The sequence below is a fragment of the Micromonospora aridisoli genome (genome assembly GCF_056150025.1).
Window position 1 is genome coordinate 1 of sequence record NZ_JAXCFK010000022.1, and the last position, 51,528, is coordinate 51,528.

Consider the following 51,528-nt stretch of genomic DNA (forward strand, 5'->3'; position numbering starts at 1 on the left):
GGTCCGACCCGACGAAGACGCGCTGCCACCGGGACTCACCCGCGAGTGACACCCAACGCCTGACCCGCTCGCGCTACCCCAGATGGAAAGCGCTCAGTGGTGAGGCGGCGTTGTTTTCGCGGCCGGAGTTGAAGGTGGAACGGGTCAGTTATCCGGTGATGACGCCGTCGGCTGCGGTGGGTGTTCTGGAGTCGATCTTCTGGAAGCCGGAGATGCGGTACCAGGTGGTGGCGATCGAGGTGCTCAAGCCGGTACGGCAGTTCTCGGTGCGGCGTAACGAGACGTCCGATGTGGCACCGTTGGCCGAGGCGATCAAGGGCGTCCGGCGGGTGGACACGGCCGCGCACCGCGACCAGCGCAATGCGGTGTGCCTGCGGGATGTGGCGTATCGGATCCACGCGCACATCGAGCTGGCGGCGCACGCGGACAAGCCGGTTGCGGCGTATCGGGACCAGCTTCGCCGCCGGGTCCGCAAGGGGGCATGCTTTCAGCAGCCCTACCTGGGCACGCGCGAGTTCAGTGCCGAGTTCGGTTGGCCGGATGAGACCCCGCGGGCGGATGTCAACGAGGAGATCGGCATCATGCTGCACTCCATCCACCGCGACGGTGGGCTTGGTCAGCCGCGGATGGAGTGGTTCGCCGCGCGGGTCGTGGCGGGGGTGCTGTATGTGCCCGAGCGGGGTATCGAGTTGACGCTGCCGGAAGGCCAGGTGGCGTAGTGCTGCTGCAGAGGCTGGTGGAGTACGCCGACACCAGTGAGGACGTGATCCCGGCCTTCTACGCCCGTAAGCCGGTGCGGTGGAGCCTGGACATCGACGGCAACGGCGTACCCCGAGGCGATTTCGTCAGCACGGCGGACAAGGACGACCCGCAGCGCCGGTTCGGCACGCCGCGCCTTGTACCGGCGGTGACCCGTACCGTCGGGATCTCGCCCGCCCTCGCGGTCGACAACGGCGAGTACGTCTTCGGCTGGTTGTCCGAGGGCGCCAAACCGGAACGGGTCGCGAAGCAGCACGACGCTTTCCGCGCCCTGATCACTGAATGGGCTGCCGCCGAGCCTGACGGCCCAGGACCGGCGATCGTCGCCTTCTACCGCGACGGACACGCCGCCACACTTCAACCACCGGCGGAGTGGAGCAGAGGCGACCTGATCGGTCTGTCGGTCGACAGTGTCTACGCGGCGGACACTGGTGCGGCGCGGCGGTTCTGGGCCGGGGTGGCTGGTGACCGGAAAGGTTCGGGCCGCTCGGGGCTGTGTCTGGTCTGCGGGCAGGTGCAGCCGCTGTTGAAGACGGTGCCGCAGCAGATTCCCCGACGCTGGGTGCCGGGCGCCACGCAGAGCGCGTCGTTGGTCAGCATGAACGAAGCCGTGCACGGCTACGAGTTGCAGAAGTTCCTCACCAACACGCCGATCTGTGCTGACTGCGGTCTCAAGTTCATGACAGCGCTGACCGACCTGCTCTCGAATTCGGCGCACAGCACCGCCCTGTCCGGGCAGAACTCCCGGCTGGCCTGGTGGGTGCTGGGTGGGTCGACCTTCGACCCGTGGGCGACTGTCGAACAGTTGGACCCCACCCAGATCCGCAACCTGCTGGCCGGTCCGGCCGGTGGCGCGGAAGCGACGGTCGACGAGTCGTCCCGGTACTGCTCGGTGACCGTGGGCGGCAACGTCGCCCGGGTCGTCGTGAGGGACTGGGTTGAGCAGCCGATCAGCCGGGTGAAGGACAACATCCGGGCCTGGTTCGACGACCACACGATGGTCGACGCGTGGACCGGTGACGTCGCCACCGTCAAGGTCTCCCAGCTCGCTCGGGCAGCCGGGCGGTTCGAGGCGGGACGCAACGGCGGCCCCGGAACCTGGACCAACTTTGGGGCGAAGGGGGAGCACCGGCCACCCGATGTGTTCCACCGGCTGCTCGGCGCCGCGCTGCTGAAGCGACCGTTGCCGCCGAAGCTGCTCAATCACGTCGTCGGCCGGATCCGGATCGACGGGCGCCTCGACACGGCCCGCGCCGCACTGATCCGGCTTGCCCTTCGCCGTCACCCGACCCTGCCCGAGCATGAACGAGAAAGGCTGACACCAACCTTGAACGTGGCACACAAGCAGCCGGCGTACGTGTCCGGCCGCATCTTCGCCGTCATGGACGACCTGCAACGGACCGTGTTCCGGGTCGCGGACCAGAAGCTGAACACCACCTTCGCCGAACGCTACTTCGGCCGAGCCATCGACAATCCGCAGGTCGTCATCGTGTCCGGCCGTCGCAACGTGCAGGCATGGCTCAAACGGCTCCGCGGCCCCCTGCACCGGCCGAACTGGTCGGAGGCGTACGAACGGCGGCTCGACGACCTGTTCGTGCAACTCGACGCGATCCCCTCGGGGGCGGTGCTGACCGACAAGGCCCAGTTCATCCTCGGCTACCACCAGCAGCGCGCCGAGATGCGCACCGAACGACTCGCAGCCGCCGCGAACAAGAAGAAGACCGACCTGCCCCCGCAGCCCGACGACGTGGCAGCCCGCACCGACGACGAAGGAGACCACGCATGACCGCCGCGCACCTGGACCCGACCCGCCGCCACGACGCCGTCCTGCTGTTCGACGTCAGCGACGGCAACCCCAACGGTGACCCGGACGCCGGTAACCAGCCGCGCACCGACGACGAGAGCGGACAGGGCCTGGTCACCGACGTGGCGATCAAACGCAAGATCCGCGACACGGTGTCGCTGCTGCGGGGCGACGACCCCCGCTACGGCATCTTCGTCGAAGCCGGCCACGCCCTGAACACCCGGATCGAGGCGGCGTTGAAAGCCAACCCGGGTAAGGCCGACGAGGCACAACGGTGGATGTGCGAGCACTACTTCGACATCCGCATGTTCGGCGGCGTGCTGTCCACCGGCAAGGGCGGCGGCGCCGGCCAGGTCCGAGGTCCGCTGCAGCTCACCTTCGCCCGCAGCATCGATGCGATCCTGCCCACCGACCACACCATCACCCGGGTCACCCAGACCCGCCAGGAAGACATCAACAAAGGCGAGAGCACGGAAATCGGCTCCAAGTGGACCGTCCCGTACGGCCTGTACCGGGCGCACCTGTTCTACTCCGCGCCCCGCGCCACGAAGACCGGTGTGACCAGCGACGACCTCGCCGCACTGTGGCAGGCCATCACCGTCATGTTCGACCACGACCGGGCGGCCACCCGCGGTGAGATGAAACTGTGCGGCCTCTACGTGTTCAGCCACCCCGACGCCCTCGGCGTTGCCCCCTCCGCCGCCCTCACCCAACGCATCACGCTCGACCGCGACAACCGGGACAAGGCGCCGCGCGCCCACACCGACTACACCCGCACCATTAACGAGGCGGGCCTGCCGGACGGAGTCGAGCTGACCAAGCTGGTCGACCTCTGGCCGTGACCGACGACCACCCGGAGGGCAGCGGCACCGACCTGCGGGAGGTGCCGCTGTCCGCGTTGGAGCACTACGCCTACTGCCACCGGCAGACCGCCCTGATCCACGTCGAGGGCGTTTGGTCGGAGAACGTCGAAACAGTCCGCGGCGACCTCAGCCACACCACTGTCGACCTGCCCGGCATCCACCGCCGCCGCGGCGTGACCGTGATCCGGTCACTGCCGGTGTGGAGCCACACCCACGGACTGCGCGGTATCTGCGACATCGTCGAGTTCGAGAACGGCACGGCCACGCCGGTCGAGTACAAGGTCGGACGCTACAAGCCCGGCGGGCCCGCCGAACTGCAACTCGGCGGCCAGGCCCTCTGCCTCATCGAAGCCGGCTTCGCCGTCCCCACCGGCTACATCTACTCCGTCGCCGAACGCCGCCGACATCCCATACCCGTCGACGACGACCTCCTCGCCCGAGTCGTCGCCGCGACCGTGGCCGTACGCCGGCTGCTCGACACCCCGACGTTGCCGACGGCACGCAACGACGCCCGCTGCCGACGATGCTCACTGCGCGAGGACTGCCTGCCTGAACTGACCGACGGCCGCCGGCGGAGCACACCAAACCTGTTGACCCCACGACCATTGGGACAGTGGCGTGACTGAACTACTCAACACCCTCTACGTCCAAACCCCCGGCACCAGCCTGCACCTCGACGGCGACACCGTCCGGATCTACCACCCCGACCACCCCGGCCGCCGGCTCCTGCCACTCGTCCGACTTGACCACCTCGTGCTGTTCGCCGGCGTGACACCCAGCGACGACCTGCTCCTACGATGCGCCGACGACGGCCGCTCCGTCAGCTGGCTCACCGGCAACGGACGCTTCCGCGCCGGCCTGATCGGCCCTACTCACGGCAACCCGCTGCTACGCCAAGCCCAACACCGCGCCGCCGACACACCGCACCAGCAACTGCCCATCGCGATCGCCTTCGTCGCCGGCAAAATCCACAACGCGCGGCAAGTGCTGCTCCGCACTGCCCGCGACACCAGCGGCCACCGGCAAACCGCTCTACGGGCAAGCGCCGAACTCCTCGCTGGCCGGCTTGAGCTACTTGCCACCGCGACCACCACCAACGAGGTACTCGGCGTCGAAGGCATCGCCGCCCGCGACTACTTCGCCGCCATGCCCTACCTACTCGGCGAGAACAAGGACTGGAAAGCAACCGGACGCAACAAACGGCCACCCACCGACCCGCTGAACTGCCTGCTCTCCTTCCTCTACGGCATGCTCCGCGGCGCCGTGCAGGGCGCACTCGACCAAGTCGGGCTCGACCCCTACATCGGCTACCTGCACGCCGTCCGACCCGGCAAACCCGCACTCGCCCTCGACCTGATGGAAGAGTTCCGCCCGCTGCTAGCCGACCGGCTCGCACTCACCCTGCTCAACCGACGAGAACTCACCCCCGGCGACTTCGAGGAACTACCCAACGGCGCATACCGACTCACCGACACCGGCCGCAAAACCGTCCTCGCCGCCTGGCAACACAGCCGGCAACGCGACTGGCCCCACGCACAACTCGGCCGCCAGGTACCCGCCGCGCTGCTGCCCCTCGTACAGGCCCGCCTACTCGCACGTCACCTGCGCGGCGACCTGACCGTGTACCAGCCATGGACGGTGAACTGAAGCATGGACCTCCTCGTCACCTACGACGTCGAAACCGTCACCCCGCAAGGACAACGCCGACTCCGCAAGGTCGCCAAGATCTGTGAGGCGTACGGCCACCGCGTCCAAAAATCAGTCTTCGAAGTCGTCTGCCGCGAAACCGACAAAGTCCGCTTCATCGCCGCACTCCAAAGTGCCATCGACCCTACCCAGGACAGCGTCCGGATCTACCGTCTACCCGCCTACGCACTCGACGATGTCGAACACCTCGGCAAGCCCCGACCGATCGAACCACGAGGAGCCCTGGTGATCTAGGGACCCCAAGTGAAGACGGAAACCGTATGGGGTTCCGAGCTCCGGAAGGCGCATCAATTGCGCAAAACGGACTACGCGTTCATAGAGAACCGATCGCTAGGTGACTATCTTCGCTGCTCACGAACCGCTGCGCCCGGCCACCGCGCCGGGCGAGGATCGCAACATGGCTTCGCGGTCTTCGTCGGTCAGGTCCACGTCGGCGGCTGCGCCCGGCCACCGCGCCGGGCGAGGATCGCAACCGGGTAGCGTCGTGTTGGCGGTGACGAACACTCGCGGATGCTGCGCCCGGCCACCGCGCCGGGCGAGGATCGCAACCACATGGACCGGCGAGGCTGGTCCGACATCGGTTACAACGCTGCGCCCGGCCACCGCGCCGGGCGAGGATCGCAACACAACGCCACCCCCGCCAAGCCATCGAACAGAGACGGCTGCGCCCGGCCACCGCGCCGGGCGAGGATCGCAACACGAAGGCGGGCGCTGAGGCGATCCGGTTGGGTGCGGAGCTGCGCCCGGCCACCGCGCCGGGCGAGGATCGCAACGCGGATCTGCCGGCGGGCCTGCTCCAGGTCCACCCGGGCTGCGCCCGGCCACCGCGCCGGGCGAGGATCGCAACACCAAGGACGAACTGGAGGCGTATCCGCCGCCGGTGTGCTGCGCCCGGCCACCGCGCCGGGCGAGGATCGCAACATCCATCGTCCGTCGGCGAAGACGATCGTTACGTCGCTGCGCCCGGCCACCGCGCCGGGCGAGGATCGCAACAACGCCGCCGCGACTTCAGCCGGCTGCATCCCCTGCGCTGCGCCCGGCCACCGCGCCGGGCGAGGATCGCAACAGGGTTCGGCTCCGGCGACTTGGCCACATGTCCAGCAAGCTGCGCCCGGCCACCGCGCCGGGCGAGGATCGCAACCACGTCACCCGCGGCACCGGACCATCCGACCTGGAAAGCTGCGCCCGGCCACCGCGCCGGGCGAGGATCGCAACATGAGGGGGGATCTCCGATCTGGTCAGGCGCCGGCCAGCTGCGCCCGGCCACCGCGCCGGGCGAGGATCGCAACCGTCGGGCTCGGTGCGCCGAGCCCGCGCGGTGGTCGCCAGCTGCGCCCGGCCACCGCGCCGGGCGAGGATCGCAACCTGTACGCCGCTTTCCACGTCTTCAGCGCCGGCACCAGCTGCGCCCGGCCACCGCGCCGGGCGAGGATCGCAACTGTTCTTGAGCGGGTCGTGAGGGCTGAACGCCTCGTTGCTGCGCCCGGCCACCGCGCCGGGCGAGGATCGCAACACGGAGTGGTGAGTCTGCCGAGTTGCCATATCGCCGGTGCTGCGCCCGGCCACCGCGCCGGGCGAGGATCGCAACGCGCTCGTCGACGCCCGCGTCGAGGTCAACTCGGTGGATGCTGCGCCCGGCCACCGCGCCGGGCGAGGATCGCAACAACCCGGTTGCCCGGCGGGGCGGTGAACGCAAGAACCGGGTGCGCCCGGCCACCGCGCCGGGCGAGGATCGCAACGAGGCGAAGTTTGGCCGGTCCCCGAACGGGCTGGAGATGCTGCGCCCGGCCACCGCGCCGGGCGAGGATCGCAACCCCACCATCACGTTCGCCGACATCACCGACGCCGAACGCTGCGCCCGGCCACCGCGCCGGGCGAGGATCGCAACGAGATGAACGTCAGCTCGACGCCGTCACCGACATCGGTGCTGCGCCCGGCCACCGCGCCCGGGCGAGGATCGCAACGTCTCCACCAGCCGGAGCGTGTAGGTGATCGACGCCTCGCTGCGCCCGGCCACCGCGCCGGGCTGCGCCCGGCCACCGCGCCGGGCGAGGATCGCAACCTCGGCGGCATGCGCTGGGCGGAAAGCGACCGCCGGGCTGCGCCCGGCCACCGCGCCTGTCAACGCCGCTCCAACTCTGACCACCGTGGTCCGGCTGAAACTGGACCACCTCGGTTGGTTGATCTTTAGTCGTTGGTCTTGTTTGCTGCAGGGACGCGGCCGAGGTCGCGGTCCTTGAGTCGGTAGCTGTCGCCCTTCATCGAGATGACTTCGGCGTGGTGGACGAGTCGGTCGATCATGGCTGCGGCGACGACGTCATCGCCGAAGACTTCGCCCCAAATGTCGGCGACCACCACGGTCGCGCCGTCCGAACCGTTCCAGCCGGCCATCACGCACCCCCCGTCGACGCTGCCAGGCACGGGGAGGCCAGGGGTGCCAGCTCCTGCGCTCGGTCCACGACCGTGCCGTCCCTCAGGACGACGGCCGAATCCACGACGGCGCCTGCTGGCACGCGGGCTCCGGGCAACAGTACGGACTCCCGTACCCGCGCGTCCCGACCGATCCGCAAGCGACGGGTTGTCATAGGCGCGGTCCGTGCGCGCCGTCCAGGTGGTGCGGACGGCGCGCACGGTGCAGGGTTCAGGATCAGGACTTGCTGGCGCTGATGTCGGCCACCGTCACGCGGGAGACCTTGTAGGTTCCCTCGAAGGTGGTTCCCGTCTCCGGGGAGTTCACCTTGGAGCTGATCGGTACCCCGTTCTGGGCGTTGATGGTCAGCACGTGCTCCGTGTTGTCCCCAAACACCCTCGCGGTGAGGGTCAGGGTGGGCTGCCCGTCGGTCGTCGAATCCGCGACGGTGACATCCGGGATGGTGGAGATCAGGCGGAGCACGCCCGCCCGTACCTTCGGGTCGCCTCCCCCTGCGGAGAGGACGTCGACGCTGTTGACCCAGAGGTGGTTGGCGGCGATTTTCTCCCGGTCCTCATCGGTAAGCGGCGACGGGTTTGCGACCCCCTTCTGCCGAAGGATCTCCGTTCGGTCCTGCTCGGCGTCGGCAGGGGGCTTTCCCTCGTCGTACACGGAGTTGATCATTTGTTCCCGGGCTGTGGCGAGGTCTCCGGTTGCCGCGTACCGCGCTGCCGTCACCCCACGGGTGTGGAAGCCGTTGCCGAGGTTCTCGCCACGAGCGATCACCCGTGGGAGTTCGTTCCTGGCCTCCGTGTAGTAGTACTCGCCGCTGTCGGTGTACAGGTGGTAGCGGGTACGAGATGGGACGGTGCCCCGACGGACATCGACCTTCTCGACGATCAGTGACGCGTCACCCGGCAGCGAGGCGTTGTCTGCGGTGAGGTTGGCTGCCAGGGACACGAGCTTGGTGTTGCCTGCCGGTGTCGGGGAGGCGGCCCCGGCCTGACTGTCCGGGCCGGTCGGAGGCGGGGCCGTGCCGAATCCGGTGGCCATCGGCAGGGCCAGCGCGAGCGCGGCCACGGCCGCGACTCCACCGCCGGCGGCCAGGCCGAGCAGGTGGCGCTTGCGCCGCCGGGCTCGGCCGCGCTGCTCGATCGCCTCGACCGGGCGATCCATCTGTACGTCGGAAAGGGTCTGTTTCACCGCGTCCCACACCTCATCATCGTTCATGATTGAGTCTCCTAACGGGCTGCGGGCGCGAGCTGCGCCCGCAGGGTTGCGGTGGCACGGGACAGATGGACGGCTACGGTTTGGGCGGAGATGCCCAACACTGCAGCCGCGGAGCTGGTGTCCAGGTCGAGCCAGATACGTAACACGACCACCTCACGCTGCCGTTGCGGCAGCCGGCGGACGGCGGCCAGCAGGGCGTCGTTCATGTCGAGGTCGTCCTCGATGAGGGACGCCCGCTCGTGGCCGTCGAGGGCCACCTCCCGCCGGCGTCGCCGCCACCAGGACACCCGGATGTTGAGGGCGGTGCGTACCACCCATGCCGCCGGTGCCGGATGGTGGCTCAGCCGTGGCCAGGAGGCCCAGGCTCGCGCGAACGCCTCAGCGACCAGATCCTCGGCCAGCGTGCGATCGCCCGTACCAGCTAGTACGGCACGCAGGCAGTTGTCCCGGAAGCGCTGATAGAAGTCCGCGAAGTCCTTCCGTTCTCGTTCCACACGGGGTTTACGCACAAGCGCCCTGATCCATTTACCTCCACGGAAAATCTTCCGTGGATCATGAGATGGAGGTGACAAATGTGTTGAACCCTACGCGAACTCATCGACGGAGTAGTATTCAGTCGGTGTCGGGCGAGCAGCTGCTCGGAAACCTATCCTCTGTTACCTGAGCCGCGCGGGTGCCGGAGGTGACCAGGGCATCCGTCGGCGGACCAGCCAATCCGCTGACTGGTGTCTCACGTCGTGGTGAGCCGCCACCACAGCGTCACGGTGACCACGTCGGCAGACACCCCGGATCCTCACGGGACATCGCGCATGGACGACCTGGCTCCAGAGATTCCGTACGCACGCGTCAAAACACCGGTCCGCTTGCGGCAGGTTCCGTGTTCCGCTGGTCCGCTGCGGACATGGAGATCGGATCACTCACCGGCGGGCAGCCTGCCCGCGAGTGCACGGATCTGCCGCATGGCGCTCGGGGAGTCTGGACAGATCTAACGGCACCTCTCTGTGTCAAGGCGTTGGCAGCAGAGAGGTCTCCGTTAGCGAGACAGCCCCACGTCGCGTGATGCGGTGGGTCGGGGGCGGTTTGAGTAAGTCGTCGGTTGGTTGAGAATGCGTAAGAGCTGACCGCCGGGCGAAATGGTAGAAGGCTGATTTGGTCGCGTCGGTGTGGGTATGCGGTCGGGATTTTACGAGCTCCATCTCCGCAAGGCATTTACGACAGCGCGCGTGCTGAGGGCGAGCGTCGGTCGTCCGCCAGCGCTCTGGAGCAGGCCTCGACAGGTTTCATCGCCGGGGTCACGATCGTGTTTGGGATCGTCGCGCTGGGTGTGGCTCGGGAGTTGGCGGCGCTCGACTTCGCCTCAGGGGTGGGGCACCTGGTCGACGCGCCCTGCTGACGCTGTTGTCGTACCTGTTGCATGCGGTGGGATCGGTGGGCAGCCGGATTGCGCTGGCGTACGTGGTGGGGTTCTTCCTCGCCCTCGGCCCGTTCGACCATGTCGTGGTCTCCGGTCTGCACCTGCTGTTCGGCATCTGGCTCGGCGCGCCCGTCTCCTACCCGGGTTTGGGACTCAACATCGTCCTCTCCGGCGCTGGGAACCTCCTGGGCGGGCTGCTGCTGATGACCTTGACCCACGCCGTTCAGGTCAAGGGCGACTCCTGAGCCGCCGACCCCGCGACATTCGGCCCGGTCCGCACCATCGGCTGTACCCCGCTGACCTGTCCGGTCGAGGGCTGTGCCGTTTGCCGTCGAAGAGTTCGGGTAGCGGACCAGTTGAGGGCAGGACCGCGGTGCCGCCGCACGACCGCCGGGAGGACCGACCGTGACGCGCCGATTTGGCTGGTGGCATTGTTGGCCGGCGAAACGAGGGTGATCGCCGCCGCCGGCTGCATCGCCAACGACGCGGGTACGCCGCCGCCAGCCCATGCGATCGTGTGCCTTGACGTGCTCTGCGGCGAGGGTGCCGACCTACCGCTCGTCCCCTTCCGTACCCACCTTCCCCCGACCTCCGGCGAGTCGGTTCTTGCGGTCTACCCGGTGGTCGCCTTCGGCACCCTGGCCGGGACGTTCGGCACCGTCGGCCTCAGCGCCGACGGCGAACGCAAGGCCACGGCGGCGTGAGCCGCCCCCGCACGGTCTCCGCCCGGTTCGCCGAGGTACGGCAGAGTTTCTGGCTCATTCCGGCGCTCTTCGCAGCGGGCGCCGTCGTGGTGGCCATCGGCCTGTCGGTCCTGGAGCTGCGACTGATGCTGCCGTTCGAGCCCCTCCTGCCCAGCGGTCCCGCTGGCGCGCGGTCCCTGCTGTCGTCGATCATCACGGCGATGATCTCGTTCACGGCACTGGTCTTCTCCATCACGGTCGTGGCGCTGCAGTTGGCCAGCAGTCAGTACTCCCCACGCGTGCTGCGCACGTTCCTCCAGGACCGGGTCATCCAGGCCACGCTCGGGACGTTCGTCGCGACGTTCCTGTTCGCGATGGTGGTGCTCGCGGCGTTGCCGGCCCGCGACAGCGAGCGGCTGCCCGAGCTCTCGCTCGCCGTGTCGATGTCGCTCGTCCTGGCCAGTACCGCAATGTTCATCTACTACCTGCACCACATCACCACGGTGATGCGGGTGTCCCACATCATCGCCGCCATCGGCGCGCAGACCCGCCGGACGATCGATCGGCACGTGCCCGACCGGGAGGAGCCGGCCGGGGTCGTCGGCGAGGTGGTGCAGGTCGTGCCGGCACCCGAGGCGGGCATGGTCACCGACGTCGACCTCGCCCTGATCGCCCGGCTCGCCCGGGAGCACGACTGCGCCGTCACCGTCGTACCGGCGCCCGGTGACTTCGTGGTCGCCGGAGCACCGTTGCTGCACTGCCACCGACTGCCCAGCGGTACGCCCCGCCCACTGTCCGCCGAGCGCGTCGTCCACGCGGTCACCATCGGCGTGGAGCGCACACCAGGTCAGGACGTGGGGTTCGGCATCCGGCAGCTGGCCGACATCGCCGCCCGCGCACTGTCCCCAGCCTCCAACGACGTCACCACTGCCGTTCGGGCCGTCCAGGAGGCGCACGACCTGCTCCGCCGCCTCGCGACCCGGCCTGATCCGACGCGGATCGTCCGGGACGACGACGGCACGGTACGGGCCCAAGCGAACCATCCCACCTACGACACGTACCTGACGATGATCATCGACGAGCTGCGAAGGACCGCCGACCGGCAACCACGGATCAACAGGCTGCTCGACGCCGTCGTCGCCGACCTGGACTCCGTCGCACTTCCGGCCCACCGGCTGGCGATCCGGCGCCGTCTAGCGACCCGTTGACGCTGCGCTCAAGGTGGGCGGACCTCCCCGATGGTCACGTGGTCGTCGCAGGTATGCGCGGGGGTCAGTGACCGTCGGCTGATGGTGCTGCCGGGTGTGTGAGAGTCGCTGTTGTCTGAGGTGGGTGGATGGTGATGTCCTGAGTCACGGAGGCGACACGAATGCCGTTTTCGGTGAAGCGCTCCAGCACTCGTCGGGTGACCTGATCCTTGACCTGTCGGGCGGCGCGTACCGGCACCACGAACCGGGCGGACAGCTCAATCCAGTTCGGGGTGGCGCGGATGAAGACACGGGGATCGACCTCGGCCTCAGCGACCGGGTATCGGTGGCGCATCTGCTTGATAGCGTGCTGCGCCTCGGCCGTAGACGAGATGTTCTGCGCCTCCTCGCACAGGATTCGTTCCGCCAGGTGCCAGTCCGCCTCGTAGGGGACCGGCAGGGTCAGTTCCTCCCACAGATGGTCCAGCACCATGCTGCTGTTGAACACCGGTGCGGTGAACACGAAACGGTTCGACAGGGACACCAGCCGGCCGGTGTACTGGCGGCCGCGGATCCAGGACTCCGGGTCGGAGGAGGAGCCGCTTTCCAGGATTCGGGTACGTAGCGGGGTGATGTCCAGCACGTCGCCGCGTACGCCGCACATCTGGATGCGGTCACCGACGCGGAACTGCCGGCCGGTGAGGATACTGACCCAGCCGGCGAATGCGCCGAGAACCTCCTGCAGGGCCAGGGCGAGACCGGCGGCGAGCAGGCCGACGACCACGCCGATCCGGCCAGCGAACGGCCGCCACAGCAGCGCCAGCGCGAAGAGCAGGGCGACGACGGTCAGGTAGTGCACTGCCTTGCGGAGGTAGTAGCGGTTCGTGGTGTCCTTCACTCTGAGTGTGGCCAGACGACCGGCCAGGGCGGCGGAAACGACGGCCAGCAGGACCAAGACGACGCTGGTCACGAGGCGCCCGTTCACGCTGCTCGTATCCCACAGGATCTCCAGGAACCGCGCCATGCTGCTTACCCATCGTTCTCGGCCGCGGCCGGCCGATGCGTGTCCGGCGCAGTTCTCACCATAGGCAGCCGGCGACGGCGGCACCTCGGAAAAGCCGTACGAGGACAGGTGGATCGGCGGCACCAGCGTGTGGCAGGTCGGTCTCGAACGGAGGTCGGTTTGGGTGTTGTCTGTGGGCATTACGAGCGGACGCTCGGCGACCACTTGGTGGGCGTCTGCCGACGAGCTGCCTCTGTTCGGCTCAGCGGCGCCGTTGAGCAGTCGACAGGGCGGATCATCACCGACACTGGCGGCGAACGCCGCTCGGTATCCGGCGTGAACGTGGAATGGATACCGCGCTACTGGTCGACGTTGGGGACAGCGGGGAGCAGACATTCTCGGAGGATGGCGGTGAGCCGCCGTTCGGCTTCGGAAGGGTCGAGGACCCGTCGGACGCGGGCGAGAATCACCTTGTGGTTCGGTTCCAGCGGAGGCCGACCAGGTCCACGACGCCTACCGGAGGACCGCATCACCGCGCTCCTTCAGGCTGCTGTCCGCGAGGAGATCATTGACGGGAACGGTCCTGCTGCCGCACACGACGCCACACTTGGGATTTGGGGCGAGACCGTAACAGCCGGATCAGGTCAGTGGTCGCGCCAACCTGGAGGAGCACGTACGGCAGGCGAAAGGCGCAGCCATAGGCACCGGGACGTCAGCTTCGCGGGTACGACGAAGCCGTCGCTGGCATGACGTAGCACACGAGGTCGAGCGGCGCGGTGGTTCCTGGTCACCGATCCGGCGAGCGTGCGTCGAACAACCGGTCACGGGCTCAGTTCCCGCCGCCATGCCCGTCCTCGTCCTGACCCTCGTAGCCACCTTCACGCTGGATGATCGGCGACGGGGGAGCAGCCGGGGTCAGCGGCACGGCGACCGGCGCTGGAGCGGTGATCGCCTGGCCGTTGCCGAAGTCGAATGTCACGAAGACGTTCTGGCCAGGGCGCAGCGACTCGTCCAGGCGGATGAGCTGTAGCACCTGACGGGCCTCCGTGTTGAGCTGCACGAAGCCCAGCGGCGGGATCTCCACCCGGGCCGGCTGGCCCGCCGGGGTCGGGAGGGGACCGTCGGTCGGGCTGGTCTCGCCGCCCGGCGACGCGGTGCCCCTGGTCGGTGTGGTTGACGGGGCGGCCGACGGAACCCGAGCCGGCGTCACGGTGGCATCGGTGACGGCGATCCCGGCGGCGTCCTCGGTGGTGACGGTCACGGTGACCGGGTTCCTCGAGTCGTTGTAGAGGACCACGTTCAGGATCGCGTTGTCGCCGGCCTCGTAGCCGTCCATACCGGGGAAGGCGACCAGCAGGCCGCGGATGGCGTACTCGCCGTTGGCGGTCTCCAGGTTCACGCCCTGCACCGACGGCACCTTGTTGGCGGTCTCGGCGACCTGGCCGGTGCCGCATCCGGAGAGCAGTAGTCCGGTTGCCGTCATGCCGGACAGCAGCAGGCCTCCCAACCCGGAACCTTTGATCGAGCGCGCCACGTCGGTCCTCCTCGTCGGGATCCCGCCCGTTGCGGGATGGTGGCTGTGTCCGGGGCAGGCCGCGCCCAGGCTAATTGGGGCTTTTCCACCCCGCACACCCAACCGCGGGATACCACCCCCGCGGGTGCTCCTCGGACCGTGCGCCCGCCGGGACGAGCTATGGAGTGATCGGTGTGGGTGAGCCCACCCCATCGCCTGGCCGTTCACCAGACAACGCCTGCGTACGTTCGCCGAGCGTTTTACCCATAGAAGCGTAAACTGGGACCAATTGAGTTTTTCATCAGAATTGGGCACTGCGAGGCAGAGGACGGTATGGGGAAGACGACTCGCTCGGGTTCTCGCCGGATCTGGCGTCGCCCATGGCGACCAGGACCGGTCCGTCGACGGTTCACCGCAGCCGTTCGGCTGGTGGTGGCGCTGCTGTTGGCCGGCGGTGCGTACGCGCTCTTCGCGCCGGCGGCGCGGGCACAGGAGGAACCGCGGTTGAGCGCCGCTGCCGCAGCGGGTGAGGCGCTGTTCGAGGTCGGCTGTATCACCTGCCATGGCCGCAGTGCCGGTGGGGTGCAGGGCCGGGGTCCGAGCCTGATCAACGTTGGTGGGGCGTCGGTGGAGTTCCAGGTGGGTACCGGGCGGATGCCGCTAGCCCGGCAGGAATCGCAGGCACAGCGTAAGCCGCCGCAGTACTCCGAGGAGGAGGTGCAGCAGCTGGCGGCGTACATCGACTCGCTCGGGGTGGGTCCGGTGGTGCCGGACGACATCGGTGCTCGCGTTGAGGGCGCGGACCTGGCGCGCGGTGGGGAGTTGTACCGTGTCAACTGTTCGCAGTGCCACGCCTTCGGCGGTGGCGGCGGGGCCCTGTCGTCGGGCAAGTACGCCCCGAGTCTCTACCCGGCCAGCGACCGGATCATCTATGCGGCGATGCTCAGCGGTCCGCAGAACATGCCGGTCTTCGGGGAGAACACGCTGACTCCGGACGAGAAGGCCGACATCATCGCCTACATTCAGCGGGTCCTGCAGTCCGACACCGATCCGGGTGGGTTCGACCTCGGTCGCTACGGCCCGTCCACCGAAGGCCTGACGGTGTTCCTGGTCGGCATCGTGGCACTGGTCTTCGCCAGCCTGTGGATCGCGGGCAAGTCGTGAGCGAACACGCCGCTCAGCAGAGTCGTCCGGCGGTTAACGTCAACGACCCGTCGCTGTCCCGCCTCGACATTGTTCGTGAGGGCGCCCGCCGCGACGATATCGAGATCGTCCACTACGAGCCGCAGGTTGCGCCCGGCTCGAAGGCCGAGCGGCGACTGGTGCGCGCCGTCGCAGCGCTGTTTGTCATCGCGGGGCTGTCCTCGCTGGTCTTCCTGGCCGTGTTCATCTGGTGGCCGTGGCGCTATCGCCTGGTAGCCGACATGGAGGAGTTCTACACCCCGCTGCTCGGTGCGACGATGGGCATCGCCCTGTTGGCGGTCGGGTTCGGCGTGCTCATGTGGGGCAAAAAGCTGCTGCCCAAAGAGGTGTCCATCCAGGACCGGCACGAAGTCGCCGTCTCCCCGGACGACCAGCGGCTCACCGGCCAGACCATGCTGCACATGGTCGACGAACTCGGCGTCAAACGCCGCCCACTGCTCGGCGTCTCCCTGCTCGCCGGTCTCGTCCCGGTCGGCGCGGTCGCGGTGGCACCCCTGATCGGCGGTCTCATCCGCGATCCACACCGGGACCGGGAGCTCTACCAGACTGGCTTCGCCCCGGCCGACGAGCAGGGCGCGCTCACCCGCATCCGCCTGGTGCGAGAAGACGGCCGCCCGGTCCGCCCGGCTGACCTGCTGCCCGGGGGGCAGGTCACCGTCTTCCCCGGCATCCCCCACGGCGTCAGCAACCAGTACGCCGACTCGGTCACCCTGCTCATCCACCTGCGCGCTCAGGATGCCCTCACGGCACGGGAAAACAACGAGGACGTCGGCAAGATCGACTGGATGTGGGGCAACTACATCGCCTACTCCAAGATCTGCACCCACGCGGGCTGCCCCGCCAGCCTCTACGAGCAGCAGACCAATCGGCTGCTGTGTCCCTGCCACCAGTCGCAGTTTCTGATCACTGAAAACGCCAAGCCCGTGTTCGGTCCCGCCAGCCGGCCGTTGCCCCAACTCCCGATCGAGATCGACGACGAAGGGTTCTTCGTCGCCTCCTCCGACTACAAGGACCCCATTGGACCCGATTTCTGGGAACGCCCCTAACTGGCTTGACGGCAGCGCCAAGTGTTTCTGATCACCCCACGAACTAGCCGGTTTCCTTCCGAACGTCCGGCTGTCGTCGCTCGGACCCGCCAGGATCCAGGACCCGTAGCGGGCGGGCACGTCCCGCCACGCCGCTCCGGCCCGGATCTTCCACACGATCCCGTTGAGCACCCGCCGGTCATCGACCGAGGCCGGCCACCCGCCACCGCTGACGGCAGGTACCGGGAGAAGGCTTCCCACTCGATGTCAGACAACTCGTAGCGACGACCCACGCGCTACATCATCCGTCGGTAGGCACCCCGAACTTCTCGCGGAGCAGGTCGATGAACGCCCGCAACTCGACCGTCGGCACCCGGTGGGTGCGTCGGTATTGGCGCAGCAGCCCGGCCTCGACGAACTCGGCCCACGTGACGGAATGGCCGCCGCGCGGCTCCGTGCGTAGCACGGGCTTGTGTCGACGCCCCTTACACTCGTCGCCCTTTAGCCAGTAGTGCAGCGTCTACTGCGCCACCGGCAGAAGCCGGACAGCCTCCGCCTCCGAGAAGACCGCACGCTCCAGGACGCTCCCCACAGCGCCGATCTCCCACGCGTTGACTTCTCCGTGGGTCACGGCAGACCCGCTGTCACGCCGTACTGGGCCGGCCGGGACCGCCTGCTCCGGTGCGCCCCTTGGTGGGGCGCGCTGTGGGACGTGCTGTTCGGCGCGGACGGCGGTGTTCAGAGTGGGGGGCCGCCGTGGTGGTCGAGTTTGCCGCGGAGGGCGTCGGCGAAGCCTTCGGCCATGGTGAGTTGGTCGCGCAGGGCAGTGACGCGGGTGGTGGCGGCGGTGTGGAACATGGCGAGCCGGTCGAGGAGCCCGGCGCGGTCGGTGCCGGTGGCGGTGTCCAGCGCTCCGAGGACGGCGAGCAGGTCGCGCATCTCGTCGAGGGTGAAGCCGAGGGGCTTCATCCGCTTGACCACGGCGAGGCGGTCGAGGTCGGGTTCGGCGTAGAGGCGGAAGCCGCCCTCGCTGCGGGCGGAGGGGACGATCAGGCCGGCTTCCTCGTAGTGGCGGATGGTGCGGATGCTCAGCCCGACCCGTTCGGCGGCTTCGCCGATCTGCATGAGGCGGCCGGTTGCCGGGCCGGAGGCGTGCCGCTCCGGCCCGGTGTCGCGGCTAGTGGCGGCCATCAATGGCCGACGCCGAGCTGCCCGGCGAGGGTGTCGTGGATGCGAGCGCTGGGCTTGTTCAGCTCGACGATCTCGACGGTCTTGCCGCGGGCGGCGTACTTGGTGGTGATCGCGTCCAGGGCGGCGACGGAGGAGGCGTCCCAGACGTGGGCGTGGGTCATGTCGATCACTACGTTCTCCGGATCGTTCGCGTAGTCGAACTGGCCGACGAGGTCGTTGCTGGAGGCGAAGAACAACTCCCCGTGTACGGAGTAGATCCGGGTGCCGCCGTCGGGGTCCAAGACGCTGGTGACCTCGACCAGGTGAGCGACCCGCCGGGCGAAGATCACCATGGCGGTGAGCACACCGACGACGACGCCGACGGCGAGGTTGTGGGTGGCCAGGGTGGTGGCGACGGTGGCGAGCATGACGATCGTCTCGCCGTACGGCATGCGCTTGAGTGTCTTCGGCGCGACGGAGTGCCAGTCGAACGTCGACACGGCCACGATGACCATTACCGCGACCAGGGCGGCCATCGGGATGACGGCGACCACGTCGCCGAGCGCGACGACCAGGACGAGCAGGAAGACACCGGCCAGGAAGGTCGACAGGCGGGTCCGGGCGCCGGACGCCTTCACGTTGATCATCGTCTGGCCGATCATCGCGCAGCCGCCCATGCCGCCGAAGAACCCGGTGACGATGTTGGCGACACCCTGGCCCCAGGACTCGCGGGTCTTGCTGGACGGGGTGTCGGTGATGTCGTCGACCAGTTTGGCGGTCATCAGGGACTCCATCAGCCCGACCAGCGCGATTCCCAGGGCGTAGGGGGCGATCAGGGTGAGGGTGCCCATGGTCCATGGGATCTGCGGCAGCCCCAGCGTGGGCAGGCTGTCCGGCAGTGCTCCCTCGTCGCCCACGGTCGGCACCGCCACGCTCGCGAAGACAGTGATCACGGTCAACACCACGATGGCGACCAGTGGCGCCGGAACGGCGCGGGTGAGCCGGGGCAGCCCGACCATGATCGCCAGCGCGACGGCGATGAGAGGGTAGACCAGCCACGGCACGCCGAGCAGGTGCGGAACCTGGGCGGCGAAGATCAGAATCGCCAGGGCGTTGACGAAGCCGACCATGACGCTGCGCGGGATGAACCGCATCAGCTTCGCCACCCCGAGCACCGCCAGCAGGACCTGGAGCGCGCCGCCGAGGATCACCGCCGCGATCAGGTAGTCCAGCCCGTGCTCCTTCGCCAGCGGCGCCACCACCAGGGCGATCGCTCCGGTCGCGGCCGAGATCATCGCCGGCCGGCCGCCGCAGATCGCGATCGTCACCGCCATCGTGAACGAGGCGAACAGGCCCACCCGAGGGTCGACCCCGGCCAGGATCGAGAAGGAGATCGCCTCCGGGATCAGCGCCAGGGCGACGACCAGGCCAGCCAGGACCTCGGTGCGGAACACCTTCGGCGACAGCCACGACGGACGGGACAGACGCGGCCGGGAGACCGCGGACAGCACAGCAGACATACAGCCATTTCCACTCAGGGCGTCACGTGACGCAGGCAGGTCCAGCCCACACCATTGGGGCACAGCTACTAACAACAACAGTCGGTCCTGCCGGACCGAGGAGCTCATCAACCTGGACTCGGTCAGGGCCGCCGCAGCAGCCATCCGGGCACACTGGGACGACCGGGGCCTACCCTACCCTTCCGTCAGGGGAGAGTTGGCCGAACGTGGTGATCATCACCATGCTCGTGAACCGGACTCCGCCCGGGCCTCGCACATCGTGTCCAAGGTGGCGGCCGGCGACCGCGGGAGGCTGGGCCGCTAGCCTGCGCCAGCCAGGTTCGAGCTGTTCGGACGCACCTCGGTCCCCTTCGGTTCGGGCGCACGCGGCGTGTCCCCTACGCACCTCAGTGGTCCTGGTTCAGACCCTGTTTTGTCGGCGTGTGCTGCGCCGGTGCCAGCCGAAGACTGCGGCGGACATCACGGTGACGGTGACGGCGTCCACGAGGCCCCGCCCGAGGGCCCGCCCGGCGAGGCTCCACTCAGTGCCGACCAGCGCCATGCCGGTGAGGGCGAATGCTGGGATGAGGGCCAGCGCGATCATGACTCCTGCGGTCAGCACCCGGCGATTGACGACGAGCAGTAAAGCGCCGGCGGCGCCGGCCAGTACCGCCACCGTCACGCTGGTCCAGCTGGTGGTTGAGAAGTACGCCTCAAGGGCTGCAGCGGGCAGGTAACTGCTCACGCCGGCGTCGCGCCAGCTGGAACCGAACAACGCGCATGCCGCGGCGCCGACCGCGCCGCCAGCGGTCAGTGCGCTGTAGCCCTTCGCGGTGTCGATCAGGCCCCGGCGGAGGGCTCGGCTGCCGTGCGCGATACCGAGCGCGACCCGGCTGAACGGTTCGAAGCCCGGCGCGATGACCATTGCGCCGATAAGCAGGTGCAGGGTGCCCGACGCGAGCCCGAGCGCGGCGAACGTTCCGGCCACGAGCATGATGGCCACCTTGCCGGCGGTCATCGTGCTTTCCTGGCCGATGGCCAGTTCCACTTCCTCGACGGTTGCGGTGTCGCTGTCCTGGACCACGTCATCGGCGCGACCGGCGGACACCACGCTCGCCGGGCGGCTGGTGGACAGGGAGACTCTGGTGTCGCTGCCGATCCCGCAGCGATCGGCGACTCGCATCACTTGCTGCAGGTCATGGTTGGTGACCTCGACGGTGAGCACGTCACCGGGCGGGTGCAGGGCCACGCCAGGTTGCAGGCGCAGCGACAGCGGGTTCAGGCGACGCATTGCCGCCACGACCTCCGCCGTTCGCTCGGCGGGAAGGATCAACTCGACGGTGCGCGGCATCCGGTTCCTCCCGGGGCTGCAGGGGTGCAGTGGGGCAGAGGTGCCTCGACACGTCAACGAGGGGTGTGCGGGTGGCGTTGTCGGCGCAGGTGGTCGTCACTCCACACCGTCAGTTATCAAGGCTATTGGCGCCGGCCGCCGCTGAGTCGGCCCTGCGGCCCATTCCCCTACGGCGGTTGACGGGCGACGCTGTCGGCACGGATGGCCGGCCCGAGAGCGCGGAAATCAGTACCGATCGTCGAGGATTCGCTTCATTTGGGTGATCTCCTCTTCCTGTGCCTTCACGATCTGGTCACAGAGTTTGATGATTTCCGGGTCGGTGATGTTGGACTCCTGACAGACGAGGACCGCCCGGGAGTGGTGGGGAATCATCGACTGAGGAAGTTCTCGTTACCCACGAAGGGCTCGGTGCGTACCGCCGCGAACCCACCGACGAAGAGGGCGCCCAGTACGGCGTAGAGCACGATGTTGATACGTCGATCGGTGAACATCTGATGCATGACGGCCATCATGATCACACCCATGACCGCCACCATGATCACCGACATGTAGAAGTTGCTCAGATTCAGATAGAAGTCCGACCACCTGCGGATCTGGGACAGCGTGAGGACGAACATGACCGCAAGGCTGATCAGCAGGACCAGACCGAACCGGATGTAGTTCTTCTTCATCTCTCCTCCGGCAATCCTGATGGTTGAATCCGTCCAGGTGTTTGCCTAGAGTAATGCCGGTCGAGCGACGAACAGGCGTGTATGGGGGTGGCTGGCCCTTCAACTTGCCCAACTCACTCTGGGCCGGTCCGGCCCTGGGCGACGGGATATCCGGGTCGGATGGCAGGAGAGCCGCGCCCCGAGGACGTCCTAGTACTCCAGCCGCACCTGGTGGAGTTGGAGTCTTCGCTGGTAGTGGGCTGTTCTGGCGCGGTATTGGTGTCGTCGTCGCCATCGTGACCATCGATGGATGTGGTCGAAGGGTCGGGCGGTGGTGATCAGGTGTGCCAGGAGACGTCGGACCTCGCCGAGGGTGAGGGGAATGAGGCCGTCATCGGATCCAGCGCCCCCTTTTGGCCTGTGCGGCGGTGACGGCGAGGTAGGCGTGGGCGCACAGAACGCGGGTTATGGGGTCGCCGGGAAGCCACAGGCCGGAGGTAGCCCAGACGTTCTATTGCGCGGGTGAGTCGATCTGGCCGATCAGGCGGAGCACCCAGCGGGGCAGCATGGGCAGGAAGAGAACTGCGACCAGGCTCTGGCCGAACATGTCGGTCCGTACGCCGACCACCGACGGTGCCGTCCGCAGCACCTGCCAGATCAGCCCGATTCCGTCCCCACCGGGAGGTGGTGAGAACGAGCGCCACTCCGAGCCCGTACTGCGCGGCCAGCGTCTCTGGGTGCCGCGGCCCGAGCGTACGCCGCAGGCCGTCGTAGGCGGCCTGAAAGAGCTCGCGGGCCGAGTCGTAGTCGCGTAGCTGCGCCCCGGCCTGGGCGAGCAGGAACGTCGTGCGCATGATCGTATAGTGCCCCATCGGGTACCGGCGGCGCAGTGCCTCTATCGTCTCGCCGAGGTGGGCCTGCACGTCCTGCGGGTGGCCGAGGCAGAGCAAGGCGAAACCGTACTCCACTTCGGTGCCGAGGGTGCGGGCGTTGAGCGGGCCGTGCGACCGGCGGAGCTGTCCATGTGCGTACGGGCGTCGCCGACGAGCTGCTGGTACCGCTGGAGGAACTCGTTGGCCGCGACCTGACTGCGCGCCGTGCGTACTACCGCCGTGGACGAGACGGACATGGCTACCGGCTCGTGCCCGCCGAGACCGCCGATGGCCGAGGGCTTGAGGCGGTTACATCACCCGATGGATGCATGCTGTCTGTGTCGGTTGAATGACCCCGCCCGCACCGCGGCCACCGGCAGTTCATGGCTGGACTCGGCGGCCACCGTGACCCGGATCGGTGCAGTGGTGACCCTGATAAGAGTGGCTGGTGGGCGTCTGGATGCGGCCGGCGACGCAGTGGCCAGGGGGCGGGGGACGGAAGCCGACAGGATATCGCCCCCCGTTTACCCCCCGAAAACCCTCGCTGAATGTCGACAATCAGTGACAAGAAGCGCCCAGTGTCTGGTTGTGTCTGTGCAGCTCAACGCCTGATTTTGGCAATCAAAGACAGGTTGGATTTTGCTACGTTCCGTTACAGGGGGTCGTCGGTTCGAATCCGGCCGTCCCGACAGGGAGAGGGTTTCCGCAGGTCAGAGGCTTGCGGGAGCCCTCTTTTCATTGCTCGGCATGGATGCCTGGTCTAGCACGCCGCTGTTGGACTCCTTGACTCGGGCAGGTTGTCATGCCACTACTGGATCTTCAGAAACTCAGCGTCGGGCTCTCCCGGACCTGGGCCGGGTTCCTCCGCGACTGGGACCGCTCGCTGCGGGCTGGGAACTATCCGGAGACCACCCGCTACAACTACCTCCTCGCCGCCGCGCAGCTTGGCCGCTATCTGGGGGAGCGGTCGCCGGATCCGGACGCCGCCGATGCGGCGGAGGATCCGTGTGCGGTGACGCGGGCGCATGTGGAGGCGTTCCAGGGTTGGATGATCGAGACCAAGTCCGCGTCGACGGCGGTGAACAAGCACAAGGGACTGCAGCAGTTCTTCAAGTGGCTGCTCCTCGACGAGGAGGCCATCGACCGGTCGCCGATGCAGCGGGTGCGGCAGCCGAAGACACCCCGCAAGCTGATCCCGGTCATGCGCGACGAGGACACCAGCAAGCTTCTCGACGCCTGCAAGGGAAAGAGCTTCGCGAACCTGCGTGACGAGGCGTTGATCCGGGTGTACTGCAACACCGGCGCACGCCTGTCGGAGGTCGGCAACCTGCTGATCGACGACGTGGACCTGAACACGGAGTCGGTGCGTTTCCACGGCAAGGGCGCCAAGGATCGGCGGGTGCGGTTCGGGCCCAAGACGGCTCGGGCGTTGTCGCGGTATCTGCGGGCCCGGGACAAGCACAAGGGCGCCGCCCTGCCGAACCTGTGGCTGGCCGAACGAGGCACCGCAGCGTTGACTCCGAACGGCATCAAGATCCTGCTCAAACGGTTGGGCGCAGCGGCCGGCGTGGTGGACGTGCACGCTCACCGGTGGCGGCACAGCTTCGCCCACGAGTGGAAACGCGCCGGCGGCGACACCGGTGACCTGATGCTGCTGCTCGGCTGGACCTCAGAGGACATGCCCCGCCACTACGGCGCCAGCGCCGCGGCCGAGCGGGCACAGGAGACGCAGGCGCGACTGGGTATCGGCGAGCGCGTATAGGCGGGGTCGGCTGGCGGGTCACACACGCGGGACCGTGCGTGTGACCCGCGCCGTCACCGATAGGCTGCGGCGAGCATTCGGAAGGGAAGGCGATGACGCGAACCCCGGGTCTGTCAGCAGCGCAGCCCGGTCGGTGTACGCGGTCGACGAGAGCCGTAGCGAGTTGATGGCGACCTGGGAAACCGGCTATCGCAACTCGGGTCGCGACGCTGCCGGCGAGCGCGACGTCGAGGCAGCGGCTGGCGCTGGCAGCATGATCGACAGGGCAGGCCCTGGACCCGTATAACGGGTCAACGGCCCGCTTTCGCGTGGTACTCGTCCACGATCTCCTGCGGAATCCGGTCGCAGCCGGAGATATCTCTCCCCGCCTTTTTGGCCCATGCCCGGATCGCCTTGTTCTGCTCACGGTCAGCGCTGGCGGTGCCTTGAACACGAGCAACCCGGCCACCGAATCCGCCGCCGCGCCGACGTCGTCGGGATCTTCCCCAACCGGCCGGCCACCATCCGCCTCGTCGGCGCCGTCCTCGCCGAACAAACCGACGAATGGACCGAAGGACGCCGCTACATGGGCCTGGAACTGCTCACAAAAGCCCGCTTGATCACCATCGACACCAGCCAACACCACACCGACCAGCACGACCCAACACCGATCGCCGCATAGCATCAGACCCGGATCCCGCGATGGCCGTCTCTTACGCCACCAGCGCGGACGTGACCGGAGGCAAGCTCGACCGGCTGTGCCAACCCCAGGCGAGCTACCTCAGCCGCGGCGGAAGATGAATCTCGTTTCTCTGCGGGTCGTACAACACAATCTCGTGGTGGCTGGCGATTTCGATGAGCCTCGGAAGCACGGCCTCGACGTAATCCCAGCGGATGTTTACCTCAATGACAGGAAGCTCCACCTCGCGCCCGAGCGGCCAAGAGGCCCACGGCGAGTCGATCTCGTTGACGGCGTGGTCGTAGGCGGGCCATAGGGAGGAACACTCGTCGATCGCTGCCCTCAGGCGCGGGCTCGGTGGCACCTCCGGTTCATTCGACTCAAGGGACCCGTAGATCTGCTCGACGGTCGGAACATTGTCCGGATCGAGAAGCATCACGTCGAAGCTCACCAGGGCAGTTTGACCAGGCTCACCCACTCCATCAAGCTGGCACGGTCAGCCCTCGACCCCGCCAGCCCAGCGCGGTCAGAGCGCTGACCATGAACGCAACACGCCGCGCAACTCCGCCCATATCGGCGCTGGAGGGGAGCGCGGCCAGAATGCGGACGCCGTTGGGTCTGTATGCGTCGTCTAGTAGATGATCTTTGTGTCTGCCGTGATCGGGGCCGTCAGATGGGTGTACTAGCGAATGTTGATGGCTGCTGGGTGCTCGGTGTGTACCGCTGTGCGCTGCCCCCTCGTGCGCGGACGCGGGTTGGCCCGTCGTGGTGTGCAGCCACCGGGTCGGGCGGCAGCCGACACCGTGGCGGTCTTAGCGTCGGTTGAGAATTTGCTGAAGATCGCTTTGCGTGAGGACGCTGGTGGGTGGCGATTGGCGAGCTGGGCTCTGTTGCGCGGTTTGTGGCGATAGCTGGCTACGGCCAGGCGGGGGGATAGGCACCCAGTATGTGCGTAGCGTGATCGTCCCTGGTGGACGCTGTCGTTGGCAAGATCGCCCCCGCTCTTGTGCCGAGGTCTGTCAGCTGTCTAGCGTGTCGATCACTTTTTGATCATCGGGAGTGTGTGATGCCTGCTGGCCGCCGTGGGGGCACTGCGTTTGACCGTTTCGGCGCGCGGGGGAGGACCCGGGCTGGGGTCTTGGCGGTGGCGCTGCTGGTGGGGTTGTTGCCGGTGGTGCAATTGCGTGGGCCGGCGGTGGCGGCGGCGCCGGCGGTGGAGCCGGGTGATTCCCGTTCGGTGGCGAGTGTTGCGGTGCGGCAGCAGGCGCAGGATCCGGACCCTGATGACGAGGTCACGGTGACGGAGCCGTTGCCGGCAGGACGATTCCCTGTCGGCGGTGAGGCGGTCCTCGACCTTCAGGCGGATGCCGCAGACCGGGAGGCGTTCGGGCTGACGGTCGAACCCGCTGAGGGGGCGCCTGCGGAGGAGGGCGTGGCGGCGCGGGCCCTGACCGGTGGTGAGGTGGGATCGGTGCGGGTGCGGTCGTTCGACCGGTCGGCATCGGTGGCGTTGGGTAACGCGGGCCCGTTGTACTCCCTTGCCCGGGCTGACGGCTCCGCGGCCGCCGGTGCGGTGCAGGTGGTGATCGATTATTCCGATTTCGCGCAGGCGTATGGGGGCTCGTTCGCCGATCGGTTGACGTTGGTGCGGTTGCCGGGGTGCGCGGCGACGTCGCCGGAGGTGCCGGAGTGTTCGGCGGATCCCGTGTGGGTGTCAACAACGAATGACCCGGACGCGAGGACGTTGACGGCGGTGGTGGATGTCAGTGGCGACCCGACCGGTGACGGGCGCCGTACGGGTGTGTTCGAGGGCTTCGCGTCGGAGTCGACGGTCGAGTCGACCGGGGTGTACGCGCTGACGTCGACCGCGTCGGGTGGGTCGACCGGTTCGTACACGGCGACGGATTTGCAGCCGTCGGGGTCGTGGCAGGTGGGGGAGAGCGCGGGGTCGTTCACCTATTCGCATCCGTTGCCGGAGCCGCCGCTGCCGTACGGGCAGGCGTTGGGGCTGCAGTTGTCGTACAGCTCGTCGGCGGTGGATGGGATGACGCATGGGACGAACAACCAGTCCGGCCCGGCCGGTTTGGGTTGGTCGTACTCGCCCGGCTATATCGAGCGGACGTACAAGCCGTGTCGGACGCATCGCACGGAGATGTGTTGGGAGTCCCCGGACGGTGAGGACGGGGAGGCGGCCACCAACGATGTGGCGGCGTCGCATATCACGATCTCGTTGCAGGGGCAGTCGACGCAGATCGTGAAGACGACGGCGGGGGTGTGGAAGCCGGTCGACGATCTCGGGTGGCGGGTGGAGTTCCTCTCCGGTGGGGCCGAGGACGACGGCTATTGGAAGGTGTGGACGCAGGACGGCACGGAGTACCGGTTCGGGTATGTGCGGGACTCGGTGTGGAAGATGTCGTTCCTCGGTGATGAGGCGGGGGAGCCGTGCCACGACGTGTATCCGGCGTCGTGTCGGGATCCGTGGCGGTGGAACCTGGACCGGGTTCGTGACGCTAACGAGAACGAAACGTATCTGCACTGGACGCGGGAGACGAACCACTACAAGCGGGCACTGAGCGGTTCGGTCCTGGAGTACGACCGCGGCGGCTATCTGTCGGAGATCGAGTACGCGAAGAACGTCACCGAAGCCGGGGCGGTTCCGGTCGGCCGGGTGGTCTTCAGTTGGGCGAACCGCTGTGTGGAGCGCACCGCCGAGGACGATCCGTTGAACAACACACCGCCGTCGTGTCCGTCGCTGTCATCCAACCCGACCTCCTACCCGGACGTGCCCGGTGACCTGTCCTGCGGGTCGTCGTCGTGTGGGAACTACACCCAGTCGTTCTTCACCAGCAAGATCCTGGACCGGGTGACGTCGTACCAGTGGAACGCCGGCACCGCGGCGTGGAACAACATCGGCCGGGTGCAGCTGCGCTACAAGGTGTCCAACCCCACCGGTCTGACCGAGCGGGTGTTCGTCCTGGACTACGTGCGGCCGATCGGGCTGATCGGCGCGGACGCGAACAAAATCGACCTGCCGCCGGTGGACTTCGACTACGTCGACGGCGTCCAGCCGAACTTCCGTGACGGTCGGGTCGACTACGACGAGGCCGGTCTGGGTGTGTCGGCGATGCGGATGCCCCGGTTGCTGGTGGTCCGCAACGGCCTCGGTGGCCGCACGGAGGTCACCTACGGCACGCAGAAGCCGTGCCCGCAGGGCGGGTCGAACCAGTCGGGCTACAACACCTGGCACAACGGCAAGGTGGGCAACTGGGACATCAACACCGAGGACTGCTACCCAATCTTCCACTCACCACCGGGCGCCGACCCAGGGTTCGGGATCTTCCACAAGTACCTGGTCAAGAAGGTCGTGGTGAAAGACCAGGTCGGCGGGTCACCGGACCAGGTCACCCAGTACGACTACTCGGTCGGCAACCCGGCCTGGAAAAACCCCAACAACCCGCTCGTCCCCGACGACAACGAATCGTGGAGTATCTTCGCCGGCTACAACCGCGTCCGCGTTGTGCAGGGCTCTGGTACGGATCCGTCGAAGTACACGGTGTCGATGTCGAACTTCTTCCGCGGCATGTACCACGACATCCGTGACCAGGCCAGCGGCGGCGGCATCAAAGAAACCACGGTTACCGACTACGCCGGTGACACCTACGACGATCACTACGCCCGCGCTGGCCGGACCCTGCAAACCCGGCACTACCGGATGACCACCTACAACGCGAATCCGGCCAACGCGGCCTACACCGAGGTCGCCAGCACCCGCTACGACCACGTCATTCAAGGCAGCTTCAACGGCCCCGGCTACGCCAACCCCCGCCAAGTTCGCACCGGCCTGGAGAGCAACCGGGTCAAGCTCGACGACGGCAGCTGGCGGACCAGCGAAGAGAGGACCATCTACGAGTCGACGTACGGGTTGCCGATCCGGTTCCATCAGTACAACGAGGTTGGGGTAGCGGACAACACCTGTACCTCGTACACCTACGCCCAGCGCAACGAACCGAACTCCTTCTACATGATCAGCTTCCCGGAGCGAGTGGAAACCTGGTCCGGCGACACCTGCGGGTCGGGCACGTTGCTGTCGCGCGCGGTCACTTTCTACGACACGTACACCGTCGAAGGCTCCCAGACCCCGTTCGACGGCAACGTCGCCGAGGTCCGCACCTACCACAGCCCGACCGGCTACGTCTCCAGCGGCCGCAGCACCTACGACAACACGGGTCGGATTCACACCTCGACTGACTCCGCTGGCCTGACCACCACGACCAGCTACAGCCCGACAGTGAACTGGCCGGACAACGGGATCACCAGCACCGTCGGCGGCGGTTTCAACCACACCACCACCACACTGATCGACCGGCACACCGGCCAGCCGTCGAAGATCACCGACCCGAACGGCAAGATCACCGACCTTGTCTACGACCCCGTTGGTCGTCTCGCCGAGGTGTACCTCCCTGGACAGGCCAGATCGTCTGGTGTGCCGTCGCTGCGGTTCAGCTACCAGATCACCTCCAGCGGCATCGGCCAACCCACCGCCCCCGCGCGGACCAGGACCGAAACGCTGCAATCCCACAGCGGTAGCCCCGTCTACCTGAACTCGTACCAGTACGTGGATGGTCTCGGCCGGGCCAGGGAAACCCAGCAGCCCGGCCCGAACGGCGGACGGGTCGTCGTCGCCACCACCTACGACGTCCGCGGCAACGTCGCCGCCACTACCGACCCTTTCCACAACAGCTCCGCCGCCGGATCTGGGCTGGTCAATCCCAGCCTGGCCACCGTTCCGGCGACCCATGAGACCAGCTACGACCACCTCAACCGGCCGATTACCCAGATCGACAAGAAGCTCGGCGCCGCGTGGCGGCAGACCGCCACCACCTACTACGGCGACCGCGTCATGGTCGTTCCACCGACCGGGGGCACCAAGACGGTCAACCACCTCGACGTGCGCGGCAACGTGACCCGCCTGGACCAGTACACCTCGGCGACGAACCCGAACACGTACCAGAGCACCACCTACACCTACGACCTCCTCGACCAACTCGAATCCGTCGCTGACCCCGCAGGCAACACCTGGACCCACACCTACGACCTTGCCGGCCGCCCCACCCAGAAGGTCGACCCGGACGCCGGCACCAGCAGCACCCACTACGACACCGCCGGCCGACTCTCCTACACCATCGACGGACGGGGACAGAAGAACTCGGTCCAGTACGACGGCAAGTCCCGGGCGATCGGCCGCTGGGCCGGCGACGTCGGCACTGGCACCCGACTGGTTACCTACGTCTACGACAGCCTCGCCAAGGGACAGCTGACCTCCTCCACCCGCCACGATGTCGGCGGCAACTACACCACCACGGTGACCGGCTACACCGACCGCTACCAGCCCACCGGCACCAGCATCACCATCCCGGCAGCCGAAGGTGCTCTCGCCGGCACCTACACCAGCACCTTCACCTACGACAAGGCCGGACACGTCACCACCAGCGCGCAGCCCGCCATGGGTGGGCTACCTGCCGAAACCCTGACCTTCGGCTACGACAACAACGGCTACCCCACCACCATGACCGGCATCGACGCCTACGTCGCCGCCACCAGCTACTACGCCCACGGCCCCACCCACCAACTCCTCCTCGGCGCCACCGGCAAACGGGTACGACTCACCCAAAGCATCGACCAACAGACCGGCCGCCTCGACGCCACCAGCATCGACCTCGAAAACACCCCCGGCACCTTCACCACCAAGTACGCCACCGGCTACCGCTACGACCCCATCGGCAACGTCACCTCCATCCTCGGCAGCACCAACGGCACCGCCGACCAGATCGAATGCTTCCGCTACGACCCCCTACGCCGACTCACCACCGCCTGGACCGGCAACACCCCGACCACCACGGCCTGCGACCAAACACCGCAACGAGGCGGAAGTATCGACCCCTACTGGCGCTCCTGGGAGTTCGACGCCGTCGGCAACCGCACCAAACAGACCGACCACAACCCCGCCGGCAACACCGTCTGGATCTACACCCACCCCAACCCCGGTGCCAGCCGACCCCACGCCGTCACCAGCATCACCGCCACTGGCCCCCTCGCCGCCACGCCGACCCGGTCGTTCACCTACGACACCGCCGGCAACATCCTCACCCGGCACACCGACAGCGGGGTGGCGCAGCAACTGGCCTGGGACGCCGAAGGACGCCTCGACACCCTCACCGAAGGTGCCGACGAAACCACCTACATCTACGACACCGAAGGCAACCGGCTGATCAGCCGCGCCCCCAACAAGGCCACCCTGTACCTCGGCGCCACCGAACTCACCCTGAACGCCGGCGCCACCCAAACCGATGGCACCCGCTACTACAGCGCCGCCGGCGGCACCATCGCCGTCCGCACCCACACCGGCCTCGTGTGGAGTGCCGGTGACCACCACGGCACCGAACAAGTCCAGGTCAACGCTGACAACCTGACCGCCACGCGCAAGCGCCTTCTGCCCTACGGCGAAGACCGCACCACACCGCCATCCATCTTCCTCGGCACCCGAGGATTCGTCGGCGGCACCCAAGACGACACCGGCCTCACCCACCTCGGCGCCCGCGAATACGACCCCACTACGGCCCGGTTCATCAGCGTCGACCCCATCCAAGACCTCGCCGATCCCCAACAATGGAACGGCTACAGCTACGCCAACAACAACCCCACCAGCTTCAGCGACCCCAGCGGCCTCTACGCCATCGGCGACCACGGCGGAAACCTCCGCGACTACAGTCCGGCACCCGGAAAACACAAGGTTGTCGACCACCGCCAACCTCACGAGAAGAGGGACCCACCGCCCCGAAAAGATCCACCCATTAAGACCGGCGGCGGTGGCGGCAAAGACCCTGAGCGCGCACGCAAAGCCGCTAAGGACGCCTTCCTGGAAACCTACAACGACGACAACCTCGCCTGCCGGGCCCACCGCAGCACCTGCGCCGCCATGCGCGACGCAGTCACGAACGGCTACGACCCTGTCAAAGCCGAGATCCAGGTCCAATGCGGCGACTTCAACTACGCCCGCTTCGCCTGCATGAACAGCCTCGGCTGGGAATGGAACTGCGGCGTCGCTCCTTGCCCAGAATCTTGGATCTACAGCTGGGAACTCGCGCTAGCCGCCACCGACGCCGTAGCGATCATGGCAACCGTCAAAGCCATCCGCGCCCTCTGCAGCTTCAGCCCCGAAACCCGGGTCCTCCTAGCCGATGGCACTACCAAACCCATCAGCCAACTCAAAGTCGGCGATGAAGTCTACGCAACCGACCCAGAAACCGGCCGAAGCGGCAAACGCCGAGTCACCCACGTCTGGGTACACGAAGACGACCTCCATACCCTCACGATCAACGATGCCCCGCTCGACACCACCGAGGACCACCCCTTCTGGAACGAAACAGACCGCGAATGGCAACGCGCCGACGCCCTCCGACGCGGCGACCAACTCGCCAGCACCATCACAGGCCCCGTGCAAGTCACCGGCACAGTAGCTGCGGTGACATGGCGTGCGCTCGCCTACAACCTCACGGTCGACGACCTCCACACGTACTATGTGCTCGCCGGCAACACACCGGTCCTCGTACACAACACGAATGGTTGCTTCGGAAACTCGATTCCAGCGGAGTCCCTCGATGTGATTAAGGGGATTCAAGGGGATGGCGTGCTTGTTCAAAGCGGGGCGATGGGGCCGACTGTCCCGAAGGTGTTCCGTAATGATGGTGGCACTGGTGGGCAGGTTCTCCCACGCACTACGGCTGGCGGAGATGCTATAACTTACCGTGAGTGGGGCACGGTTCCCGGCTCGGGAAACCCTAAGCCTGGCGGCGAACGAATTGTCACTGGATCTGATGGGTCTGTATACTACACTCCGGATCACTACCAAACCTTTATTAGGTACTGATGATGGCCAACTTCGACGACCTGTGGACCACTAGCCAACCCCGGATGCACGTGCTGTCAGATTCGACCGATCTTGATTCTCTGCGCAGGTCAGTGCCTGTGTCTGGCGGGGTCGTGGTAAAGCTTGACGGCGGGCTAATGCGTACTGCTGAAGCGCTTTTCGCCGAGTTTGTTCGGGAGTTTCGCTTCCCCGAATACTTTGGTTGGAACTGGGCAGCATTCGCTGAGTGCATTACAGAATTGTCTGGGTGTCCTGCTCGCGCGTACTTGCTGGTAATCGAACGAGCGGACCTGTTGCTAGTGGACAGCCCGGCTGATCGGGAGATCTTCTTTCGGCTGATCAAGGACGTGTCTTCTGAATGGGCTAATTCGTTTGGGTTGGGTCCAGAGTGGGATGGCGGAGAGGTTCCTTTCAACGTTGCTCTGCTTTGCTCCGATGAAGCGCGAATGCAGCTCGAAGGGGACGCCGGGTGCCGCCGATGAGCAGTAAGGATTCCTTCACGCGAAGTAATTGCGGGACTGCGGAGTGCGCCAAGAGGCGTGGTTGTGCGCCTGAGTTGCTGTCACGGCTGCTGTCAGACGCCGAGCATGATGCAAATGTATCGACTGAATCTGTTTGACCCGACAGTGGGCGGGGGTGGCTCGGTGGCACGGCGCGTAGCGGCGTGGCGTCGATCCCCGAAACCCGTCGCGTGGGTTGACCCGTTGATGGGATCGTCATGGCCTTGATCGCTTCGACTGGGAGGCATCACCTGGCCGCCCTGGTCGTCGCGCGGGCGCGTGCGCGCGGGGCCGTAGGCCTGTAGCGCGTGCGCGCGGCCCGGCCGATAGGCCGGCCCGCCGTGCGCCCACGTTGCTGTCACGACTGCTGTCAAAATCGCCGCCAATCAATGAGCTGTCGGCAGGTGGTTGAGCGAAAGCCCAGCTCCCTGCCAAGATCGACGCCATGGCCTCGCCGCAACCACCGTAACAACGCCACACGTACTATGTACTCGCCGGTGAAACCCCGGTCCTGGTTCACAACACGAATGGACCCGGCGCATGCGATTTGACGCTCGGCGCTGGGCTACATGCACGCGAAGGGGTTGGGCTGGTTGACGGCAACATCAATGCGCCCGGTGTTCGCGGGTATGGTCAACGAATCCGGTAATCTGTATGGGTGTCACACATGCGGCGCGACTACGCCTGGAACACGCAGTGGTAACTGGATCCCGGATCACCAGCCACCGACCACCATGGTGCCGCGTGGCAGCCCTCAAACTGCTTACCCGCATTGTTTGGCCTGTGCGCGATCGCAAGGCGGAACCGTAGCTCAGATTAATCGAGGCAACCTTGCATTCTGACATCGATAACCTGATTGGATGCTTTACGGCGTTCTTCGATCATGGCTTGCTTTTGATTGAGGATGCGGACACATCCGCTGCTCACGACGGATGGGACGCTGCGACCCAACCAGTTCATTTCGACGTGGACTCGCTGTACCTCGCGGTGAGTCCGGCTGTCGATGGCCCCTAGAGGCTGAAACGTGGCAAGGTCTGGCGGAGAAGATCGGACGTATAGGGAGATGGGAATATGAGGACTACTCCCAGGCGTTGGGCGTGTTTCATTAGCCGGTCAGAGTCACTCGCAGATTGTGGTGATGGTCAGGATGGCTGGGAACCGGACGGCCAAACTTGTTGTAGCGGGTGGCCACTCCGCGGTGGCGCTTGAGCCTGTTTATGCCGTTCTCGACGGCTTATCGCATCCGGTAGAGACCTCGGTCGAACTTCCGGGGCGTCCGCCGCGGCTGCCTTTGGCCCTGCGGTGGGTGTCCTGGTCCTTCTTGCTCGGGATGCATACCATGATCGCGCGCTCGCGCAGGTAGGCGCGGTTGCTGCCGCTGGTGTACGCCGTGTCCGCCAGAACCAGGTCGGGGCAGGTGCGAGGCCGGACCACCGCGAGATTGTCCGAGGGGGTGATCGGCGGGTTCGTCGTGTACGCCGCCGGGTGGCTCTTCCTGCAGGTGGCCTTCTGTGTGGGCGCCAGCGCCGTGTTGGTGTTGCGGCTGATCATCGAGTCCACGCTGGTCGTCCAGGTGATCCGGCCTTCCGCATCGCCAGCAGCGTAAACCGGTACAGGCTCCATGGTCGGGCCGACGTCAACTAGGGCCTGTGTCGAAGTCCGGGCCAGGGGGGTCTGTGGATCTAAAGGCTCTGTCTCACATTCGGTGGTGACCGAGGATGGTCGATGTCGTTGAGATCATGTGTGCAAGATCGATGATCTTACGAAGACGGTGTTCTCGGGGCTGCTGCCGCTGGTGATCGACGACGTGACGGACGAGGGCGAACGGATCCTGGTGCGGGCTCGGACTCCCGCAGGGCCGGTGGCCTGTCCGGGCTGCGCGGCCGTGACGGGTCGGGTGCACAGTTATCACGAGCGGACCCTCGCGGACGTGCCGGTCGATGCCCGGCCGGTGGTGGTGCGGGTGCGGGTACGTCGTCTGGTGTGTCCGACCCAGGGCTGTCGTCGAACGTTCCGGGAGCAGCTTCCCGGGGTTCTGCATCGCTACCAGCGCCGCACATCCCGGCTGATCTCCCAGGTCGGTGCGGTGGTGCGTCATCTGGCTGGCCGTGCCGGGGCACGGATGTTGTCGGCGCTGGCGGTGATCGTTTCCCGGCATACCGCCCTTCGGGCCCTGCTGCGCCTGCCGCTGCCGCAGCGCCCGGTGCCCCGCGTGCTCGGGGTGGACGACTTCGCGTTGTGTCGACGCCGACGTTATGCCACCGTCCTGATCGACGCGGTCACCCGTGAGCGCGTCGATGTGCTGCCCGACCGCAAGGCCCACACGTTAGAGACGTGGCTGCGTGAGCATCCCGGTGTCGAGGTGGTGTGCCGGGACTCCTCCGGCGCCTACGCCGAAGCGGTCCGCCGCGCCCTACCCGAGGCGTTGCAGGTCGCCGACCGCTGGCATCTGTGGCACAACCTCGCCGAGGCCGTCCGCAAAGAGGTCACCACCCACAGCATGTGCTGGGCCATCGCCGGCCTGCCGCCGCAGGAGGGTAAGCGGGCGGTGACGACCCGGCAGCGGTGGCAGCAGGTCCACGACCTGCTCGACAAAGGAGTCGGCCTATTGGAATGCGCCCGCCGGCTCCACCTCGGCCTCAACACCGTCAAACGCTACGCCCGCATCAGCCAACCTGAACGCCTGGTCCGCGCACCGCAGTACCGACCCACCCTCGTCGACCCCTACCGCGAGCACCTCCGCCTCCGCCGTCAACAAGATCCCGCCGTCGGCGCCACCCAACTCCTCGCCGAGATCAGGGAACTGGGCTACACCGGCAGCCTCAACCTGCTCTACCGCTACATAACCCAAGGCCGCGTCGAAGCCGACCGCCCAGCCCTGTCGCCCCGACGCCTCACCCGCTACCTCCTAACCGACCCTGAACAGCTCAAAGAACACCAGCGCGCGCTCGTCGACGCCCTCACCGGCACCTGCCCGCAGATGACCGCGCTGACCGGCTTCATCGGCTCGTTCGCCGCGCTCCTCACACCCACAGCCGGCAACGACGACCGTCTCGACTCGTGGATCACCGAGGTCAAGGCCACAGACCTGCCCCACCTGCACACCTTCATCCGCGGCCTCGGCCTGGACCGCGCCGCCGTCAACGCCGCCCTGATCCACCCCTTTCACAACGGCGGCACCGAAGGCGTCAACACCAAAACCAAACTGATCAAGCGACAAATGTACGGACGCGCCGGGTTCGACCTTCTGCGACACCGAATCCTGCTCGGCTAACCGGCACTCACCGTCACCACCGAATGTGAGACAGAGCCCTTAGCGAGACAGGCCCGGCCAGGGCTTGAGCTGGTTTGAGGATCTTCGCGTGTCGGAGATCGAAAGTAGGTGAGGTCTCCGGTAGATGGTTCAGCGACCAAGCAGAACCTGAAACCGGAGACCTCGTGGACACCCTAGCGGTGACGAGGCGGTTCGACCTGAGCGACGTGCAGTGGGCGGTGCTGGAGCCGCTGCTGCCGGCGCCGAAGCGGCCGGGTCGACCGTCGTCATGGACCAGGCGGCAGTTGATCGACGGGATGCGGTGGCGGATCCGGGTAGGCGCTCCGTGGCGGGACGTGCCACCGCAGTACGGGTCCTGGTCGGCGGTGTATGCCCTGTTCCGCAGGTGGCAGCGCGACGGCACCTGGAAGCAGGTGCTCACCGCGTTGCAGGCCCTCGCCGATGCGGACGGCAGGATCACCTGGGACGTGTCGGTGGACTCGACCAGCGCCCGCGCCCACCAGCATGCGGCTGGGGCGAGGAAAAGGGGGATCTGCAGGCCGAGCCACCCGGCGGCGTCAGCGTTGAGCCGACCGATCATGCGCTCGGCCGGTCCCGCGGTGGGTTGACCACGAAGCTGCACCTGGGCTGCGAGCAAGGCCAGAAACCCCTCGCCATCGTGCTGACTGCCGGGCAGCGCGGCGACAGCCCCCAGTTCATCCCGGTTCTGGCCGCGATCCGCGTTCCCCGCCTGGTCACCGGCCGACCGAGAACACGACCAGACCGGGTCCTGGCCGACAAGGCGTACACCTCGAAGGCCAACCGGGCCTACCTGCGCCGGCGGGGCATCGCCGCGACCATCCCAAGCAAGGCCGACCAGGACGCGAACCGGCGGGCCAAGGGATCCAAAGGCGGCCGGCCACCTACCTTCGACCCGCACATCTACCAGCAACGTCACGCCGTGGAGTGCGGCATCAACCGCCTCAAGCGCAACCGAGCCGTGGCCACCCGCTTCGACAAGCTGGCCGTCCGCTACGAGGCCACCATCCACCTCGCCGTCATCAACGAGTGGCTGTGACCGACTTCGACACAGGCCCTAGGGGGTGCCGGCTGCCGCATCATCGAGCCAGCGTGGCGAGCAGGATCAACGCAGCCCGTTCTGCTAGGCTGACGATCATGCTTCTACGCCGTTTTCCGGCGTATGCGCCGCGTGTGGGGGTTCAAGTCCCCCCTCGGACACAGATTTTCCGCATCGGTGCGCATCTTGAGTGCGCATGCGCTGATACTACAGCCTGCAGGCGGAGCGGCAGCGAGGGCGCCCGGCGGGTGTAGGCTTTGCCGCCATTCGGCTGGCCGTCGGTGGGCATAACCTGGACTGCGCTTCGGTCCCAAACGTCGAGGCTCGTATCGATCGGCGATGGACTCGATGTGCAGAAGCGGCGTCAACCAGATCGCTGGGAGTTCCCGCTCCGCGGCGAGCGCAGCAGCGTACGTTCCGGGTGACTTGGCGACGGTGACGGGTCCCGCAGTCCGCGCACCTTGGGTAACCGGTGGATCGTCGCAGCCACGTACGCGCGGACGAAGGGCTCCGGCCCCGATAGCCAACAAGCCGTCCGGGACCTTCACGTCGCTGGCCGGCATCACGCAGGGCGGAACCAGTTCGAGGCCGTCGAAGTTGGCGGCGAAACCGGACCTCAGGTGGGAGCCGGCCAGGCTGGCGCCTACGGCGCCTCGCCGACGATTACGGCGTCACCACGATCTTGCCCGCTGGCGTTCCCTTCGCCAGGTACCGGTGCGCCTCGATGATGTCGTCCAACGCGAACACCCGGTCCACCGCCGGCTGCAGCACGACGGTACGGACACCGGCGGCCAGGAACGCGGCGACGCGCCGGGCGGTCACCGGGTCGACCATGTCCGCGAAACTCATGTAGCGATAGATGGTCAGCGACGGATTCGCCGGGAACGACGCCGGCCGCGGGTCCAGCCAGCCCACCGTGGCCAAGGTGCCGCCGAGCTTCGCGGCCAGCGACAGTTCGGCCAGGCCCGGGCCCATGACGGCGTCCAGGATGATGTCGGCGCCCACCCCACCGGCGTGCCGTTGATGCTCGGTTCCCGGTCGAACACGCCCCGCCACCGCGAGTTCGACCAGATCACCACCGCCCTCGTCGCCGAAGCGGCCGCCGAGGGCGACCTCCGCGCGGACATCGCCCCCGGCGTGACGACCCGGCTGCTATTCGGCATGGTCAACTCGGTGATCGAGTGATACGGGCCGCAGGGCGGTCTCGGCGCGGCGGAGTTCAATCGACATGGCGGTGGCGTTCGACGGTCTGCGCGTGCGCCGGTAGCCGTTCAGTTCGGTGTGAACACGATGCGCTTGCTGCTGTCGACCGGTCTCGACCAGGCGCGTTCGACGTCGCTGAGCGCGATGGGGTCGGGCTCCACGGCGAACGTGCCACGCGCGATCTCCGCGGCCACGGCGGGGATCTCGACCGACATCTCGGCGGCGGTCAGCGATCCCTGACCGCTGCCGACGAGCTGAAGCCGCGACGACCGGAGCACTCCGGCAGGCAGCGTGACCTGCGCGCCGGCCATCTCGCCGAGGTTGACCCACGTCAGCGGCCGGAGGAGGTCGGTGCGTCCGGCGACCAGGGCGGCCATCGCGGTCTCGGCCGGTTCACCCCAGAGGAAGTCGAGCACCACGTCGACCTCGGCACCGAGCCGGCCGATCGTCTCCGGGTCGCCGGTCAGGGCGGTCGCGGTGGCGCGGGGGATCGCGGCGAGGCGCTCGGGGTCGCGTCCGGCGGCGATCACCTGACCGGCGCCGAGCAGCCGGCACACCTGCACCGCCATCCGCCCGGTGCCGCCGGTGGCGCCGAGGACCAGGACGTTCTGCCCGGGCTCGAAGGTGATCCGCCGCGTGAGCGCGAGCCAGGACGCGATCGCGCAGTTCAGCGTCGCGGCCACCGGCACCGGATCCGAGCCCTCGGGCAGGACGAAGGCACGCCGGGTGTCGATCACCGCGCGTTCGGCCAGCGAACCGTGCCGGCCGCCGAGAGACATGAAGTACCAGAGCCTGCCGTCGCTGCCACGCCCCACACCGTCGATGCCCGGCACGACGGGCAGGCTGTCGCGCGAACTGGTGTAGTGCGACCCGACGGCCTGCATGCGAACGCGCGGGTGTAGTCCGGCCGCCAGCACGTCGACCACGATTTCGTGCTCGTTCGCCGGCTGCGCCTCGTCGATCTCCAGGTACCGCGGCGCGGTGCCGAAGGCGGTGACCACAGCTGCTTTCATCGTCATTTCACCTCGTCGAGAAGGGCGGCGAGTTCGGCGACGCCCGCAGTGCGGCCGGGGGCGGTGAACATGCCGTCCGGGTTCAGGTACGCGAGCTGCGCCGGGGTGCCGGGCGCGAAGCGACGGCCTTCGGCGAGCGGGCCCACGTCGTAGGTGTCGTAACCGAGTGAGTCGATCAGGCCGGCGACCACGGTCTTGGCCACGGCGTCGTCACCCGCGATGGGCACCGCGCTGCGGTCGGGCGCTCCGGCCGGGCGGGCGAGTTCGGGCAGGTGCTTGAAGTACACGGTGCTGAACGCCTTGACGACGGACGAGTCCTTCAGGTGCGTCTGAAGCAGCAGGTGGGGCGGAGTGTCACCGTTCTCGATCTCCGGGACGCTGCCCTGGCGGACCGGGTCGTAGTTGAGCGTGTCGATGACGACCTTGCCGCGCAACGGCTCGGCCGGCACCTGGCGGTAGGCCCGCACGGGGATGGTCACCACGACGATGGCACCCGCGGCCGCGGCCTCGGCCGGAGTCGCCGCGCGAGCCCGCGATCCCAGCTGTGCGACGAGGTCCCGCAAGGGCTCCGGCCCGTTGCCGTTGCTCAGGACGACGTCATGTCCGGCGCCGACGGCCAGTCGCGCGAGTGCACTGCCGATCCTTCCACTACCGATGAAGCCGATCGTTGTCATGATCCGAACCTAAACGGATCAGAGCGGACGACCTATGCTTGGAAGAACGAGTCTTGTTCGCGATCGTCCGGAGGCCTGATGGACCCGCTGAGCGAGGTGCTCTCACTGCTGAAGCCGCGCAGCTACCTCACGGCAGGGTTCGACGCCGGTGGCCCCTGGGCGCTCGAGCTCGACGACCTGGCCGGCCGAATCAAGTGCTACGCCGTCGTCCAGGGCTCCTGCTGGCTGACGCTCGAAGGCGGCGAACCGGTGCGGGTCCGGGAGGGTGCGTGCTTCGTGCTGCCCACCGGCAGCACGGCCGTCATCGGCAGCGACCCGGACCTCGAACCGGCGCGAGCGTCGGACGTGCTCGATCCTGACCGCAGCGGCCAAGTCGTCACCTACAACGGCGGCGGGGACGTCTACCTGGTCGGCAGCCGCTTCGAGGTCGCCAGCCCGCACGCCGAGGTGCTCCTGTGCACCCTGCCACCGCTCATGCTGGTCGAAACCCTCGGCGACCGCACCCGGCTGCGCTGGTCCATCGACCTGATGATGGAGGAGTTCCGCGAGGCGCGGCCGGGCTCGGACCTGATGGCCCAGCATCTGGCCCACATGATGCTGGTCCAGGCCCTGCGCCTGTACCTGTCCAGCCGCTCCGGCGACGAGATCGGCTGGTTCGCCGCCCTCGCGGACCCGCAGGTGAGCGCAGCCCTTGCCGCGGTGCACGCCGACCCTGCCCACCCGTGGACCGTGCAGGAGCTTGCCGCGCTCGTCGGCATGTCTCGCACCACCTTCGCCGAGCGCTTCCGTGGCCGCGCTGGCGAGACACCGATCGCCTACCTGACCCGTTGGCGCATGATGCTCGCCGGCGAGAAACTCCGGCACAGCGACGACACCATCGCCCGGATCGCGAGTTCTCTCGGCTACGTGTCCGAGCACGCCTTCAACACCGCCTTCAAGCGCGTCATGGGTATACCGCCCCGGCGTTACGCCCGTTCCACGGCAAGCGGAACCACGGCGAGCACCAGATAGGCCAACGCCAGCACGGCCACCGCCGGTCGACCTGGAGACGGAGAAAGGCACCGCCCGCCCCACTCCCCAAGGGAAAACCCCAGCGATGACACGGCAGTACGAGCACCGGTGACCTGTCCGCGTACCTCGCCCGGAACGCCACGCTGGAACTGCGAGCGCTCGAGCGCGTAGAACGGCCCCGAGAGGAACGAGGCCAGCGCCACAAGACCCGCGGCCGGCACGAGGTCGTCGGTGAGGAGGAACGCGGCCAGCGCCGGTGCACCAGTCGCGATCACGAGTGGCAGCCCGGCGCGCAGCGAAACTCGCAGGAACAGCGGGAGTCCGAGGAGGAGGAGGTCGCGGCTCGATCCAGGTCACCACCGACAACGCCGACATGACCCACATACCGGGCCGCCTCATCTGCAAGCACGTCGTGAATGACCACATCACCGGCCGGCATCGACGGCGGAAGCACCGCTGGACTGCACAGACCCCGCCGGGCGTTCGCCGCCGGCGCTCCACGTGCTGCCGCACTCCAGCGCACACGCACTCGTTGAATAGTGATCACGGTTCACCTTGACGCGCCAAGCCACCGAACCACCAGCCGTTATCCGGATCTGCCACGGATCGGGCGCTACCCAGCGTGACGAAGATCGTGGATGCCCTGCGCCCGATCGTGCCGATGAGCGGACGCGTGATTGGCGCGTTGCCGGTTGTGTCGCCTGCCGTCGAATAGTCGGCTGCGGGCGACGCTGGCACTCCGTTACGCTCCCGCCGGCGCAGTTCTGGGTCTCTCCCGGGAGCCCGTGCACTCCGTGAGGACGGTGGTGATCACGAAAGTGCCGTCCACGCTGTGTCAGGGACGGCTTGTCCTCGGTCGCTCGGCGGTGACGGCACGGGGCGTCGGAGCCGGCTCGGAGTCAGGCAGGCGTGGCTGCCACCAGCAACTCTACCCCGCCTGGGGCGCTCTCCCACACCCTCGCCGGCTCGGTGACGTACGGCAGGGTGGAGCCGGCAGGCGGTACGTACGCGTAACGCGATGCAACCCGTCGGCTGGGGTCGTCAGGTGTGAGGTGTGGCCCGGCGGCGGTCACCGTATCGCCGAACGGAAGCGCCGCACGGGGTAGGTCGCGTGTCGGCGTTCGCAGGTCGTTGAGGATGCGAGCGCGTTGCTCGTCGTATTCGCTGTCGCTGATCAGTCCCTGCTGATGGACGGCGGTGGCTTGGCGGAGCCGGTCGGCGATCGTGTGGGGCGGTGGCGTTGTCGGGTTGGTGTGTGGTTGCGTGCCACGGTTGTCGGGATCCGACCCGACAAGGTTGGTGGGGGAGGGCGTCGCGTCCGGCGATGGTGTGGTCGTGACGGTGTTGGCGATGGTCCAGAAGTCCTCATCGATGAACCGCCCCGGGTTCTGTGGAGATGATGATGTTCCCCGGGTTCGGTGGAGTCGGGTTGGTTGACTCGTCAGGCTCGTCGCTCGTTGAGGAGAGACGTGCCGAGGAGATATCCACCCGAGTTTCGTCGCAAGGTCCTCGATCTGCTCAAGGCCGGCCGGTCTGTCGCGGAGTTGGTCCGCGACTTGGAGATCAGCGATCAGACGATCTACAACTGGCGCCGCCAGGAGCTGATCGACACCGGCCAGATGCCGGGTGTCACCTCTGCCGACCAGGTTGAGCTGGTCGCGGCTCGACGGCGTATCGCCGAGTTGGAGACTGAGTTGGCGGTGCATCGCCACGCGGCTGAACTGCTCAAGGAGGTGGTGCCCCCAAAAGACCGGTACGCGGTCATCCACCGGATGGCCGCTGAGGGACTCCCCGTTGAGATCTGCTGCCGCGGGCTCGTGGTCTCGGCGTCGGGGTACTACGCCTGGCGCAACCGAGCACCATCGCAGCGGGCGCTGCGTCACGCGTGGTTGACCGAACAGATCCGCGCGGTGCATGCGGCATCCCGCGGCACGTACGGTTCCCGCCGGGTGCACGCCGAACTGCGGATAGGCCGCGGACTCGTCGTGGGCTATCACGCGGTGGAGATGCTGATGCGCCGTGCCGGCATCCACGGCCTGCCCGGCAGTCGCCGTCCCCGGCCGAGGCACCAGACGCCGACTGCCAGTGATCTGGTCAACCGCGACTTCGCCAGATCGTCGCCGAACCAGTTGTGGGTCACCGACATCACCGAGCACCCGACCCGCGAGGGCAAGGTGTACTGCGCGGTCGTGCTGGACACCTTCTCCCGCAAAGTCGTCGGCTGGTCCATCGATGCCACGCAGACAGCCACGCTGGTGACCAACGCCCTGAGCATGGCCATCAGCAACCGCCAACCGTCCGGCACCGTGATCCACTCCGACCACGGAGTGCAGTTCACCTCATGGGCCTTCACCCGCCGAGTCCAGGAATCTGGCCTGGCACCCTCAATGGGATCCATCGGCGACTGCTACGACAACGGCATGATCGAGTCGTTCTGGGGCCGCATGCAGACCGAACTACTCAACCGCCGGAAGTGGCGCAGCGGAAACTTCTTCCTCAACTACTATTCCGGACGCTACAACGGCGTCATCGTTCTGCGGCCGGCCGCCGCCGGCTTCGACGACCTCGGGACGCTTCCGAAGCCCGGTGACTACAGCGGACGGTTTTACAACGCGGATCTCGTCGACACCGACGAGGACGGCACCTACGAGATCGAGCACACGGTGAACAACTGCGAGCCCTCCTGCGCCCAGGGCGCGGTGACCCGTACCGTCTACCGCTGGAACGGCCGCTCCTACAGATCGTGAATGGCCAGGTCTTGTCCCCCACCAGCAGCGATGTCACGGTGTGGCACCGCAGCTGATTGAGTAGGGTGCGGCGATGGCGATGAGGGCGTATCGCGAGCTGACCGGTGACGAAAGGCGGTCTGGGACCGCGTCGACGCGGTGTTCGACTTTCGCCCCAGCATGCACCGTTACCCAGACGAGCTGATCTCACCGCGGGCAATGGGAGTCATCCGCGCGACCTCTTCGAATGATCCGCTGGCACCAGCATTGCGGGACGCGGTCATCTGCCCGTGAGCAACAATTCAGCTCGATTCGTAATCATGAACTCGTGGCCGCGGTCGCCCTGGAGTCGCACTCGATGTACATGATCGAGCGCAGTGGAGATATACCCACTGCGCGGGTGTGCCTTGCCAGTTTCGTGGCGGAGAGTGGCTATGGCCGGCGAGGGGTCGACCGGCACCTACCTAGCCGCAGCGTCTGGATGCTGCTCCGGGCGAAGACCTTGCCGCTGTCTCCCAGCAGCAGAGCATCAAGGCATGGAGGGTTTGACGTGCGGTCCGCAGGGGAGCCGACCCTCAACCTAGGTTTGGTCAATCTGACAGGCCGGCGGCTCGCCGTGCCGCTGCGATGATCCGGGACAACCAGGTCTGAGGGGCCAGTGTTTCCTTGACGCTGAGCAGGTAGGCCGCTGGCGCGGTGGATCGAGCTGCTTCGGCCTTGACTCGATTGGCTCGGCGAAGGCTTAGGGCACCGAGTGCAACGCCGCCTGCGACCGCCAATTGCGGCTGGGCAAGCATGCCGGCGGCAGCCAAACCGGCGGGAAGCTCGAACTTACTGTTCAGCGCCACAGCAGCAGCGTCGATCCCGACGTCTGTCAGACCACGACGTAGCTCTTCGACGGGTGCCTTAGCGTAGCGGGACACCGCCTCGGACAGGTACGCATCGAGAATGATTGGTGACTCCACATCCCTCAACTGGTCGGCTAGGTCCGCGCCTATCATGTCGACGTACTCGCGCCACCGGTCGAACTGTCCGCCGAAGCGACGCCGTACTTCAACGATCTTCTCCACCGGCACATGGCCGATGTCGCGCGGCGCGAACGCATTGATAGATAGCATGCCAAACGTCGTGGAGACGTCCGGCCGGCCGCTCGACTCTGAGGCCGGACCATCGGCTGGCTCGTACGCGAGCGGGCCGGACATGACCGCATGGGCGGTCAGTTGATCGGTGGTGGTGGCGAGGTTGTTGCGCCGGGCCAGTTCCTCGGTCAGCCGACACTTGTAGATCCAGGCCAGCTCTGGATGCATGGCGAACCACTCACCCCGAGCCGGTACCGCCAACCCGGCATCGATCAAATCCTCCGCTAGGCCGACTGCCACTTCGCTGGAATGCACGCCAGCCAGCGCTCCGGCCCGAATCCGTTCGGCCAGGCGCTGCGGATCTGCCCACTGCGTCGGACCGTAGTGCTCGAGATCGGGAACGCAGTCGGAGTCAGGGACGGACATCGCAGGCGGTCTCGGCGGAGAAAACTCCTCCGGATCCCGGTAGGCAAGCTCCGGCGGGAGACGCCACGCCTCACGACGCTCGGAGGGAAGAGTGTTGAGAAAGTCGGCGATCGGCCCAACCACCGACTGCGCTGCCGAGGTCGGCGAGTGATCCACCACGAACCCAAGTTGGTCCTGAAGTACTCGGACCACCCGCGAGTTGCGGGTCGGGTAGTCCGGGTGCACGATCCGCACCATGCGTGGCCAGTACAGCGCCGCCAGTTTTAACCACCGCGGATCGCGGAAGTGGATGTACGGGTAGTAGACAGCCAGCTGAGGCAGACGCATTCCGGATGCCGCCACGATACCTCCACGAAGACCCCACCCGAACAACTTCCTGCCACGATGCTCGCAAGTGTCTTCAAAGGATGCACCCTGACTCTATCGGGCGCGGGCCGGGCTGGCGTTGTTGCTCGCCGACGATCCGGGCGGCTACCTGCCGGTGGTGCTACCGATGTCGTTGCGCCTTGACGCGCGGCGGCGTGGTGGCTTCGCTGTCGCCCTGATACGGGCGGCGTTGCTCGGGCCCGGCGGAGGTGGGGCGCGGGTTGCTGGGGTCGGGTGGCAGCCGGCAGCGGCGGTTCGTCCGCGCCAGCGAGGCTCGGCTACCGTCCGCGACGAGGCACACCGGCTGCCCACGCGCTCGGTGCGGCAAGAGAGTGCACGGGATCAGAGTGAGTCCAAGGACTATTCTCGAATTCCCCGTTCCGAGCCGCTGCGCACGCACACGTCACCCGCCAAGATCAAGCGGAAGACCAGGGTGCCTGAATCGAGGTAGGCTAAGTGGCGAGCAGGTGCCGCGTGGTATCGGAAGCTCTAACGGGCTACCTGTTCGAGGTAGCGCTGCCGGATCGTGTCTAGCCGCTCCTTGGTCCGTTCGACCTCCCAAAAGGCCCAGCCGTTGCTGGCTACGCCGACCGCGTCTTCCATCGCTTTGGTAGGCGCGCTTGCGACTCCGGAAGCGGTCTCGATGCTTCCTTCTGGGCGGACTCGGGCATAGTACAGTTCGCCACGTCTGCGGCCGACGAGCCGGTCTCCCACACTTACCAAGCCTGCCTCAACCAAGTCCTGGAACCGGACTCCGTAGCGAGTGCGCTTCCCGGTCGCGAGGGGGCCGGGCGCTGGCGGCGGGGCCAGTCCGAGCGCGTCCAGGCTCCATATCTTCTTGGCGATCTCGCAGTAGAAGCGACCGCGCGCCTCGATAAACGGCTCCAGCGCGGTGCTTGCGTCATAGGTAGCGATCATGCCGTACAGGCCTTCGCCGGTGAGGAACTTCCGGAGCCGGATGTTGCCTCGTTGGAAGAAGTCCGGGTTGAGCATCCCGGCCAGCAGCGTGTCCCTCCGGTACGACGCGAGTTTCTTCTCCAAGAGCGTCCCGCCGTAGCTACCGTTGTCCAGGCCGTCCAAAAGCAGGAGCGCCCCAATCCGATTCCGCAGGAAGCCGTAGTAGCGGGCGTCGGGCACCTTGTGCGCGTACTTCGACGCCGTGCTGGTGAAGAGGTGTTCGATCTCGAAGTCGCGGTCACGGTCTCGGCGCAGGAGGAAGCGGTCGGTTGGATCTGCCTCGCCATTGGTCGCGCCCATTTCGACCCATGCGGTCAGGCGAGTCAACACGTAGTGCACGAATCTGCGTTTGGTGTCGTAGCGGAGGTCCGGGATGAGCTGCAGCCGGACTGGCCAGTCTGCGGCGTGCTCCCCGAGGGCGCGGCTGAGCTCCTGAACCGACTCGGACAGTCGTACGGCAGGCATGACCGCGGAGACGAGCCCATCGATGTGTCGCTGCTCGACCGGTTCGTCGCCAAGCTTCTGCGTCACGTAGAAGAGATCGAGAAAATTGGCCACCAAGCCGGCCTTCTGCACCCGCTCCATCTCCGAGTCACCGGACCGCAGGGCAGCGAGGGTGAGGTCGAACTGCTCGGCTATGCCGTTGAATGTGTTGTACCGCACGGCCCGTAGATGCGGGTTGATCTGGGACCGTGCTTGCAGCAGCGTGGCGTATGTGGTGTGGAAGGGGTACAGCACCTCGGTGATAAGGCGGATCCGGTCGCCGTTCTTGCGGTTGGGCCAGATCTCTGCCTCGTGCGCCCGCACCCACTCGTGTGTTGCGTCGTTCAGGCTCGGCCCCGGTTTGTGCGCGGCCTCAGGAAACCTCGCCCGGAAGACTGTCCGAAGGTAGGCGAACGCGGCGCCCTTCTCTACGTCTTCCAGAGCCGACACCATCGTGGTCCATGCGCCTTCTAGCTCACGTGGATCCGCTTCGGCGTCACTGAGCAGTAAACGCTTGAGGTGGTCCATCGGCGAGAGCCGGACGCCGCAGTCGTTGATTGACTGGAACATCTCCTCTGCCCGGTCGCGGTCGCCTGCGTCCATCACGACCAGGGAGACCCGGTAGAGCAGCCAGTCGATGAACATGACCAGGACATCGCCGCGCAACTGTGCAGGGTAGTGGATGTCGATGTACTGGTACGCCTGCCAGATGCGCCGGATAGGAGGCCGCGCGATGGCGACGTCGAATCCACGGTCGTTCAGCAGAGCGTTGAAGCAGGCGCCGTACTCGTCGACGTCCACACGGAACGTTCGCCTGCCGAACCGTTCGGACATGATCAACGTCAAAAGTTTGCCGGCCCTGCTGCTTGCCTTCGGAGTCGCCGCTGCCTGCCGATGCAGATAGATCAACAGTAGTAGAAGCGTGATGATGCGCTGCTGGCCGTCGACCAGCGAGGTCCGCCCGTCTGCGGTGCAGATGATGTACGGGCCGAGGAAGTACGGATCGTACGATTTCACATCGGCCAGTGAGTGCTCGTCGCTCCACTGATCGAGAAACTTTCGGGAGAGGTCGTTCATCAGCCGCGCGACCTGCGGTTCGTCCCAGACGTATTCGCGCTGGTAGTAGTCGAGAGCGAACGACTCTGTGTTGAACAACGTGTCGATGGATTGCTCGCGGGCACTGACCAGCTTTTTGGTGCTGCGCTTCCTGGCCATGACGGCCCGGCCTAAAGGGCCACGGTCGCTTTGGCGGCCACGATAGACTCACCCCTTCCGCGCCAAATATAGCCGGAGCGCACGACCCGAACGACGGCTCCGGTGTCGGGCGCACCCGACTCGGCCTCGTGGGAGTCCGGGTCAAATGGGAGACTCTCGCCGGGCCGGCCGAGCGGCCACAGCCGCTTGCGCCGCGTCTCATCCGTGAGGAGCTTCACGACTTCTGTGATCGTGTCACCGCGAGACTGCAGGACCTCGACTGCCACGGCAAGATCGGCAACCAGCCTGGCCTCCTCGAACTCGTGGTCCCACCCAGAGGCGGTCGTCCCGCTGGCGTCGAGCGCAGAAGCCACGTTCTGCACGAGATGTTGGGCGACCCAAGGCGGCAACTTCTTGAGCAGATAACCGGCCAGCACGTCGAGTGAACTCCGAGCAGACAGCCGTTCGGCCGACCATCGGTATTTCTTGTTCACGGCAGTAATCTGTGGATGCCACTTGACCCCGCGTTGGAAAAGCCTCCAGCGGTGATCGGCGTCTGCCTTCTTGACACCTGCCTCAATCACCTGGGCCTTGATCGCTTGCGCGTTGATCGGCTCGGACGCGGTCCGGATCACGTCGAGAAAGACTGATCCTGGGTCTTCCGCAAACTGCTTAGCGAGGGTTCCTGCGCCCAACACGTACCGCCCCCCGGGCCCGAGCTGTATGTAGCCTCATGCTATGTGCATAGGTCGTCATGCATCTCTGTCTGATGCGCGACAGTCGCTCTATGTTCCGTAGATCCCGCTTTCTTGCTATGGACCTGGACAGTTGTCGTCCGCTCTGGTCGAACCACGGCGCCCACTGCAGTACGACTGTTCTTCACCTGGCACCTGCGGCGAAGCTCGTGAAACCCGGTCCGCCTTCCCGTTCGCTTGACAGACCCCTCTCGGCATGATGGAATGATCGCCCATGAGTTCTTGTAGTCGCAGGGTTGCCACCCTGCGGAAGGCATCCCAACGGACACTTGGCAGGTAGACGAGGCGCAGGTCACTGAGGAAGTCTGCCCGCGATAGGAGCACCCGAAGGCTGCTGTGCGCATCCCGCAGCTGCTTGGCCAAGTCGCCGCGGCGCAAGTGCGCGCGATCGTTGCGATATCCGGCCAGCCGGCCAACCCGTACCGGACAGATCGGTAGCCTGCGCGAGGAGCCGCTCCAGCAATGCCCATCCGTCGGTCCATGCGGATTGACCCGCCATGATCAATTGATCTCCGATCTCGCGCGCCGCAACAAGTCGTCGACCGAGAACGATAGACAAGGGTTGGCGAGACGTCCTCGGCATGCCCTGTGCGATCAGGCGCCGCAGTGGATCTCATCGCCAGCATCATCAAGGTGACCCGTCTCGGGGTAGGCTGGCCCCGCACCTGCCCCGACCTGGTCCTCGCGGTCAAGGCGCACACCAGCCGCCGCAACCGCGCCTACCTGCGCAAGCGTGCTGGCTGTGCTCGGCGAGCATTTGGCGCACTGCAACGAGCACCGGCCGCATCAGGGCCGCGGGCAACGCCCACCCGATCGAGACACGCTTCCACCGCCGGTGGTGGACCTAGACGCCCGACGGATACGCCGCCGCAAAAATCCTCGGCGGTCTGGTGACTGAGTACTCCCAGGCCGCGTAAACGAACCGGAGTTCCGAACGGCACAGGCACAACCGGACCTGACTGACGACGTAAGGGACGGGCTCCCGGCGACTCAAGGCAGCGTGACGGGCAACGACGGCAACAACGAGACCTTTGCCCGCTTCACTGCGTAACCTTCGGCTGCAGTGTCCGAAACGGTGAACGCGTCCACGGGCGCGCTGTGGTCCATGATTGCCATTGCGGCCTCAGCCGGGAAGGTACCTCACAACTTCGTACGGTGTCATGCTCAGGTTTCTCCCTATCGGTGCTCGCGACCATGCAGACATTAGCCCGCCCTCGGCCTCGCAGGCTCTGCCCAAGAGGTGAACGAGCTCGCTGTCGTCGATAGGGTCAGGCAAATCGCAGACGACTGCCAGACGGTCCGGTGAGCAGACCTTCAACTCCCACGGGTCTCCGGCTCTGGCGGGCGCTTTCACCCGGGCCGAGTGGAAGTGGTAGTCAGGGCCACCACCGACCTCGAAGGTGCGCCCTACGGGGATCGAGGCTGGCACCGAGGAAGGCGGCCATGCGGGCCAGCAGCCACAAGTGCCGGGACACCTCGGTGGCCCTCTTCGGGCCAAGTTTGGATTGCTGTGCGTCGAGGGCGCGTACGGTTTCGCTGTCCACGGCCAGTCCAGTGCCGATCAGGCCGAGCGGACGTACTTCGGTTCCGGTGTCGTAGAAGACCCGGCCGGCGGGACGTCCTGCATGCACGTCGAGCAAGGTGCGGGCTTCCTCGGCAAGCTCGGCTTCGATGCCATTGGCCGCCGGGGCTGGAAGGGCCTCGATTATCTGTATGAGGATGCTGATGTCGGCTTGCAGCACCGCAGTGATGTAGCTGTACCAGAGGCTGTGGAAAAAGTCGCGGGTCAGGTGCTGGAGCGCGGCAGCGTCGGTGAGCGCCCGCAGGTGTAGGTCCGGGTACGAGTCGTTGGCGCGGCGCGTGCTGCCGGTGCTCGGAGACATTGTTCGGACCACAGGCTCGGATGCGCAGGCGGAGATGCGGTTGAGCAGCCCAGCGATCTGATCGGCCAACTCGACGCTGCTGACGGTGGCGATCGCTGCGGTCTCCGGGTACGGCCCTGATAGGTACGTAGCCATGATTGAGCGTTTTCCAACTGGGTTTGCGTTGGTAGAGGGTGGGTTCGGGTGCCCCGCTGGTGGGTCGGGTTGAGGCTCCCGATAGGACAGCGATCGACCAAG

Annotated in this window: 42 protein-coding genes, 8 pseudogenes and 1 CRISPR repeat array; of the genes and pseudogenes, 23 read left to right on the forward strand and 27 right to left on the reverse strand. The window is 66.9% G+C overall.

Annotation, left to right across the window (positions count from 1 at the left end):
- Window positions 1–59 precede the first annotated feature (59 nt).
- Genes cas5c through cas2 form a run of 6 tightly spaced genes read left to right on the forward strand, consistent with a single transcriptional unit; the run spans window position 60 to window position 5,367 of the window.
- The gene (gene cas5c / locus SM447_RS28000) at window positions 60–719 is read left to right on the forward strand and encodes a type I-C CRISPR-associated protein Cas5c (protein WP_474575919.1); all 660 of its coding nucleotides are present in this window, start codon (window positions 60–62) and stop codon (window positions 717–719) included.
- Window positions 719–2,545: a type I-C CRISPR-associated protein Cas8c/Csd1 gene (cas8c, locus tag SM447_RS28005; protein WP_474575881.1), complete on the forward strand. Its 1,827-nt coding sequence runs from the start codon at window positions 719–721 to the stop codon at window positions 2,543–2,545. The genes cas5c and cas8c overlap by 1 nt, the downstream gene beginning before the upstream one ends.
- On the forward strand, window positions 2,542–3,405 hold the full coding sequence (gene cas7c / locus SM447_RS28010) for a type I-C CRISPR-associated protein Cas7/Csd2 (RefSeq protein WP_474575882.1): 864 nt from the start codon (window positions 2,542–2,544) through the stop codon (window positions 3,403–3,405). The genes cas8c and cas7c overlap by 4 nt, the downstream gene beginning before the upstream one ends.
- Window positions 3,402–4,052 (forward strand): CRISPR-associated protein Cas4, encoded by a 651-nt coding sequence (gene cas4, locus SM447_RS28015; RefSeq protein ID WP_474575883.1) that lies wholly within the window; start codon window positions 3,402–3,404, stop codon window positions 4,050–4,052. The genes cas7c and cas4 overlap by 4 nt, the downstream gene beginning before the upstream one ends.
- Window positions 4,045–5,073, forward strand: a complete 1,029-nt coding sequence (cas1c, locus tag SM447_RS28020) for a type I-C CRISPR-associated endonuclease Cas1c (protein WP_474575884.1) — start codon at window positions 4,045–4,047, stop codon at window positions 5,071–5,073. The genes cas4 and cas1c overlap by 8 nt, the downstream gene beginning before the upstream one ends.
- Window positions 5,074–5,076: 3 nt before the next feature.
- On the forward strand, window positions 5,077–5,367 hold the full coding sequence (cas2, locus tag SM447_RS28025) for a CRISPR-associated endonuclease Cas2 (RefSeq protein WP_474575885.1): 291 nt from the start codon (window positions 5,077–5,079) through the stop codon (window positions 5,365–5,367).
- A gap of 126 nt (window positions 5,368–5,493) precedes the next feature.
- Window positions 5,494–7,021: a CRISPR direct-repeat array (repeat unit 37 nt; unit sequence GCTGCGCCCGGCCACCGCGCCGGGCGAGGATCGCAAC).
- Between the two features lie 24 nt (window positions 7,022–7,045).
- On the opposite strand, the gene SM447_RS28030 is transcribed toward cas2, so the two are convergent.
- The 4 genes and pseudogenes from SM447_RS28030 to SM447_RS28045 form a co-directional block, all read right to left on the reverse strand.
- Window positions 7,046–7,258: a hypothetical protein gene (locus tag SM447_RS28030; RefSeq protein ID WP_474575886.1), complete on the reverse strand. Its 213-nt coding sequence runs from the start codon at window positions 7,256–7,258 to the stop codon at window positions 7,046–7,048.
- A gap of 62 nt (window positions 7,259–7,320) precedes the next feature.
- Window positions 7,321–7,473, reverse strand: a pseudogene (locus SM447_RS28035) (ATP-binding protein); the annotation flags it as partial.
- A 307-nt stretch (window positions 7,474–7,780) separates the two neighbouring features.
- Window positions 7,781–8,773 carry a hypothetical protein gene (locus tag SM447_RS28040; RefSeq protein ID WP_474575887.1) on the reverse strand — a complete coding sequence of 331 codons (993 nt, stop codon included), beginning with the start codon at window positions 8,771–8,773 and terminating at the stop codon, window positions 7,781–7,783.
- 11 nt (window positions 8,774–8,784) lie between these two features.
- Entirely contained in the window at window positions 8,785–9,267 is a 483-nt protein-coding gene (locus SM447_RS28045) for a sigma-70 family RNA polymerase sigma factor (protein ID WP_474575888.1), read from the reverse strand.
- A gap of 934 nt (window positions 9,268–10,201) precedes the next feature.
- Here SM447_RS28045 and SM447_RS28050 point away from each other — a divergent pair.
- The 3 genes from SM447_RS28050 (at window position 10,202) to SM447_RS28060 (ending at window position 12,078) form a co-directional block, all read left to right on the forward strand.
- A complete protein-coding gene (locus SM447_RS28050; RefSeq protein ID WP_474575889.1) occupies window positions 10,202–10,432 on the forward strand; it encodes a hypothetical protein in 231 nt (76 codons plus the stop codon).
- Window positions 10,433–10,612: 180 nt separating this feature from the next.
- Window positions 10,613–10,891, forward strand: coding sequence for a hypothetical protein (locus SM447_RS28055; RefSeq protein ID WP_474575890.1), 279 nt, complete (start codon window positions 10,613–10,615; stop codon window positions 10,889–10,891).
- Window positions 10,888–12,078, forward strand: coding sequence for a DUF2254 domain-containing protein (locus SM447_RS28060; RefSeq protein ID WP_474575891.1), 1,191 nt, complete (start codon window positions 10,888–10,890; stop codon window positions 12,076–12,078). Before SM447_RS28055 ends, SM447_RS28060 begins: the two co-directional genes overlap by 4 nt.
- Window positions 12,079–12,142: 64 nt before the next feature.
- On the opposite strand, the gene SM447_RS28065 is transcribed toward SM447_RS28060, so the two are convergent.
- Both SM447_RS28065 and SM447_RS28070 read right to left on the reverse strand, forming a co-directional pair.
- Entirely contained in the window at window positions 12,143–13,285 is a 1,143-nt protein-coding gene (locus SM447_RS28065) for a mechanosensitive ion channel domain-containing protein (protein ID WP_474575892.1), read from the reverse strand.
- Between the two features lie 604 nt (window positions 13,286–13,889).
- A complete protein-coding gene (locus tag SM447_RS28070) occupies window positions 13,890–14,594 on the reverse strand; it encodes a hypothetical protein (RefSeq protein ID WP_474575893.1) in 705 nt (234 codons plus the stop codon).
- A gap of 312 nt (window positions 14,595–14,906) precedes the next feature.
- Here SM447_RS28070 and qcrC point away from each other — a divergent pair, with 312 nt between their 5' ends.
- Together qcrC and qcrA are read left to right on the forward strand one after the other, a co-directional pair.
- Window positions 14,907–15,737: a cytochrome bc1 complex diheme cytochrome c subunit gene (gene qcrC, locus SM447_RS28075; RefSeq protein WP_474575894.1), complete on the forward strand. Its 831-nt coding sequence runs from the start codon at window positions 14,907–14,909 to the stop codon at window positions 15,735–15,737.
- Window positions 15,734–16,822, forward strand: coding sequence for a cytochrome bc1 complex Rieske iron-sulfur subunit (qcrA, locus tag SM447_RS28080; protein ID WP_474575895.1), 1,089 nt, complete (start codon window positions 15,734–15,736; stop codon window positions 16,820–16,822). The genes qcrC and qcrA overlap by 4 nt, the downstream gene beginning before the upstream one ends.
- Before the next feature lie 96 nt (window positions 16,823–16,918).
- Here qcrA and SM447_RS28085 read toward each other — a convergent pair.
- The 9 genes and pseudogenes from SM447_RS28085 to SM447_RS28125 all read right to left on the reverse strand — a co-directional run.
- Window positions 16,919–17,062, reverse strand: a pseudogene (locus tag SM447_RS28085) (transposase); the annotation flags it as partial.
- Window positions 17,063–17,102: 40 nt separating this feature from the next.
- Window positions 17,103–17,267: a hypothetical protein gene (locus SM447_RS28090; protein WP_474575896.1), complete on the reverse strand. Its 165-nt coding sequence runs from the start codon at window positions 17,265–17,267 to the stop codon at window positions 17,103–17,105.
- Window positions 17,268–17,539: 272 nt separating this feature from the next.
- A complete protein-coding gene (locus tag SM447_RS28095) occupies window positions 17,540–17,992 on the reverse strand; it encodes a MerR family transcriptional regulator (RefSeq protein ID WP_474575897.1) in 453 nt (150 codons plus the stop codon).
- Complete coding sequence (locus SM447_RS28100; RefSeq protein WP_474575898.1) at window positions 17,992–19,491, reverse strand: SulP family inorganic anion transporter; 1,500 nt, start codon at window positions 19,489–19,491, stop codon at window positions 17,992–17,994. Before SM447_RS28100 ends, SM447_RS28095 begins: the two co-directional genes overlap by 1 nt.
- 400 nt (window positions 19,492–19,891) lie before the next feature.
- Window positions 19,892–20,821 (reverse strand): DUF389 domain-containing protein, encoded by a 930-nt coding sequence (locus tag SM447_RS28105; RefSeq protein ID WP_474575899.1) that lies wholly within the window; start codon window positions 20,819–20,821, stop codon window positions 19,892–19,894.
- 225 nt (window positions 20,822–21,046) lie between these two features.
- Window positions 21,047–21,193, reverse strand: a complete 147-nt coding sequence (locus SM447_RS28110; protein ID WP_474575900.1) for a DUF305 domain-containing protein — start codon at window positions 21,191–21,193, stop codon at window positions 21,047–21,049.
- Complete coding sequence (locus SM447_RS28115; RefSeq protein WP_474575901.1) at window positions 21,190–21,492, reverse strand: hypothetical protein; 303 nt, start codon at window positions 21,490–21,492, stop codon at window positions 21,190–21,192. Before SM447_RS28115 ends, SM447_RS28110 begins: the two co-directional genes overlap by 4 nt.
- Window positions 21,493–21,982: 490 nt before the next feature.
- Window positions 21,983–22,120 (reverse strand): hypothetical protein, encoded by a 138-nt coding sequence (locus SM447_RS28120; protein ID WP_474575921.1) that lies wholly within the window; start codon window positions 22,118–22,120, stop codon window positions 21,983–21,985.
- A gap of 55 nt (window positions 22,121–22,175) precedes the next feature.
- A pseudogene (locus SM447_RS28125) lies at window positions 22,176–22,343 on the reverse strand (tetratricopeptide repeat protein); the annotation flags it as partial.
- Here SM447_RS28125 and SM447_RS28130 point away from each other — a divergent pair.
- Both SM447_RS28130 and SM447_RS28135 read left to right on the forward strand, forming a co-directional pair.
- A complete protein-coding gene (locus SM447_RS28130) occupies window positions 22,335–22,559 on the forward strand; it encodes a hypothetical protein (RefSeq protein ID WP_474575922.1) in 225 nt (74 codons plus the stop codon). The pseudogene SM447_RS28125 and the gene SM447_RS28130 sit on opposite strands and share 9 nt — an antisense overlap.
- Before the next feature lie 586 nt (window positions 22,560–23,145).
- Window positions 23,146–24,105 (forward strand): tyrosine-type recombinase/integrase, encoded by a 960-nt coding sequence (locus tag SM447_RS28135; protein WP_474575902.1) that lies wholly within the window; start codon window positions 23,146–23,148, stop codon window positions 24,103–24,105.
- Between the two features lie 290 nt (window positions 24,106–24,395).
- Here SM447_RS28135 and SM447_RS28140 read toward each other — a convergent pair.
- A pseudogene (locus SM447_RS28140) lies at window positions 24,396–24,572 on the reverse strand (Lsr2 family DNA-binding protein); the annotation flags it as partial.
- On the opposite strand from SM447_RS28140, the pseudogene SM447_RS28145 reads away from it, so the two are divergent.
- A pseudogene (locus SM447_RS28145) lies at window positions 24,554–24,766 on the forward strand (transposase); the annotation flags it as partial. The pseudogenes SM447_RS28140 and SM447_RS28145 sit on opposite strands and share 19 nt — an antisense overlap.
- Window positions 24,767–24,860: 94 nt before the next feature.
- On the opposite strand, the gene SM447_RS28150 reads toward SM447_RS28145, so the two are convergent.
- Window positions 24,861–25,214: a hypothetical protein gene (locus tag SM447_RS28150; protein ID WP_474575903.1), complete on the reverse strand. Its 354-nt coding sequence runs from the start codon at window positions 25,212–25,214 to the stop codon at window positions 24,861–24,863.
- 699 nt (window positions 25,215–25,913) lie between these two features.
- Here SM447_RS28150 and SM447_RS28155 point away from each other — a divergent pair.
- The 3 genes and pseudogenes from SM447_RS28155 to SM447_RS28165 form a co-directional block, all read left to right on the forward strand.
- Window positions 25,914–32,690, forward strand: coding sequence for a polymorphic toxin-type HINT domain-containing protein (locus SM447_RS28155; RefSeq protein ID WP_474575920.1), 6,777 nt, complete (start codon window positions 25,914–25,916; stop codon window positions 32,688–32,690).
- A complete protein-coding gene (locus tag SM447_RS28160) occupies window positions 32,690–33,172 on the forward strand; it encodes a barstar family protein (protein ID WP_474575904.1) in 483 nt (160 codons plus the stop codon). Before SM447_RS28155 ends, SM447_RS28160 begins: the two co-directional genes overlap by 1 nt.
- Window positions 33,173–33,665: 493 nt before the next feature.
- Window positions 33,666–34,032: pseudogene (locus SM447_RS28165) on the forward strand (hypothetical protein); the annotation flags it as partial.
- Between the two features lie 373 nt (window positions 34,033–34,405).
- Here SM447_RS28165 and SM447_RS28170 read toward each other — a convergent pair.
- Entirely contained in the window at window positions 34,406–34,741 is a 336-nt protein-coding gene (locus tag SM447_RS28170) for a hypothetical protein (RefSeq protein ID WP_474575905.1), read from the reverse strand.
- A 190-nt stretch (window positions 34,742–34,931) separates the two neighbouring features.
- On the opposite strand from SM447_RS28170, the gene SM447_RS28175 reads away from it, so the two are divergent.
- Window positions 34,932–36,464 (forward strand): ISL3 family transposase, encoded by a 1,533-nt coding sequence (locus tag SM447_RS28175; RefSeq protein ID WP_474575906.1) that lies wholly within the window; start codon window positions 34,932–34,934, stop codon window positions 36,462–36,464.
- Window positions 36,465–36,643: 179 nt separating this feature from the next.
- Window positions 36,644–37,521 (forward strand): IS5 family transposase gene (locus tag SM447_RS28180; protein WP_474575907.1). Its coding sequence is split into 2 segments (ribosomal slippage): window positions 36,644–37,040 and window positions 37,040–37,521, totalling 879 coding nucleotides; the frame shifts between segments, so codons are not numbered across the junction.
- A gap of 332 nt (window positions 37,522–37,853) precedes the next feature.
- Here SM447_RS28180 and SM447_RS28185 read toward each other — a convergent pair.
- Window positions 37,854–38,084, reverse strand: a pseudogene (locus SM447_RS28185) (alpha/beta hydrolase); the annotation flags it as partial.
- 100 nt (window positions 38,085–38,184) lie between these two features.
- A complete protein-coding gene (locus SM447_RS28190) occupies window positions 38,185–38,526 on the reverse strand; it encodes a zinc-binding dehydrogenase (RefSeq protein WP_474575908.1) in 342 nt (113 codons plus the stop codon).
- 9 nt (window positions 38,527–38,535) lie between these two features.
- Between SM447_RS28190 and SM447_RS28195 the strand changes: the two genes are divergently transcribed.
- Window positions 38,536–38,706 carry a TetR-type transcription factor C-terminal domain-containing protein gene (locus SM447_RS28195; protein ID WP_474575909.1) on the forward strand — a complete coding sequence of 57 codons (171 nt, stop codon included), beginning with the start codon at window positions 38,536–38,538 and terminating at the stop codon, window positions 38,704–38,706.
- Window positions 38,707–38,792: 86 nt separating this feature from the next.
- Here SM447_RS28195 and SM447_RS28200 read toward each other — a convergent pair whose 3' ends face one another.
- Both SM447_RS28200 and SM447_RS28205 read right to left on the reverse strand, forming a co-directional pair.
- Entirely contained in the window at window positions 38,793–39,737 is a 945-nt protein-coding gene (locus SM447_RS28200) for a quinone oxidoreductase family protein (protein ID WP_474575910.1), read from the reverse strand.
- A gap of 2 nt (window positions 39,738–39,739) precedes the next feature.
- Window positions 39,740–40,411, reverse strand: a complete 672-nt coding sequence (locus tag SM447_RS28205; protein WP_474575911.1) for an NADPH-dependent F420 reductase — start codon at window positions 40,409–40,411, stop codon at window positions 39,740–39,742.
- A gap of 78 nt (window positions 40,412–40,489) precedes the next feature.
- Between SM447_RS28205 and SM447_RS28210 the strand changes: the two genes are divergently transcribed.
- On the forward strand, window positions 40,490–41,422 hold the full coding sequence (locus tag SM447_RS28210; protein WP_474575912.1) for an AraC family transcriptional regulator: 933 nt from the start codon (window positions 40,490–40,492) through the stop codon (window positions 41,420–41,422).
- On the opposite strand, the gene SM447_RS28215 is transcribed toward SM447_RS28210, so the two are convergent.
- Window positions 41,377–41,697, reverse strand: a complete 321-nt coding sequence (locus SM447_RS28215) for a hypothetical protein (RefSeq protein ID WP_474575913.1) — start codon at window positions 41,695–41,697, stop codon at window positions 41,377–41,379. The two genes, SM447_RS28210 and SM447_RS28215, sit on opposite strands and share 46 nt — an antisense overlap.
- A 1,194-nt stretch (window positions 41,698–42,891) precedes the next feature.
- Between SM447_RS28215 and SM447_RS28220 the strand changes: the two genes are divergently transcribed.
- Window positions 42,892–44,169 carry an IS3 family transposase gene (locus SM447_RS28220; RefSeq protein ID WP_474575914.1) on the forward strand — a complete coding sequence of 426 codons (1,278 nt, stop codon included), beginning with the start codon at window positions 42,892–42,894 and terminating at the stop codon, window positions 44,167–44,169.
- A gap of 569 nt (window positions 44,170–44,738) precedes the next feature.
- Here the strand turns inward: SM447_RS28220 and SM447_RS28225 are convergent.
- The 3 genes from SM447_RS28225 to SM447_RS28235 form a co-directional block, all read right to left on the reverse strand.
- Window positions 44,739–45,995 carry a DUF6236 family protein gene (locus SM447_RS28225; RefSeq protein WP_474575915.1) on the reverse strand — a complete coding sequence of 419 codons (1,257 nt, stop codon included), beginning with the start codon at window positions 45,993–45,995 and terminating at the stop codon, window positions 44,739–44,741.
- A 513-nt stretch (window positions 45,996–46,508) separates the two neighbouring features.
- Window positions 46,509–48,674, reverse strand: a complete 2,166-nt coding sequence (locus tag SM447_RS28230; protein ID WP_474575916.1) for a GmrSD restriction endonuclease domain-containing protein — start codon at window positions 48,672–48,674, stop codon at window positions 46,509–46,511.
- Between the two features lie 11 nt (window positions 48,675–48,685).
- Window positions 48,686–49,288, reverse strand: a complete 603-nt coding sequence (locus tag SM447_RS28235) for a hypothetical protein (protein WP_474575917.1) — start codon at window positions 49,286–49,288, stop codon at window positions 48,686–48,688.
- A 747-nt stretch (window positions 49,289–50,035) separates the two neighbouring features.
- Between SM447_RS28235 and SM447_RS28240 the strand changes: the two are divergent.
- Window positions 50,036–50,143, forward strand: a pseudogene (locus SM447_RS28240) (IS5 family transposase); the annotation flags it as partial.
- Window positions 50,144–50,784: 641 nt separating this feature from the next.
- Here the strand turns inward: SM447_RS28240 and SM447_RS28245 are convergent.
- The gene (locus SM447_RS28245; RefSeq protein WP_474575918.1) at window positions 50,785–51,360 is read right to left on the reverse strand and encodes a hypothetical protein; all 576 of its coding nucleotides are present in this window, start codon (window positions 51,358–51,360) and stop codon (window positions 50,785–50,787) included.
- Window positions 51,361–51,528 lie beyond the last annotated feature (168 nt).

Bases quoted from the DNA above. Each gene is read 5' to 3' on its own strand.
- SM447_RS28100 (WP_474575898.1), bottom strand. From the start codon at position 19,491: ATGTCTGCTGTGCTGTCCGCGGTCTCCCGGCCGCGTCTGTCCCGTCCG.
- SM447_RS28040 (WP_474575887.1), bottom strand. From the start codon at position 8,773: ATGAACGATGATGAGGTGTGGGACGCGGTGAAACAGACCCTTTCCGAC.
- qcrC (WP_474575894.1), top strand. From the start codon at position 14,907: ATGGGGAAGACGACTCGCTCGGGTTCTCGCCGGATCTGGCGTCGCCCA.
- SM447_RS28200 (WP_474575910.1), bottom strand. From the start codon at position 39,737: ATGAAAGCAGCTGTGGTCACCGCCTTCGGCACCGCGCCGCGGTACCTG.
- SM447_RS28110 (WP_474575900.1), bottom strand. From the start codon at position 21,193: ATGATTCCCCACCACTCCCGGGCGGTCCTCGTCTGTCAGGAGTCCAAC.
- SM447_RS28095 (WP_474575897.1), bottom strand. From the start codon at position 17,992: ATGGCCGCCACTAGCCGCGACACCGGGCCGGAGCGGCACGCCTCCGGC.
- cas7c (WP_474575882.1), top strand. From the start codon at position 2,542: ATGACCGCCGCGCACCTGGACCCGACCCGCCGCCACGACGCCGTCCTG.
- SM447_RS28115 (WP_474575901.1), bottom strand. From the start codon at position 21,492: ATGAAGAAGAACTACATCCGGTTCGGTCTGGTCCTGCTGATCAGCCTT.
- SM447_RS28135 (WP_474575902.1), top strand. From the start codon at position 23,146: ATGCCACTACTGGATCTTCAGAAACTCAGCGTCGGGCTCTCCCGGACC.
- cas2 (WP_474575885.1), top strand. From the start codon at position 5,077: ATGGACCTCCTCGTCACCTACGACGTCGAAACCGTCACCCCGCAAGGA.
- SM447_RS28210 (WP_474575912.1), top strand. From the start codon at position 40,490: ATGGACCCGCTGAGCGAGGTGCTCTCACTGCTGAAGCCGCGCAGCTAC.
- SM447_RS28170 (WP_474575905.1), bottom strand. From the start codon at position 34,741: ATGATCAGCCGCAACACCAACACGGCGCTGGCGCCCACACAGAAGGCC.
- SM447_RS28230 (WP_474575916.1), bottom strand. From the start codon at position 48,674: ATGGCCAGGAAGCGCAGCACCAAAAAGCTGGTCAGTGCCCGCGAGCAA.
- SM447_RS28105 (WP_474575899.1), bottom strand. From the start codon at position 20,821: ATGCCGCGCACCGTCGAGTTGATCCTTCCCGCCGAGCGAACGGCGGAG.
- SM447_RS28205 (WP_474575911.1), bottom strand. From the start codon at position 40,411: ATGACAACGATCGGCTTCATCGGTAGTGGAAGGATCGGCAGTGCACTC.
- SM447_RS28160 (WP_474575904.1), top strand. From the start codon at position 32,690: ATGATGGCCAACTTCGACGACCTGTGGACCACTAGCCAACCCCGGATG.